This is a genomic window from Occallatibacter sp. (assembly GCF_049582745.1).
Lineage (GTDB): Bacteria > Acidobacteriota > Terriglobia > Terriglobales > Acidobacteriaceae > Telmatobacter.
Genome location: NZ_JBAUUO010000063.1, coordinates 115344 through 170544, shown reverse-complemented (window position 1 = coordinate 170544; position 55201 = coordinate 115344). Strand labels below are relative to the sequence as shown.

Sequence of the window (55201 nt, the reverse complement as noted above, 5' to 3'; positions counted from 1 at the left end):
AACATTCAGGGGAAATTACCTGCAAAACGGCGGCAGTTGCAAAGTCCTCTATCTGAAAGCTTTGAAAAATTCTTGAAAGAAATGCTCTTGACATGCCATGAGGTGAACCCCTTGAGTGAGACAGTTTGTGCGCGTTCGTGAGCTAACCGTTTTCGATGCGTGGGCTGAAAAACCCCCGAGGTTCCTCTGGGCCGACGGGGCCTCCTACTCTCGCGCGGCGGCTTCAAGCGCGGGGAGGTCCATCTTGATCATGCCCATCATGGCTTGCATGGCTTTGGGGTTACTGATGAGCTCGCCGATGTTGCGGGGGACAATTTGCCAGCAGAGGCCGAAGCGATCGGTGAGCCATCCGCAGGCCATGGGTTTTCCGCCTTCGATCAGTTTGTCCCAGTAGCTATCAATTCCCTGCTGGGAGTCGCAGCGGACGAAGAAGGAGAAGCCAGGGGTGAGTTGCTGTGCGGGGCCGCCGTTGAGAAAGACCATCTCCTGACCTTCAAGCTCGATGGTGATGGTGGCGATCTTGCCGGCGGGCCACGGACCGACGCCTTTGGAACGGAGCTCATCGAGTTTGCGAGCGTGGGGGAAGACGCTGAGGTAAAACTCGGCGGCCTCTTCAGCGTTGTCATTGAACCAGAGGAAGGGGGCAAGCTTGTTCATGGGAGGCATGGTATCAGCCGGGAGGTAAGTTGCAACAAGCCGACTTTTCGTTCCTTTTCGGGTCAATGAGTGCATCGGCGATTAAGCGCTCATTGAGATGAGCAGAATTGTTTTACTGGACATGTTTTACCGGGAATTGCTCGAGTGGGCGAATTCGCGCGATGTCGCGAACCTACGCGATCGATTAACGGACCCCGACTCGATGAAGCAGGTCGCCGAAGCGGGGATCGGAACGAAGAGGGTCCAACTCCACAGCGTAGCCGTCCTCGAGAAGATAGCCGTTGTGCTTTCGCGAAGCCTCATTTAAGAGGGCGATGCTTTTATTCCTGTCTCCGAGTCCTGCATAAACGTAGGCCAGACTAACTGGGTCGTTCGCAGGCAGCTGCGCAAGAATCTTCCTCGCTCCGGCAATATCACCCGCCTGCGCCCGCGCGTACCCGAGCATCGCAAGGTAGTGGGGATAGTTCTCTCCGAGTCGCGCCATCTCAACCGCGCGGCTCAGCTCCACAATCGCTTGCGGATAAATGTGTTTCCCGACGTAAACCTCTCCAAGTTCGGCGTGCAGATCAACCTGGGTGGGATCCATCGCCAACGCCTTCTTATACTGCTCGATCGCCAGGTCCCATTGCCGCATCACGCGATATTGGAACCCCAGATGACCGACGGGCGTCGAAGAGACCGGATCGAGTTCGAGCAGCTTCTTTGACTCCACCATCGCCTCGTCATACCGGCCGGCAGACATCAGAAAGTGCGAATACCAGTGATGTCCGGGAGCGTAGTTCGGCGCCAGCTCAAGCCCTTTCCTGATCTCTACCTCTGCGCCCGCGAAATCCCAATCGTGCTCCCAACGCAAGAATCCAAGAATCGCATGGGCCTCACCCATGTCCGGCTTCAGTTCCAGTGCCCGGTTGATCGCGGCTAACCCGCGTCGCGTCCCTTCTTCCTCGCTTACGCCCGCCACGCCATATACGTAGCACTCCGCCATCCCCACGTAGGCAAGGGCATAATTGCTGTCCAACTCGGTGGCCCGCTCGAAAAGGTGCAGCGCCTCCGCGGAGCTCTCGGCAGTCCAGAGATCAACGTAAGAACGGCCGCGGAGATAAGCGGTCCCGCATGCAGCCGCTCTTCCTCTGCGGACGAAATCGTGGTCCGCACCTCGGCGGCAATTGTGTGCGCCAGCTCGCTCTGCAATGTGAGCACGTCTTTCAAGTCGCGCTCATAGCTGTCGGACCAGAGATGCATGTCGGACCGAGCGTTGATGAGCTGCGCCGTAATGCGCACGCGATCGCCCGTCCGCAACACAGAGCCTTCAATCACGCCGTCCACGTTCAACTCGCGCGCAATCTCCGGCATCGTACGAGTGGTCCCCTTGTAGTGCATTGCCGAGGTGCGCGAGATTACGCGAAGCGCGCTTATCTTCGCCAGATCGGTTGTCATCTCCTCCGTCATCGCGTCGGCAAAGTAGTCCTGCGACCTGTCACCCGAGAGATTCGCGAAGGGCAGCACGGCAATCGAATGGATGTCGCGGTCCGAAGCGACCGCGACCCGCATCCTGGTAGCAAAGAAGGCAGTTGCCAGAGCCACGGCCACCACCAATGCCAACGCAACCCCAACGCGGACACTCCATCCTCTTGCGTGAACTCGAAGCTCCGAGCGAGGGTCACCTGGACCGGAACCGCCCAGCGGCGCAAGCGAATCACCTGCCCCTGGCTCGTCGAGTGGATTTGCGGTCTTTGCAGGCTCTTCGCGGAACGCGGTAGAAGCCGCCCCCGATGCCCGGGCCGTCGTCACCACCACCTTTACATCGCCGATGAACCTGTATCCCAGGCGCGGCAGCGTCTCTATATATTGAGGCTGATCGGCTGAATCCCCCAGCGACTCCCTGAGCCGCTTCATTGCGTTATTCAGTCCCTGATCAAAATCCACATATGTGTCGTCTGACCACAGCCGCAACCGCAGCGCGTCTCGCGCGACCACCTCGCCCGGCTGTTCCAGCAGCATCGACAAAACCTGAAAGGCCTGTCTTTGTAGCCGAACCCGATGCCCAACGCGTGTCAGTTCACCCGTCCGCAGATCAAGCACGAACGGGCCAAATTTGACCTTGGCCACTCCCGGGGGCAATGACGCCGTCTCCATCGCCAAACCTCGAATCTGCCCGCCGCTCTCGTTCGATAGTCTAGCACTCGCCATCAAATCGGGACCCCCAGTGGAGCACCTGGTCGGACGGGGTTCATCCCGCCCGAAAGTGAAGCCAGGATCAAACTAGGCGGTGAGATGGAATGTGAGTTTTCTAGCTTTAAACCCTAAGCCTCACATCCGCTTCCACTTCACAGGACGCTCAAAAGACAGCCAAACGACAGCTCCGCGCGATTGCGCGCGCCAGGCCCGAGGCACATCCTCAGTCCATTCGGTCGGCCCCCCTGCCCGAAATCCCAAAGGCCGCTAGCGCGCTTTGGATGTCAACTGTCGCATACAGGCCAATGCACTCATCCATCATGGGGTTCTCACCCAAACAGGATCGGTACTGAAACACGCCGATATCGTCGCGAGCGTTCGTTCTTGTCTCAGAGGGAAGACTTTCTGATGCAATCGCGGGACTTCGCCGCAGATGCGGGGAGTCAGGATCTAAGGTCGGCTGGTCAGGGCGGTTCGCGTGGTTTAGCCGTTTTCGATGCGGGTTTTAATGTCGGCGTAAGCGGTGTGGATGAGGGTCGTGAGTGCTGCTTCGTTGTTGGGTGTTCCGGGTTTCAGCTTTATATGACGCATGAACTTGCCGGCGCCTTGCAGGAGGCGGGCCGGATCAGGCAGGGCGGCGCCTTGAAAGAATCCGACGTTGACGTGCGCGGTGAACACGTCGACATACGCGAAGGGGACGTCGCCCAGGCAAGCGACGGGGCAACCGTCGTGGATGAGTTCGCGAACTTCGTCGCCGCACTTGCGCATGACTTGAAACCAGCGCTGCGCGATGGAGCCGAGTTCTGCTGCGTGGTTTTTCATCCAGGCATCGATGGCGGGATCATGCTGGACGGCGCCGTTGAGGCGGAACAAATCGGATTTCATGGTTGGTACTCCGCGTCGTTCCCTGACACTACCTTTTTTTGAAAAGAGACCGAGGAAGACAAGAAGCAGATTCTTCGATCACCACCCCCAAACTGAAATACGTTTGGAGCCCCATTCGCTCAGAATGACACCGCCAATTACGGGAAAGATTTCAGACTCAGGGAACGGGACGGATGGCGGCGACGGGGACTTCAAGGGTTCCGGCGCGCTCGGTGCTGGCGTCGTAGACACCGGCGCGGAGGTAGACATCGCCGGGCGGCATATCGAAGTCGAAGTGGAAGGGAATACCGTTGCTTTCTGCGAAGGCCCACTGGTCGGCACGGATGGCGAGGTTGACGGAGCGAACGAGCCAGTTGAGGCTTTCTCCGCGCTGGCTATAAGCAATGAGTGCGACTTCGACCGGAGCGCGGCGGGTTCCATCGGCACTCTCGATGAGGTTGAGATTCTGCAGTGAGAGAAAGAAGCGCACGGTGTAGTGGTTGAGGGGCGGCTTGAGGGCGGGATTGTCGCCATTGGGTGGCGCGCCCGCGGGTGCGTTGTCTGCGACGGGCTCGACGTTGAGCCGGAAGTGAAGGTCAGAGAAGCTGGGCATGCCACGGTCCATGAGCGGGCGCAGGGGATCTTTCATGGGTTGGGCTGCATTGGCCTTGATTTCGGCAGAGGTGCGTTCGAAGTAGCTGCGGCGGTAGGAGAGCTTGTAGCCCTCTTCTTTGAGCTGGACGGCGATTTTGCGTTCGCGTCCGATTTCCCTGGGGTCGGTGGGCGTGTAGGCGAGAGTGTAGTAGCTGGAGCCGTTCTGGATGTCTTCAGCGAGGGCGCCCTTGAGGTCGTTGTTGTGCATCGCTCTTCCACCGGTCGCATTGGCCCAGTTCTCTGTAGAAATCAATCCAAAATACGGGGTTGTAGGTGCGGAGACGCCGTCCGGCAGAGTCGCTCCGGGGGCAAGGCTGCCTGCCTGGTTGTTGCCGGCACCGCTAATGTCGGAGTTGGGCACTGCCGGGATTCCTGTTGCATCGATCGGGTAGACGGAGACGCGGGCGGCGGCGAGGGCGTCGATGGTTTTCTTGACCTCGTCTAAGTAGGGGCAGGTGTCGGGGAAGCAGAGCGGAACGGATCCGACGAACCAGACGAGATTTTTGCGGCCGGGGATGTCGGCAACGTAGTGGGCGATGGCTTGGAGTGCGTCGAGGGTGATAAGGAGCTGCTGGTTCTTCTGCTCATTGGCCGAGGTGGCGAGGAAATCCTGGATGTTGCCGATCATCTGGGCGAGCTGCGCGCCGCCGTTGGCCCCCGGGCCCCCGGGGTCTGCAGTCATTGTGTAGAGACCATTCAAGGCGGTGGATTGGGAGGCGAGTTCGTTGGGGGTTGCTTCCATGGCGACGGCGACAGGGTTGCCGGCGAGACGCTCGACAGAGGTGCGGAGGAGGGTAGAGTCGTCGGTGAATCCCTGGATGATGCGGAGGCGATCGCCGAGGAGAAAGACGCCGATGCGGAGGCCCGGGGGAATGGTGCCGAGATATTTGACGATGCGCTGACGGGCGTAGGCCTGATCCTGCGTGGTGGTGTTGAGGGCGTCCATGAGCAGGAGGTTGATGGCCTGATTGGGCGGCGCGTTGGGGACGTTGGTGAAGGTGTTGGGCGGGAGGGACGGCGCGGGTTGTGCGGGAGCGGACGCGGACGGGAAGTGAGGCTCGAAATACTCGATTGCCTGCGGCTTGCCGTTTTCGAGGACTTCGAAGTCCTCTTTGTGGAGGTTGGGGACGGCGGAGCCTTTCTTGTCGGTGACGACGACGTCGACGAGGACGTTGCGGACATTGATCTGGAGGGGCGGGGCGGGGGGCAGGTTGTTGGCGGCCTGGGCCGAGGCGCAGGTGGGGGCAATGGTTGTAGATATGATGGCGAGAAGGGTCAGGGCCGGGGTCCGGAAGCAGAGCATGAAGTACGCCTCAATGGGAACAGGACACTATAGCACTGGACGGTTGAAAGGGTGGTGATGGGTGCGTCGAAGTTGGCGGGGATTCTGAGTGTGGCTTATGGGGAGCGGGCGACGGGTTCACGGACGGGGGGGGTCGCGATGAGGTAGTCTTAGCGGTTGGGAGAGAGCAGGGACGAAGGGACTAGGGAACGCAAAAGCTGTTGGTGGGATGACATCTTAACTTTCGTTTTAATTTTGTGAGGGATTCGATGATTGGTTGGGCGAAGTGTTCTGTTGCATGTCTGGCGGTGGCCGTGGTGGCTGCTGCGCCTGTGATCCGCGCCGAAGAGGGGATGTGGACCTTTGATAATCCGCCGTTGAAGCAGTTGGCGGCGAAGTACAATTTTCATCCTACGCAGGAGTGGCTAGATCATCTGCGGCTTTCGAGCGTGCGGCTGAATGACGGCGGGTCGGGGTCATTTGTGAGTCCGGATGGACTGCTGCTGACGAATCATCACGTGGCGCGGGGACAATTGCAGAAGAACTCGACGGCGGAACACGACTATCTGCTCAATGGTTTCTATGCGGCGACGCCGGACCAGGAGATGAAGTCGCCGGACCTTGAGATCAACGTGCTCGTGGGCATGCAGGATGTGACGGCGCGGGTGCAGGGTGCGGCCAAGGGCATTGCCGATGCCGCGAAGGCGCTGAAGGCGCGCGAGGCGGAGGTGGCGGCGATCACGAAGGAGAGCAAGGACAAGACAGGATTGCGCTCGGACGTGGTGACGTTTTACAACGGCGGCGAGTACTGGCTATATCAATACAAGGTGTACACCGATGTGCGGCTGGTGTTTGCGCCGGAAGAGCAGGCGGCATTTTTCGGAGGCGATCCGGATAACTTTACGTATCCGCGGTACGACCTGGACATGGCGCTGTTTCGCGTTTATGAGAACGGCAAGCCGCTGCACACGGACAGCTATCTGAAATGGAGCGCGAAGGGCGCGGCGCCGGGCGAGCTGATTTTTATCTCCGGGCATCCGGGATCGTCATCGCGGCAGGACACGATGGCACAGCTACTGGTGGAGCGGGATGTAGTAGAGCCGGCGGTTACGGAGTATCTGAAGCGGCGGATCGCGGCAGCGCAGGCGTATGCGGCGCAGGGGCCGGAACAGGCGCGGCAGGTGGGGTCGACGATTTTTGGATTGAAGAACAGCCTCAAGGTGTATATCGGCCGTGAGGAAGCGCTGGCGGACAAGAATCTGATCGCGAAGAAGCAGTCGGAAGAGGATGATTTCCGGAAGAAAGTTGCGGCGAATCCGGAGTGGGAGAAGGAATACGGCGGCGCCTGGGACACGATTGCGAAGGCCGAAGAGCTAGTGAAGCCGGAATTTCGCTACCAGATTTATCGCAGGACGGATAGCCGGCTGTTTACCATTGCGCTGCTGTTGGTGCAGTATGCCGCAGAAATAAAGAAGCCGGATGGCGAGCGGTTGCCGCAATTCCATGATGCGAATTTGCAATCGCTGAAATTTCAGTTGCTGTCGCCGGCGCCGATTTCAAGCGGCTCGGAAAAGCTGTTCATGAAGACGGCGGTGAGCCTCGGCGAGGAGAAACTAGGCAAGGACGACGCGTATGTGCAGGCGGTGCTGCACGGAGGGCCGGTGGATGCGACGGTGGATTCGCTGGTGGATGGAACGAAGCTGGGCGATGTGGCGGTGCGCAAAGAACTGATGGATGGCGGCGAGGCAGCGATTGCGGCTTCTACGGATCCGATGATTGTGGCAGCGAGGCGGGTGGACCCGATTGTACGGGAGTCGCAGCGGAAGATACGCGACACCATCTCGAGCGTGCTGACACCGGCAGGCGAGAAGCTGGGGAAGGCACGATTTCTGGTGTATGGGAAGAATGCATATCCGGATGCGACGTTCACGCTGCGGTTGAGCTACGGGACGGTGGAAGGATATCCCTACAACGGCACGATTGCGCCACCGTTTACGACGTTCTATGGACTGTACGATCGCGCGGACAGCTTTAGCGATAAAGCGCCGTTCAATCTGACGCCGAAGGAAGAGGCGGGATTGGGAAAGCTGAATTTGTCGACGCCGCTGGACTTTGTTTCGACGGGCGACATTATCGGCGGGAACTCGGGGTCGCCGGTGGTGAATCGCGAAGGCGAATTGGTGGGGCTGATTTTTGATGGCAACATCGAATCGCTGGCCGGGGATTTTGTGTACGACGGCACGAAAAATCGCGCGGTGGCTGTGCACTCGGCGGGGATGATCGAGGGCCTGCGCAAGCTGTATGGAGCGGATAAGCTGGCGGATGAGCTGGAGGGGAAGAAGTAAGAGAGTTGTCAGTTTTCAGTTGTCAGTTTTCAGTTCAGCGTTTCGGAGTTTGGAGACATGACGGGAGGGGAGCCGTGGTGGCTTCCCTTCTCTTTTTGCGTTTGAATTGATGAAACTTCTAATACTACTGTGTTATAAAGTCGCGAAGACAACAGGGACACCGAGGCAGAGATCGGGCGAGGTGGGTAGCAATTAGGCGGCGCAGGGTGGCGATCGAGTGTGGATTATGCCTTTCGGTTCTTACCGGTAGCGCCTCGGGGCGTGAATGCTGGCGACAAGCTGGGTAGGGGAAACCGGATGTTCCCGGTTTGGAGCAACGAGGAGTTGCCGGAGGGGGGAAATAGGCACCGCTCCTGCACCAGGAAGCCGTAGGCGGCAATCGCCAGGGTGGCATGGTGATGAAAGCCGCGCCAGTTCCGGCCTTCGAAATGTCCCAGCCCGAGTTCCTGCTTGAGTTCTTCATAATCGCGTTCGATGCGCCAGCGTAGTTTGGTAATGGCAACCAGTTTGCGCAGAGGGATCGACGCTGGCAAATTCGACAGCCAATATTTGGTTGGCTCTTTTTCCGTCGTCGGCCACTCGATCAACAGCCATTGCTCAGGATGTGGTTCCTTGCGCCAGTAGTCGCGATGGGCGGCGCGAACACGAAGGGCGGCAAAGCGTGAACGCATCATGCCGCGTATTCCTTCACGCCAACTCACCTTGCGCAAGTCGGTAGTGCTCAGGCACAGGGCCAGGTTTTTCGCAGAGAGTGGCTGATGCTGTTCGTCCCGTCGCAGTAGCCGCGGAGGACGGCCCATTTTGCCCTTCGGCCCGGGCGGTAGCGGCACGATGCCCGGAGGCCAAAGTGTGGTGGAAGACTTGATGCCAACCGCATAGCAAAGCCCCAGTGACACGATTCCTTCGCGAAATCCACTATCGTCGCCGTAGGCGGCGTCAGCCAGCACCACGCCACGCGGTACATCCTCGTTCACCAGATGGCGGATATGACCGAGCGCCATGTCCGGCTTGGTCTGAAATCGAATCTCTGTGGGCACGCCCGCTTGCCTGCGCCGCTCTGGATCGTTGGCCCATATCTCGGGAAGATAGAGCTGATAGGTCGCCGGAATGCTGGCATGCTCAGTGGCAAGCGATACGCTGACCGCCACTCTGCAGTTATCCTGCTTGCCCAACTGACCGCAATACTGGCGCGCGACCCCAACCGAATGCGTTCCCTTCTTGGGGAATCCCGTGTCATCCACGATCCAGGCCGCCAGCTTATGCTTCTTAGTCATCGCCGTCAGAACCTGACGCCGCACTTGCTCGAGAAGCGCGTCATCGCTCCAGGGTGCATCGGCCACGATGTGATGCAGCGACTGGTGCATCTGGCGCACGTTGCCAGGAGCCAGCCGTGCTGCCATAGGCTCGACGCTCTTGCGCTCGATCGGAAGCATCAGGCCCTTGGTGTAGTTCTCGATGGGAACGACTCGATCCGCATGTCCGGCTACGCGGGTCAAACCATCCAGATAGGCTTGCAGACGCTCAGACTCTCGCGAGAAATACGTCCGGTGACGACTCATCAACCTCAACGTAAGGCATTACTACTGCCAGCGCCAGAGAAAGCGAGATAAAGGAATACAGTTTATAACACAGTAGTACTAAGCGCTTGTGGCAAAAGTCGAGATTTCGGGAATAGACGTCCCCCCAGGGGCTAAAGCCCGCGGTTTTATTGATCCTTTGCGGCACGACTAGAGTCGTGCCCTTTCAAAGCCCATTTATGCAACCAAGTGCCCCATCCTTCGCGCATTCTTTGCTTGAAGGACGGGAACTTCAATGCTGCTTGCGGGCCGGATCGTTCAGGGTTTTTAGCCGATGCTCGCCGCTCTCGTGTTCATCGCGGCCTGCGGTTTTTCGCTGCTTGGAAGGAGGACGCCAATTTTGCGGCTTTCTGGGCGGAGCGCCCAGGATGCCACCAGAAGGCCGGCGATGGCGAGAGGGGCGATGACGTGAAATCCGTATGCGCCGTAGCCGCCGACCCAGGCGCAGGACGCGGCGGCGCCGGTAAGGTCGAAGAAGATACCGGCGTAGGCCCATTCCTTGAGGCGCGGATAACGCGGCACGAGGATGGCGATGGCTCCGAGCACTTTCCAAACGCCGAGGATGGCGAAGAAGTACATGGGGTAGCCGAGATCGGGGACGACTCCGTGGGGGTTGGCGCGGTATTGCACGAGCTGGGCGATACCGCCAGTCATGAAAAACGCTACCAGTGTGGTCGTAGTCCAATACGCAATGGATTTTGTTTTGGCGGTCATTGCAATCCTCCAACGACGTTTTCTAGTTTGCCGATGAAGCTGGTCCAGCCGTACTTTGCGCCTTTGTAATTGGCGCCTTCTTCGGACGGGAAGCCGGATTGCTCCATGCGGAGATGCGTGCCGGTTGCGGTCGGCGTCAACGTCCAGGTGACGACGGTCTCCAGGCCCATGGTTGTCCAGCCATAGGAGAGCCGTGAATTTGGTTCGATCGCCAGGACTTCAGAATCGATAATTCCATCCCATCCATGAACAGGCGTGGAGCGGAATTGGAAGCGATGGCCGACGAGGGGTTGGAAATCATTTTGCATCAGCCACTCTCCGATGAGCCGTCGTTCAGTGAGCGCGCGCCAGATTTTTTCAGGGGGATGGGGTATTTCTCGTTCGATGACGAGTGTGCGGGTGGTAGCGGCGTCGGTCATTTGTCCATCCTTTGCAATAGATTTTCGAGTTGATCGAAGCGTTCGCGCCAGAAAGCGCCGTACTGGGTCATCCAGTCGACCAAGGGGGCGAGGGATTGTGGTTGTGCGTTGTAGTGGGTCTCGCGTCCCTCGTGGCGGCAGCGAACGAGCCGGGCGTGCTTGAGAATCCGCAGGTGCTTGGAAACTGCCGGTTGCGAAACTCCGGCACGATGCGTCAAGGCATGCACGGTCTGCTCTCCGTCGCGCGAAAGGTGCTCGAAGATCGCGCGACGGGTCGGGTCGGAAAGGGCCTTGAAAACATTGTCCGTCACAGCTTGCATCGAGAATCCCTCGCGGTGATGGGTCGTTTGCCGGTCGATTTACCAATTTACCAATCGAGGTGGGTGATCTGAATGAGATTTCCGCAGGTATCGTCAAGCACTGCTATGGTCGATCCGGTCGTTTTGGTTGGATCTTTGGTGAAGGTCACGCCATGGTCTTTGAGCCTTGCATGCTCTTCTTGAACGTCGGCGACGAAGAAGTTGGCGGCGGGAATTCCCTGCCGGTGGATCTCCTGCTGAAAGGTTTTCGCGGCCGGGTTTTGATTGAGTTCGAGGACCAGTTGGACGCCATCCGGTTCTTCAGAGGAGACAACGGTGAGCCATTTGTATGTGCCTGCTGAGAATTCGTGTTTCTTCTGGAAGCCGAGAACTTCGGTATAGAACTTGAGGGCCTTGTCCTGGTCGTTAACGAAGATGCTGGTCAATTTGATTTGCATGATGTGTCCTTTCTGCTTTGCGGGGAACGCGAGATTGGTATTTCCAAGTTCACCATAAAACCATAACCGTTTGGTTATGGTTTGTCAAGAGGCTGATGAGAGGATTTTCAAGGACGGGTCGCGGGTCTGGCATTTGTGGCCCGGGAGAAAAGAGCAACAGCAGGTTCCTCGGCTTCGCTCGGAATGACAAATTTTATGAATGAATGACAAATCAGGAATGAATTGACAACTCATGAAAGTTGGCAGGAAAGTGAAAGGCCGCCCGGGGGCGGCCTTTTGCGGTGGAGGCGGGGAAGCCGAATCGTGTTTACCAGCGGCCCCAGGCGCGGGTCATGTAGTCGGAGAGGGTCATACCGACGAGGACGAGGAAGGTGAATACGCCTGCGGCGACGGTGAGCTTGGTGAGCTTGGTCGAATACTTGACGTGCATGAAGAAGAGCACGACCAGGATCATCTTGAGGGCGGCAATGCCGAGGGCGACGATGGGATTGAATACGCCCATTTCAATGTACGAGGCCGCAACCGTGGTCGCGGTAAGCACCAATAGGCAGCAGACGATCGTGAGGTAGATCATCGGGCTGACGATGTGGTGTTCGTGCTCGTGGACTTCAGGCTTATCGTGTTCGTCTGTCATGGCATTGATCCTTGTTGATCGTTATTGATGTCGACTGATGAGGTAGAGCAACGGGAACAGGTAGATCCAGATGATGTCGACGAAGTGCCAGTAGAGGCCGAAGTTCTCAACGAAGATGACGTGGCCGGTGGTATAGGCACCGGCTTGCGCTCGGAAGATCATGAATCCCAGGATGGCGATGCCGATGATCATGTGGAGCGCGTGCATGCCGGTCATGGCGAAGTAGAGGAAGAAGTAGAGTTCGGTGTGGCGCGCCATGTCGAGCGCTAGCGGCTTATCGTGATACTCCTTGTAGACTTCGGGATCGGATGCGGGATCGAGGAAGGTTTTGAGGCTGTAGTGGAAGCCGGGGATGTGGTGCTTGTCGTACTTTTCCTTGTACTCGATGGTCTTGATGCCGAGGAAGACGAGCCCGAGGATGAAGGTGATGACGAGGCAGAAGACGAGAGTGCCCTTTTTGCGCATCTCGGCGGACCAGACGCCCATGGCCATGGTGAAGCTGGAGGTGATGAGGACGGCGGTGTTGGCGGTGCCCCATCCGATCTGCAACTGGTGGGAGGCCTCGACGAAGGCGGGGTAATACCAGTTGCGATAGATCAGGTAGGCGGTAAAGAGGCCGCCAAAGAACATGATTTCAGTGAGCAGGAAGAGCCACATGGCGAAGTTGGTGGCGTCGCTCTGCTGCGCGTAGGTTTCGAAGTGGTGGCGCTGGTAGGGGAGGTGCTCGTGGTGAGCACCTTCGGCCGCGCCATGAACGATTACCTGGCTATCCGACACTGGCTACTTTCTCCTTCTGGCCTTCGAGCCACTCGTAGTCGTATGCTTCGTGGTCCATGATCGGAATGGCGGGGAAATTCTCAGTAAGGGGCGGGGACTGGGTCTGCCACTCAAGGCCGGTTGCCTGCCACGGATTTTCGCCGGCAATTTCGCCGTAGCGGAGCGACCAGGTGAGATACAAAATCGGCAGAAGATAGCCAACGCCGAGGATGGACGCGCCGGCGGAGGAGAAGACGTTGAGTATCTGGAACTCCGCGGGATAGGATGCATAGCGCCGGGGCATGCCGAGGGTGCCGAGGATAAATTGCGGGAAGAAGGTGAAGTTGAAGCCGATGAAGGTGATGAGGGCGGCGAGCTGCGAGATCTTTTCCGGATACATGCGGCCGGTCATCTTGGGCCACCAGAAGTGGATGCCTGCAAGGAAAGCCATCAACATGCCGCCAACCATGACGAAGTGGAAGTGGGCGACGATGAAGTAGGTCTCGGTGAGGTGGATATCTGTTCCCGAAGTGCCGAGGAAGACGCCGGTGAGTCCGCCGATGGTGAACAGACCCATGAAGCCGAAGGTATAAAGCATCGGCGTTTCAAAGGTGATGGAACCCTTGTAGAGGGTGAAGGCCCAGTTGAAGATCTTGATGGCGGAGGGCACCGCTACGAGCATGGTGAGCAGCGAGAACACCAGCATGGAGTAGTTGGAGATGCCCATGATGAACATGTGGTGGGCCCAGACGAAGAAGCCGAAGACGGCGATGGCAACCGAGGAGAAGGCGACGGCCGTGTATCCGAAGACGCGCTTGCGGCTGAAGGTGGAGATGGTCTCGGAGATCACGCCCATGCCGGGAAGAATCATGATGTAGACGGCGGGGTGCGAGTAGAACCAGAACAGGTGCTGGAAGAGGAGCGGGTCTCCGCCCTTGGTGGGGTCGAATACTCCGATGCCGGCGACGCGCTCAAGAGCCACAAGGACGAGGGCGATGGCGAGGACCGGGGTGCCGAGCACCATGAGGATGCTGGCGGCATAGTGTGCCCAGACGAAGAGCGGCATGCGGAACCACGTCATGCCGGGGCAGCGCATCTTGTGGATGGTGACGATGAAGTTGAGTCCGGTAAAGATGGAGCTGAAGCCGGCGATGAAGATGCCGACGCCGGTGGTGAGGACGTTGGTATTGAGGTAGTGCGTGGAAAGTGGAGTGGTAAATGTCCAGCCCGTATCGACGCCACCAGATATCATGGCGTACAGAATGATGCAGCCTGCACCCATGTAGAGATACCAGCTAAGCAGGTTTATCTTCGGCAGAGCCAAATCCTTGGCGCCGATCATCATGGGAATAAAGAAGTTTCCCAGCGTGGCGGGCACGGACGGCACCAGAAACAAGAAGATCATGATGATGCCGTGCATGGTGAACACCTTGTTATAGGTGTCCGTGGCCATGAGGTCAGACTGCGGCGTGAGCAACTCAAGGCGGATGAGTCCGGCCAGCGCTCCTCCGATGAAGAAGAAGAACGTGATCGAGACGAGGTAGAGAATCGCAATCCGCTTGTGATCGCCGGTCAGCAGCCAGCTCAGGATGCCCTTTTCCTTTGAAATGAAGTTCATTCTCGGGATGCGTGCTAACGACTGATCGGGAAGACTGACGATTGTGCTGCTACTCATTGCTTCACCATCCCCTGCCCAGCGGGCTTTTGACCGGCGGGCGTTGTCCTGCCTTCACTTTCCGGCAGCAGAGTTGTTGTGGTGGTAGTCTGCTGAACGCGGTAATCGGAGTTAAGAGTTTTGAGGTATTCGACCAGCGAGATGACGCCATCTTCGCTGATCTGGCCTTGATAGGTCGGCATGATCGGAGCGTATCCCTGGGTGATGTGCTGCGAGGGATTCAGGATCGCGTCACGCAGGTAAGCCTCGTCGACGATCGTCGTTTGTCCGTTGGCCAGGGTGAGTTTGGCACCGTAAACGTTGGCGAGACTCGGTCCGCGTGCATCGGGACGGCCGTTGTGGCAGGCTGCGCAACTGAGGCTTGCGAAGAGGCGTTCGCCGTTCTGGGCGAGTGAGGCGCCACTGGTGGAGCTGGCAAGCCATTTCTTGAAATCGTCGGGCGTCATCACGACCACGTCGCCGATCATGTGGGAGTGATCGGTGCCGCAGTATTGGGTGCAGAAGAGGTGATAGGTCCCAGGAGTAGTGGCTTCAAACCAGACGGTGGTGTAGCGGCCGGGAATGGCTTCGCGCTTTACGCGGAAGGCGGGAATGGAGAAGCTGTGGAAGACGTCCTGCGAGATGATGGTGAGCTGAACGGCGCGGCCGGTGGGAATGTGGAGCGCGTTGATCTCATGCTGACCGCCGGGGTGTTCTGCTTTCCACATCCACTGCTTGCCAACGATGTAGATGTTCATGGCGTTGGCGGGCGGGGTGTAGACGCGGAAGTAGATGAGGGCGCCCCAGACGAACATGACGAGGAAGAGGCCGAGCGGAATGATGGTCCACGTAGCTTCAAGCATCGTGGAGCCCTCGATCTGCACCGCGACCGGGTGGCGCTTCTTGCTGTACATGATCGAGAAGCCGATGACGAGCAGAACGACGATCGTCATGCCGATCATGCTGACCAGCACCATGAAGAAGTACAGGGCATCCATCTGCGGGGCAATCTTCGATGCCTCCGGCGGATAGAGCTGGAAGTTCGTCAACCAGTGGATGAGAAACTGCCAGAGAACTTGGCTTATGTGAGACATTCCGTTATCCGTTCACCTTTGTTCCTGAAGCGAGTTGGTCATGGGCCTGCCGGTAATCGCGGCGGAACATGATCCACATAAAACCGCCCAGCAGTATTACGGTCATGGCACCGCCGAGCTGCACGACGCGTGCAACGATGAGCGAGTGCTTATTGGTCTGCGGGTCATAGTGGTAGCAGTAGGTAAGGATGTTGTCGACGGGCGAGCCGATGTGGTTGTTGGAGGCTTCGACGAGGCCGAGGCGGAGATCCTTAGGCGAGTATTCGACGCCCATGTAGTACTGGGCGAGCTTGCCCTGCGCGGTAACGATCTGGATGGCGCTGGCATGGGCGAACTGGTTGAGCTTGCCGTCGGGACCGGGAATCTTGACGTAACCGAAGCCCACGGCCTTGGTGAGTGCGTCGATATTGGGCTGGGTGCCGGTCATGAAGTGCCAGCCATTCGCTGTTTCAGGATGACCGTAGCGCTTGAGGTAGCTGGCCTTCTTGGCGGCGGCGAGATCGGTTCCCTCCGTAGGATCGATGCTGACGACGATCACGTTGAAGTCGCGGCCCGGGATTTCGTCGACCATGGTGAGGGCGCTGGTTAGTCCATTGAGTTCCTCGGAGCACAGCATGGGGCACTGGTAGTAGACCAGCGCGAGGATGGCGGGCTTTTTACCGAAGTAGCTGGCGAGCTGGACCTGCTTGCCGGTGTCGTCTGTAAAGGTGAGGTCGAGCGGGAGTTGCTCGTTGAGGTGCTGCGCGATGCCGACGCCTTTCAGAACCGAGGGCTGGGTGTTGGCCGGGCCTTCGTCCTTATTGCCATAGCTGGATACCTGCGCCACCAGAGACGGCGTCAGCGCGGCAAGGCACAGCGCGAGCATGGCTGTGATCCAGCCTTGTTGTCCCGTCCTCATCACACCGTTACTGCTTTGCATACTGCTAATCACCTTCTGCGGTTCACTGCTTGCGTTGCTCTTCTTCGGCCTTTTGTGCGGCCACTTGATCCTGTTCGTAGCCGGTGCGCGCGAAACCGCTGGTGAGCGGCACCGTGATGGTGGGTTGACGATCGCCAGCCAGCAGCGGCGATTGCTGCGCTGATGGCGCCACGGGCAGGCCTTTCTGGGCAATAATCTGCATGGCCCGTTCGATCGGAATTCTTACCTTTCCCTGCGACTGGTCGATCCAGGTGTAGTTATCGAGTAACAGGTCTTCACGCTGGTGAAGGTCGGCTACGTCCTGATTGCCGTCGTCGGTCTGGACGCGAGGAGTTGGAAAGTTCCTGGTGATCTCGGCGACCTTGTTCTGCATTTCCGGGTTGGAGGGCAGGTTGCCGAGCTCGCGGATCTCCGCCGTTTTGGTCCACTTGCTGTTGGGGCCGTCTTCCTTATTCATGTGCGCGTTGATCAGCTTGCCCATGCCGTAGGTGACGATGCCGCAGACTCCGACAAAGATCGCGAGGGATGTAAGGAATACCAGGATGCCCGTCACTCTGACGTCGGTCTGTTCGTAACCCGCGGAGGCGTCGATATCCTTGGGGCCGTGCGAGCCCAGCATTTTGTTCTCGTCAGACTCGTTGTGATCAAGCGTGGACATGTTCGGGCTCCAGTATCTCTGCGAGATGCGGATCGTTTGTCTGCACCAGCGCGCGCGCCTTCAGATTGTTGCTGTAATATGCGACCCAGACGGAAACCATCGCGATCGGCACTGCAATGTATTCAAGGATTCCCCAGCTGAAGTGGAGGTTACGGGCGGCATCCTTGAAGTTCGGCTCGATGAGCCAGAAGAGGTCGACGGCCTTGGCAAAGATCATCCACTGACAGACGCGGATCATACGCTTCTTGTTGCGCTTAATGTCGCGTGAGAGCAGCAGGGAGAACGGGATCACCCAATGGAAGATGAAGTCGAGGGTGATGACGATGCCCCACTGGCCGCGAATGCGATCGAGGTACCAATTGATCTCTTCAGGCAGGTTGCCGGACCAGATGATGAGGAACTGGCCAAAGGCGAGATAAATATTGAGCATGACGAAGGCGAAGGTGAGCTTGCCGAGGTCGTGTTGCTCGGTTACGCGAAGGATGGTCTTGAAAGGCTCGGCCTTCGAGAGGCTGATGGAAGTCAGGATGGAGAGGGCGAGGACAGAGTAGCCCTGGCCTACGAGGAAAAGCAATCCGTAGACGGAGGAGAACCAGGTGACGTCCATCGACATGCACCAGTAGATGACGGCGGCGGTCATGGTAAGCGAGTAGACGACGATGCCGGGGCCGCTGATGTTCTCAAGCTTCTTGATCCAGAAGGGAGTGGTGTCGGGCGATTCGTGATCGCGACGGAGGCCAAGCGAATTCAGGCGCCAGGTATAGAGAGCCCAGATCGCAAAGCAGAGCAGCATCACAACGACATACGTTGTGGGGTTGAGCATCGGCCGCTTGAAATTGAGGCAGTGCCTCTGCATTTCGCTGATCAGGCCAGACTTCCAAGCTGCATCTGTGTCGCTAGTGTTGGTGTACCGGGCCCACAGAAAGAGCCTCTTCATGAAGAACACGGAGATGACCCAGTATGCAAAAACGAGGGGCAACGTGCGGGTTGCGGCTTCGAGAGGGCGGCGCAGCAACAGTCCATACTTGCCACCGGAGCAGTACTGGACCATGAGAAGCGCGAGACCGCCCACGGACCAGCCGAAGGTGAGCAACAGACCAAGAACCCATGCGCGCGCAAAATGATCCCAACCGAGCTGGTCCTGGGCCTGGCCGAGAAAGGCGAGAATCACGGCGGCGGCTGCTGCTACCGCTGCGACGATGAGTGCGCGTGTCCGCCAGGCGTCGACGAACGCAGGCGCGCTGAGATCGGCGGGGAGCGTTTTAGCGTGTGAAGCACCGTGTGTATCGTGAGCCATTGAACTCAATCCTTACTTCGCGGCCGCGGGAGCCGTTTTGCTTGCTGGAATCTCAATCTTGGGGTCAGCCTTGTTGGCCGGAGCCATGCCCGGCGTTCCCTCTGACTTGATAGGCGGATAAGCCTGGACTGCTGATGCGGGCAGAGTCCACGGCTGCGCGTATTCGGGATGCCCTTGCTGCGTGGCCAGATCCTTCAGACTTTGCACCGGTACACCCGAAGGGACATCGGACGCGGAAGCTGCCTGACTTAATTGCAACGCGCGAATGTAGGCGGCGACGGCCCAGCGATCTTCGGGCGCGAGCTGCGCAGAATAGTCGGGCATGGCGCCGTAGCCGTGGGTCATGACATAGAAGTAATGCGAAATGGGCTGCGACCGGCGCACCTGATCGTGGAGGTTGGCGGCGGGTTTGTAGCCGCGATCGACAATTTCGCCGAGGCCGTTGCCGACGCGCGAGTGGCAGGGAGTGCAATAGATGTTGAAGCGCTCCTGGCCGCGCTCGAGGACCTGCATGGTGACGGGAAACGGCATGAGGTTCTGCTCTTCGCGATAGCCGTTGGCGCCCTGGATGACGCCAGTGTAGAAGTAACTGTCTTCGTCAAGCTGGCCGCGGGCCACGGTGTTGACGACCTGGGGGCGCGCGCCGCGATGATCGGCGAAGAAGTCGGAACCGCGCTGCGGGATCATCTTGGGCTGGTTCTGCATATCCTGGCGGCAGCCGGCGAGGAGGAAGAGGGCGGAGAGGCCGGCGAAGGTCAGTGCTTTCCCACTCATGCGACGAAAAGCTGCCGCATGAATGGGGCACCCAGGTTCGTTCTCGATGGCAGCAGTGTGAGATGGATGGAGGGTTTGCATCAGTACTCCACCTCCACGATTGAGACGGGATCGAGGGTCTCTAGGTATTTTTTCGAATCGACGAGATCGAACTTCGGATCGAGGGCTTCGAGGCACAAGAAGAACTTGTCGGTGGTGGCGCCGTTGCGGAAATTGGGCGCGTTGAACAGTGGATGATAGAGCTGCGGCAGGCCATTGAGTGCGAGCATACCGAAGGCGGCGGAGAGGCCGGCCCAGAGAATCGTCCATTCATACGCGGGCACAACGAAGGCAGGCCACGAGTACGTGGGACGGCCTGCGATGTTCAGCGGATAGGCGATGACCGAGATCCATGTCTCCATGGAGAACATCGCAGCGAGACCCATCAGGCCACCGATAAGGGTAACGAGCGGAACGCGATTGCGGTGGAAGCCGATGGCTTCAGCGGCTTCTTCCACGGGATAGGGCGTGTAGCAATCCATGCGGCGCCATCCGTCTTCGCGCGCCTGGCGCACGGCGCGGACGAGATCGCTCGGGGTATCGAATTCGGCTAGCAGGCCGTAGGTTCCTTCGCGTGAGGGCATTGTTAGTCACCTGCTCCCGCTGTAGCTTTGGGTTTGATTTTGGCAGCGGGCAGCAACATGCGAATTTCGTTCATGGGAATCATGGGCAGGAAACGGACAAACAGCAGGAACAGCGTGGTGAACAATCCCAGCGTTCCGATGAAGGTCATGTAGTCCCACTTTGTGGCGCGATAGGTGCCCCACGAAGAGGGGAGAAAGTCGCGATAGAGACTCGTAACGATAATCACGAAGCGCTCGAACCACATGCCCGTGTTGACGATGATGGAGATGAGGAACATGAAGCTGATGTTGGTCCTCAGTTTTCGCGACCATAGCGTGGTGAGCGGAATGGCGAGATTGCACGTGACGAGCACCCAGTAGGACCAGCCCATGGGACCGAAGGCGCGGTTCCAGAACATGAAGGCTTCCCAGTGCGATGCGGAGTACCAGGCCATGAAGGCTTCCATGCCGTAGCCGTAGGCCACGATGAAGCCGGTGGCGAGCATGATCTTGCCCATGTTGTCGATGTGGCGCTCGGTGACGAGTTGCTCAAGGTGGTAGAACTTGCGCAGCGGAATGGCCAGCGTGAGCACCATCGCGAATCCGGAGTAGATGGCGCCGGCGACGAAGTAGGGCGGGAAGATGGTGGTGTGCCAGCCGGGGAGGACCGCGACGGCGAAGTCGAAGCTGATGACAGTGTGTACGGAAAGCACCAGCGGTGTTGCGAGGCCGGCCAGGAGGAGAGATGCGGTCTCATAACGCATCCAGTGACGGATGGAACCGCGCCAGCCCCAGGAAAGCATTCCGTAAATGTACTGGCCAACCTTGCTCTGCGAGCGGTCCCGGAAGGTTCCGAAGTCGGGAATCATTCCGACGTACCAGAACACCACCGAAATGGTTGCGTAGGTGGACACCGCGAACACATCCCACTCCAAGGGGGAGCGGAACTGGGGCCATACGTTCATGGTCAGGGGTAACGGCAGCATCCAATACCCCAGCCAAGGGCGGCCGACGTGAATCAGCGGGAACATTCCGGCGCAGACGACGGCGAAGATGGTCATGGCCTCGGCAAAGCGGCTGATGGAGTTGCGCCAGGTTTGCTTGAAGAGCAGGAGAATGGCGGAGATCAGGGTGCCGGCATGGCCGATACCGATCCACCAAACGAAGTTGATGATGGCGAAGCCCCACGCGACGGGCTGGCTGATGGCCCAGATGCCGACGCCCTTGAGGAAGAGCCAGGTGACTGCAACAAGCAGCATCGTGGCGCCCGCGCCGGCGATGCCGAAGAAGGCAAGCCAGCCGAGCGGCGTGTGCGGGGTAAGCACGATGCTCGAGATCTTCTCGGTAACCGACTTGAAGGTCTCACCCGGGCCTACGACACGGAATTCTCCGGTCTTGGGATCGATGCCAGGGTCACCTCTTTTGATTTCACTGGTCGCCATCGTGACTTCAACCCTTTTCCGGCGTGTGTTCCACCGGGTTCTGTTCGAGTTCAGGATTAAAATTCAAAACTTCTGCGAGGTAGCGCGTGCGGGGACGCGTGTTCTGGTCGGCAATGACCTGGTACATGCGCTTGTCTTCGTTGAGCTTCGCAACCTTGCTGGTCTTGTCGTTGAGATTGCCGAAGGTAATGACCGAGGCGGGGCAGGCCTGCTGGCAGGCGGTAACGATTTCGCCGTCGCGGATGGCGCGATTCTCCTTGTCGGCTTCGATCTTGGCGGCGTTGATGCGCTGCACACAGTAGCTGCACTTCTCCATGACGCCGCGCGAACGGACCGAGACGTCGGGGTTGCGCATGAGCTTGAGACTCTCGGTCTCGTAGTCGGAGTAGAGCAGGAAGTTGAAGCGGCGCACCTTGTAGGGGCAGTTGTTGGAGCAGTAGCGAGTGCCCACGCAACGGTTGTAGACCATGGTGTTGAGGCCTTCGGGCGTGTGAACCGTGGCGCCGACGGGGCAGACCTGCTCGCAGGGAGCGTTTTCGCAATGCTGGCAGGTCATGGGCTGGAAGTGGGCGCGGGGTGCGGCGAGATCGCCTTCGAAGTAGGTGTCGATGCGTAGCCACTGCATGTCGCGGCCGATGCGCACCTGCTGTTTGCCAACGACGGGAATGTTGTTCTCGGCATAGCAGGCAACGATGCAGGCGTTGCAGCCCACGCAACTGTTCATGTCGATCGACATGCCCCACTTGTTGCCGTTGTACTGCCAGTTGGGGAACATCGAGGTGTCGTATTCGGGCGTGTCGTGGCCTTCGCCCTCGTGCGCGAAGTTCGGGTTGGCTTTAAAGTCCTCGAGTGTCGCGTAACGAACGATGCCGCGGGGACCGAGGGCTTCGACGGCTTCGAGCGAGTTGTTTTGGTTGCCGTGTTCGGTGAGGTTCTTGCCGCGATGATCCTGGTAGTGGCTCTTGGTGATGGCGACGCCCCACTTGCCGTCGACTTTTTTGATAGAGCCGGTCGCGTACAACGAGGCCGCGGTGGTTCGAACCAGATAGGCATTGAAGCCTGCGCCGGAGCCGACGCGGCCGGCGAATTCGCGTCCGTAGCCAAGGTGGAGCGTGACCGAGTTGTCGGGATGACCGGGAGCGACGATGGCGGGAGCTTTTACTTTGCCGCCGCCAGCACTAATTTCGACGATGTCGTCTTCTTCGAGTCCAAGCTTCTCCAGCGTTGCGCCGGACATGATGGCGGCGTTATCCCAGCTAAGGTTGGTGACGGGCTTGGGAAGTTCCTGCAGCCAGCCGACATTCGAGTAGCGGCCGTCGTAGATGTTGGGGTCGGGACGGAAGATGATCTCGAGTTGATCTTTCGGGTTGGGCGCGGGCACTTTGGCGGCCTGGGATGTTGCAGCGCCGCCGCTCTTGTATGCAGTGTCATCGAGCCAGCCGGCGTGCAGAACCTTGCGCCAGCCGGTCTCGAAGTCGCCCTTGATGTTGTCCTTCTGCGTGGTGCGGACGGCTTCGTAGGCGCTTATTTCGGGATTGTCCAGCAGCGTCTGGAAGACGTCGTGCGCGCTCTTGCCGCCATAGAGTGGATCGATCATCGGCTGCACAACGGAGACCGTGCCGTCGTAGGCGCGTGCATCGGACCACGACTCGAGGTAGTGAGCTGCGGGAATGTGCCAGTGCGCGAGGTGGGCGGTCTCGTCGTAGTGAGAGCCGAGATGCGCGACGACCTGGGCCTTAGTAAAGGCGTCGGGGAAGCCGAGATCTACAGGAGCGGAATACACGGGGTTGGAATTTAGAATGACGAGCCAGTCAACCTTGCCAGCGTTGAGGGCGGCGATGAGATTCTTGAAATCGCCGTTCTGATCGCTGGGCAACGGGATGGATGGCTCTGATGAGACGGTGACGGTCTTGCCGACATTGCCGAGCGCCTGGTTGATGGCGAGCGCGAGGGCGGCTACGGATTCATCCTGATAGAGGCCGGGGATGACAGCGCTCTTGCCGTTGCTGGCTTTGAGGTCCTTTGCGAGGGCGCTAAGAAACTTGGTTTGCTCGTCGGTCCAGGTGTATTGCGGAGCCGGGTTGTCAGTTGGGCCCACCTCCGCATGGAGCGCTTTGGCGAAGTACGGAACTTCGCTGGCGCGGAGGCCGAGGCGATGCTCGGCTTTCATACCGGTAGTGGTCGGCGTGCTCTCGATGGTGTAGAGCCGGTTCATGCCGTTGGCGGGATCTTTGCGGCACTTTGCGTAATCGGCAACGAGCTTGTGGAATCCGGGGTACGATGCGCCGGAGAGGAAGTCTGCGTCGAGCGAAACGATGACGTCGGCGCTGCTGAGGTCGTATTGAACGTTGTAGCCCTTCTCAAGAAAGGTGCCAGCGATGGCGGGATCGTACTGCACCAGCGTCGCCTTGGGGTAGGCGGCCTGCACGGCCTTCCATTGACGGGCCAGCGTGGGCGAGGTGATGGTCGCCGAGAGAAAGTAGATACCCGAGCCGTCTTTGGTGCTCGCAACTTTGCCGCGAAGCGCAACGGCAAACTCTGCCCAGTCACGCCCCTCGCCCTCATACGTCACATGCTGCGAGCGATCGGGATCGTAGAGGTCAAGCAGCGTGCCCTGCGAGAAGACATCGGATGAGCCGTGGTTATACGCGTGATCGGGATTGCCATCGACTTTGATGGGGCGGAACTGGTCGCTCTTGACGAGCAGTGGGACGGCGCCGGTGGGCAGCGGGTTGGCCGTTGCGAAGTACATCGGCTTGCCGAGAATGAGATCTTCAGGCGCCTTGACGTAGGGATAGATGGGCTCGTCGGGTTGCTTGGTGCAACCGGCGAGGCCGGCGAGAGCCATGGAGGCGCCCATGATTTTGAGGAAGCCGCGGCGCGATACGGGATCGACCCACTCCTGCGCCGCACTGGGAAATTCTTTTTCGACGGCAGCTTGAAATTCAGGTGTGTTCTCGAGTTCATCAACAGAGCGCCAGAACTGCTTCCCGGAGGTGCCTTTGAGCTTGGAACGCACCTGCTCCAATGTCATTGGCGCTTCGTTGGCAGCAAGGTTGGCGTTGCTTTTTTCAATCTCCACGGTGTTCCCCGTATTGTTCGTTCCTGCGTTCATCGGTTCGCGGCTCATCGGTGGCAAACCTCGCAGCTGCTCAGTTCGTTGGGAGGGCGAATGTTGTACTGCTTCAGGAGGAAGTGGCCCAACTGATCCTGGCTGGTGAATTTCTCGTAGTGAAGCGCTGCCGGAACGACGCCGGCCGGAGCGTCACTGGCCTGGCCGTTTGCGGGCGCGTTCGGCATTTGCAGCGCGGCCATTTGCGGGCCTTCGCCGGTGGGATCCTTCGTTGTGCAGTCGACGCTCTGAGCGGTGGGCGTGCCGGCTTGCACGTTCGTCGTGGAGCACCACACGGGCCGGTCGTCGGCTGGAGCTTCCCAGGCCATGTTGTAAATCTGCCCGGTGGGGCGGAGATTTTTGGAGGGGTTGCGATGGCAGTTGAGGCACCACTCCATCTGCAGGGTGTTCTGCGCATACATCAGGGGCATCTGGTCGACGCGGCCGTGACAGCTCGCGCATCCGATGCCCTTGTTTACGTGAATAGAGTGATTGAAAAAGACGTAGTCGGGAAGGTCGTGCACCTTGATCCACGGCAGCGATTGACCGGTGGCCCAGCTATCACGCACGGGCTGCAGCAACGCGGCGTTGGTCCAGATCTGCGCGTGGCAGTTCATGCATGTCTTGGTGGGAGGAATGCCTGCGTAGCTGGATTTCTCAACCGTGGTGTGGCAGTACTGGCACTGAAGGCCCAGTCCCATCACATGATGTTTGTGGCTGAAAGGAACCGGTTGTTCCGGTCGCTGGCCTTGCCGAGTAACCCAGGGCGAACGCTGCAATTGATCGAGCGTTACACCGAGTGCAATCACAATCAGACCCGTCAGCACCAGGCTCGCTCGAGCCAAAGCATTGGAGCTGCGGTCAAATATCTGCGCCATGAATGCTTTCCTGCTTGTTGTTCGTTGTCCAGTCGTTGGTGCAGCACGCTGTGCCGAGAGTCACACAGGTTGAGGTTAGATTTCGATTTCGGACAAAACCCACCTGGAAGGCGGGCGACCCCGAAAATTCAATATAGCAGCCAAAGCCCTATCTGCAACGGCCTCAACAGTTGAGAGAACAAAAAATGTTTATGCTGCCCAAGTTTTTGTTATCTCTTGAAAATCGAAAACGGCTCGAATTCAGGAATACACGCAAAAATGCATGTATTGACGAAGAGGGCACGTCTCAGAGAATGGGATGATCCCCAACGGATTTTGCATTGCGATTCAGTAGCGCCACGATTTTGTGTCAGCGTTTGACGGAGCAGTCGCGAGCATGTGCTCGACCATTTTCGGCAGTACGCGCTCCGTCCAGTCAGCATTGTTCTGCTGCATGGTGTATTCGGATGGACCGCCTGTATAGCAATGGGGCATGCCGGGGCCGTATTGGAATGTCGCGTCGGAATGCGGGCTGTGTGTTTCCTGAAACTGCTTGTCGAGTATGTGAACGGCGTTGTTGAGGAAATAGGTGTCGCCATCGCCCACGGCGATGTGCAGCTTGCCTTCGAGCTTCGGGCCGAGCGTGGACCAGTCGCGCTTGAGAATTGCGGTGAGGTCGTAATGATCGTGCCAGTACGCGAGGACTTTCTTGTCGATGGCGCCGGTGAGGGGATCGATGATCTCCGCGGGATAGCCATCAACGCCTGCGGGGGAGAATACAGCCTGCCAGATATCCCACTGTTCGGTGGAGCGGCCGTGGGTGCCGAGGACATATTCGTAGGCGAACTCGGCGCCGGTTTCGCCGATGATGCTGCCGTCGGGTTTGCGATCGGCGGGGATAGGCACCTGGCCGAAGTCGCCTTTGCGGACGAAGGCGTTGGCGTCGTCGTAGAGGTTGATGTTCTGGTAGGCGTGGAAATCTACAGGATCAGGACAGGCAATGTACGCGCCATTGTAGAAGTCGGGATAGAAGACCTGCGTGGCGAGCGCTTCCCAACCGCCGGTGGATCCGCCATAGGTGGCGCGGGCCCAGCCCTGGCCGATGCCGCGATATTTTTTCTCGATTGAAGGAATGAGTTCATCGTTGATGGCGGACCCGTAAGGGCCGACATTGGCGGAGTCGACGTCGTAGGAGTCGTCGTAGTACGGATTCGCGTTCTGGACGTAGATGAGGATCACGCGTGGGAGGCGGCCGTTGGTCCAGTCCTGGAAGAGACGATAGCCATTCTCGAGACGGCGAAAGTTGGGCGATTTGGGATCAGGCGGCGTGGCTGTGAACTGGGCGGGGCCGATGCCGGGATGGAAGTGATCCTGATAGACGACGACGGGATATTTTGCGTTGGGGTGTTGGTCGAATCCGTCGGGAAGCAGGATCCATGCGCCCAGATAGACGTCTTGTCCCCAGAAGGCGCTGAGTTTTTCGCTGCGGAAGCGTTCGTACTTGAGCCACTTTGCGGTGGGTTGTTGTTGCGCGATGACCACTGGGTCCTGCGGTGTCCCTTCGATGGGCGGGATGATCTGGTCGAGGGTGAGCGTGATGGGAGCCTTCGATTTTGGATCGAAATGGATCTTCTGCGGCGTGCTAAATGGGTTGCCGGGCTTGGCGTTCCAGTGCTGTCCTTCGCCTTTGTCGGGCGGGAGCCATGCGGTTTTGCCGGAGGCGAGATGGAACGGTTCATACACGTTGAAGACGGCCTGGACGTAGTAGTCGCCGGGATCGATGTCGGCGAGCGAGCGGCGCGGGTAGCCGAAGGTCTTCGTGTCGACAATGAGCGGGGTGCCGGGCGTGAGGTTCTCCGCATCGACACCAAAGCCTTCGGCGGAATCGTAAGTTTCGCGAAGTTGCATGCGCGGTTCGGGCTTTTCAGTTTTCGCGAAAACGAGGATGAGGTGGCCGGTCAGCGGCTTTGTGGAGGGGACGGTGACTTCGATTCGTTGTGCGGGGCAGACGGAAGCTGCGGCGAAGAACACCAGGAGGGGAAAAGTCTTGGGCATTGATTCTCTCGGTCAATTCGGAATGTGAAGAGTCTATCGCGCGAGCCCGAGAGCGCCAGCCGGTTTGTGTCGAATCATTCCGTTGATGAATCGTGCTCGGCCCTGAGGCGGATTTCGATGGTCTTCAGAGCCACGGCGATTCCGCCAAAGATGAGTGCGATCGAGATGGCATCGATTTCTCCGATGAAACTCTCGCTGTGAGCGAAAATGCTGAGCAGGCGCGTGCCAATCAGAAACAACAAGCCGGTGAGCGACATCAGGATCGCCGTAGTACTGCACAGCATCAGAAGCAAGTTTGGCGTGGATCTCGTTGAGGCGATCATTGTGAGGCCTCCTGCGGGACTGGAGTGCCTCTTACGCTACACCCGCTGTTATGGAGTCGGATGATTCTCTGGTAACCGGCCTGTTACGATTTGCCTCTTTCGATTGCGACCAAAGTTATCAAGACAGTCGGAGATTTCGTGAACGTGCACGAATTGTTGTTGAAGGTCTTTTTGAATGAGCGGCCGCGGTGAAGGGACGGAAGCGAGGGCCGCTTACGCTTTCCAGAAGGCCATCACGAGTCCGCCGGTGACGATGAATGCGCCGCCGAGGTAGATGGACGGTGTGGGCGACTGGCCGAAGCGGAGTTTTGCGAGCAGCTGCGCGGCGAGAAAGAAAAGCGCGACGTAGACACCGAGGAGTTTTCCGAAATCCCAGCGCGGAACGTTGACCGTGGACCCGTAGAGGGCCAACACCGCCGTGCCGGCGAGCAGCATGAGTATGCGCGCAAATCCCGATGAGCGATAAAAGCCTGCCTGGAAGAAGGAGTCGCCCCAGACCTCGAGAAATGCAGCGATTGTGAGCACACCCAGGGCGCCCATCGGGTTTTCGACCAGCCGGTTGAGAAACGACATGCGAGATAACCTCCATGAAGTGGTGAAAGACGGCGATGCGCGACCATCAAGCGCAGAGAAACTGTAGAGGATCAGGTCAAGCGTAGCATCCGGAACATTTAGAATTCATAAAAGCGCTTCGACCGGTTGACCTTCTGCCATTCATCCTCCTTTTTTTTTGCGGACACTCGTCCCTGGGCCGACCTCTATCGACCGGTGAAATGCGTGGATGACCTGAAAGGACGGGGCCATGAAATACGCAGGATTGCTGGTGATGCCAGCCGGCTTCTTTCTCACCATCGGAGCACTTCTCCTGTTTCCCGCCTCGGCACAGCGGGCAGCCTTTGTTCTGTGCGGTCTCGCGGTTGAGGTGATGGGCGTGGCGGTTTCGGTACGAGGCCACATGGAGTTGCGGAGCGAGAACCGATGACTACGCTGGCGCCGATTCCCTTCCCCGAAACCTCGTTCGCGCTTACGCTGGGACTTTTGACGCTGACGCCGCTGGCTATTGCGGGCCTGGCGCTGATCAATACGGGCTTGGGAAGGTCGCGGTCTGCGATGCAGTCGCTGCTGGGCAGCCTGGTGGTTATTTCGACGGCGGTGATTGCCTTTGCGCTTGTGGGCTCGGCGCTGGCAGCGGGAACGAGCGGCGATCATGTGTTTCATCTCGGGGGCAAAGCGTGGAACTGGGCGGGCGCGGGGCCACTGTTCTTGTCTGGGTTCGACGCGGCGGGACCGCGGATGCAGCTTGCTGTTCTGTTTGAAATGCTGTCGGTTGCGCTGGTGGTTCTGATTCCTTGGGGATCGGGAGCGGATCGTCTGCGGTTGCCGGCGGGCGCGGCGATTGCGGCGATCTTCGGCGCGGTTTTGTTTCCGCTGGTGGCGCACTGGACATGGGGCGGTGGCTGGCTGATGCAATTGGGCGCGAACTTTGGCCAGGGATCGGGGCTGCTGGATGGAGGGGGCGCGGCGGCGATTCATGTGCTTGGCGGTGTTTCGGCGCTGGCGCTGGTTTGGATCGCGGGGCCGCGCAAAGGAAAGTTTCCGCGCGAGGGATTGTCGACGGCGATGCCGGGACACAACGTGGTCTATGTGCTTCTGGGTTGCCTGATCGCGCTGGTTGGCTGGCTGGCGTGGAATATGGCGGGGTCGCTGCTGTGGTTGAATGCCGCTCCGGCCGCACTTGTGGGCACTGCTGTGAATACGCTGCTGTCGGCGACGGCGGCGCTTGTGGCTACGTTCTCAGTGACGCGCATTCGCTTTGGAAAGCCGGATGCAAGTTTGTGCGCAAACGGCTGGATGGCCGGGCTGGTGACGTCAAGCGCATGCGCCGGGGTGGTGTCGCCGCTGGCTGCGCTCTTCACGGGATTAATCGCGGGCATCATTACGCCGCTGCTGGTGGAGTTGTTTGAACTGGCGCTTTCGATCGACGATCCATCGGGCGCGATTAGCGTTCACGGCGCTGCAGGGTTGTGGGGTCTTGCGGCAGCAGGAGTGTTCGCGCCGCAGGGCGGGCAGTTCGTGGCGCAACTGATCGGAGTTTCGACGTTGCTGGGGTTGATGCTGCCACTGGTGTATCTCATCTTCTGGCTTGTGAATCGCGTACTTGTGTTTCGCGTGGATCCCGACGGCGAACGGCTGGGCATGGATCTGCATGAGTTGGGCGGCAATGCCTATCCGGAGTTTGTGGTGCATCGCGATGAGTCGTACCGGTAGGCTTCCGCAATGATGAGAACGGTACGCTTTACACCAAAGTGGACTGCGCTCGTTCGCAGCTGTCCTGTAACCTGACAGCAGGACCAATCACTGCATGGGATTGCTGACACACCTCTTCTATCCATGGGGACTGCTGTTGCAGGCAGCGGCGGTAGTTCACTTCATTCGCCGCCGGCCCGACACGTACTGGCTCTTCATCATCATTTTTCTGGGACCGATTGGCGCGATCGTGTACCTGTTCGCGGAAGTCTTCCCGGATGTGGGCCTACTGAACCAATCCTTCAAAGGCATCTCGCGGCGGAAGCGTATCGCCACGCTTGAACTGACGATTCGCGACAATCCATCGGCGGGCAATTACGAGGAACTTGGCGAACTCTGCATGGATGATGGGCAATTGCAGCGGGCCCGGGAAGCCTTCGACAAGGCGATTGCCGCACGGTCGAATACGCTGGACTGCTTTTATCGACGGGGCGTTTGCGCCATTCTGCTGGGCGCTGCAAAGGCAGCACTGCCTGACCTCGAAATGGCGGTTGCGAAGGAGCCCAACTACGATTTCAACCGCGCACCGGCGCTGCTGGCGCAGGCATACGCTCTCACGGGCGAGAAGGAAAAGGCGGAAGCGCTTTTTCGGCGCGTCACCGTTGTCTCCACTCTGTCTGAAACCTATTTGAACTTTGCCGATTTGCTCGCATCGGAGGGCCGCAACGCGGAGGCGCGCGAATGGGCTCAGAAGGTGCTGGACAAGGAGCCAACCATGCCGCGTTATCTGCGGCGGCGGGAACGGCCGTGGTTCCGGCGGGCGAGGAAGACGCTGAAGAAGACAGGGATTAGGGCTTAGGGACTTGGGATTGTGAGCTATCTTTTCGCCAACAACAGCATCAGAACGAATAAGACGACGGGCACAAGGGCCATGGCGGCGTAGAGCAACATTTTCCTGCTAAACTTTCGGCCGGCAAGGTTGACGGGCTTTTCGCTGCGCGGCTCGACACCCACCTGCTCCTGGTGTTCGAGGTCCCACATCATCTCGCTGGCCGTGGCGTAGCGGTGGCGCGGTTCTCGCTCGAGGGCGCGATAGAGAATCTCTTCAAGCTCGGGCGAAATCTCCGGGTTCAATTCGCGCGGGGATTTTACGTCGTTGAGGAGGCGCTCGTTCATCACGGCCAGCGGATTGGGCCCGACAAATGGCACGCGTCCGGTGAGCATTTCGTAGAGCATGATGCCCACGGCGTAGATATCGCTGCGCTGGTCGCCGCGCGCACCTTTAACCTGCTCGGGCGAAATGTAGTCCGGTGTGCCCAGCATCGACGAGACATTCACGAAGGTGAGACGGCGCGCATCCTCTTTCATTGCGATTCCGAAGTCGATGAGCTTGACCTGGTCATCGTCGCCGACCATGACGTTTTCGGGCTTGAGATCGCGATGGATGATGCCGCGCTTGTGCATGTAGTCGAGGGCATCGCAGATTCCAATGGCGATTTTTACTGCCCGATCGGTGGGCAGTTTTTTCTTATCGTTCAAGATTGTGCGCAAAAGCGTGCCATCGACCCACTCGATGACCATGTAGAGACGGCTGCGGTCTTCACTGTTGAAGGTCTTGACGACGCCGGGATGGTCGAGTTCCTGGCCAATCTCCTGTTCGCGCTTGAAGCGTTCGAGGAGAACGGGGTCTGCTTCCATTTCAGGCAGCGGGACTTTGATGGCTACCTGCCGGCCTGACTCGAGGTCGGTGGCATGGTAAAGCACGGACATGCCGGTATGGGCGACTGCCGCGTCGATGCGGTAGTGATCGAGCGTGTCTCCGGCTTCGTAGGTGGTCATTTGCGGTTGGCTGGATTGAGTCTTCCTGATTGTTTCATGGCTCCGTACAAGAATTTCATAAGGAAATGGGAACGGGTGCCTTCGGCGGCAAACTGCTTGCAGGCACTATGATGTTTGCAGCCTATGCACCGCATCCTGAGACTGCTCGCGGCCGGCCTCTGCCTTTCCTGGGGGCTAGCGCCCATCCCGCTGCACGCCGCGCTGGTGTCAAAGGGATTTCGCAAACATTCGGTGCAGGAGACGGGATTTCTCAACCGCTGGATTGAGGTTGGGAAGGCAAACTATCGCTACCAGGTTTATCTCCCGGAAGAGTGGCGGCGGGACGACCACAAGCTGTGGCCGGTGATTCTCTTTTTGCACGGTCGGGGCGAGCGCGGCGCCGAGGGGATGTGGCAAACGCAGATCGGGCTGCCGCAGGCCATTCGCGATCACCCGGAACGGTGGCCCTTCATCGTCGTGATGCCGCAGTGCGCAATCGACCGCTACTGGACGGACCACGACATGCTCGCGATGGCGATGTCGACACTGGACCAGGAGACAGAGGAGTTTCACGGCGACCCGAATCGCACGTATCTCTCCGGGCTGTCTTTGGGCGGGTACGGAGCGTGGGAACTGGCGCGGCAGTATCCAAAGCGCTGGGCAGCGATGGCGATTGCTGCCGGAGGGATCTTCTGGAGCTACGCGCCGGAGCGCTGGCAACAAGCCTCCACGTTGCCCGCCGAGTATGCGCAGGCGATCGGCCACACGCCGATGTGGCTGTTTCATGGCGCGGAAGACAATGTGGTGGCTCCGCGCCAGGACGAACTGCTCTATTCGGCCCTCAAAACAGCTGGGGGGCGCGTTCGACTTTGGGTATACCAGGGATTGAAGCACGATTGCTGGACGCGCGCCTATGGGGAGGCGGAGTTGCCGCGCTGGCTGCTGCAGCACAGGCGCGAGACGCAGGAGCCGGGTCCGTTTGCCGAGCGTGTTTCGATCCCGCTGCACCCGCCCTCGCTCAAGCTTACGCCGGCCCAGCTGGACGGATTTGCGGGAGAATACGTAGACAAACGGGGTCTGGTTGTGGTCACGCTGTTCCGCCAGGGTGATCTGCTTTACCAGAAGAATCACTATGGCGAAATTGCCGAACTGGCGGCTGAGTCGCCGTCGGTGCTGTTCTACCCGAACGGCAGCAGCCTGACGCGGATTGCGGTGGAGCGCGACGCTCAGGGGCGGCCCGTTGCGCTTGTGCTGCGGGATGATCGGCATGAAGAGCGCTGGGAACGAATCCGGTCTCCCCTGCGTAGTCATTCTCAGCCGGAGTAAGAGGCGCGCATGCAACCGGCTGTTCGGCAGTAGCTCCAAGTTTGCCCCCTCCGAGTCCGTGGGAGGCAACTTATGTATTGCAGCAAGTGTGGTGGAGTGGTTTCGGACGGACAAGTATTTTGTTCGCGGTGCGGGCACTCGACGAACAATGAGTTGGGGACACAGTCGGTGGAAGCTGCTGAAATGAGCCGATTCCAGCGCACAGTTCGAAGGCTCAGTCGCTTCTGGTACCTTTTTGCAGGTTTGAACGTGGTGCTCGGTTTCATGGGACTTTTTGCCGTCCAAACCGGTCTTTTGATGCACACGGGGCCATGGGAGCCGTGGCCGCATCCGTACATCTGGGATTGGACGCTGGTGGGCAGTACGGCCTGGACGCTCCTTTCGCTTCGGATCGTTGCGGCGGTTGCAGCCGGGTGGGGCATGAAACGCCTAACAGACTGGAGCCGGCCCGTGAGTCTGATTGCGGCCGGCCTCGCGTTTCTTGAGTTTCCGATAGGATTTGCGCTGGCGATTTATACGTTTTCTGTTTTACTCGGAAAGCACCACGCACTGTTATATTCGCGGCTTGGCACCCATGAATCGCCGGCTGCAGTTCAATAGGTTGTCGGGCGGACCGCGAATTCAGCGATCCAGATAAGAGAATCCAGTAACGGTCGAGGAGGTTCATGATGTTTTGCAGCGGATGTGGCCAGCCAGTTGTACCGGGGCAACAAGTTTGTCCCCAATGTGGTCGCCCGACGGCAGCGCCTCCTCCACCACCGGTGCCGAACCTCGCATTTGAGCTGGCAAATTACGCCAATCGTATTCGAGCGCTGAGCACCGTCTGGTTCATCTATGGGGGACTTTCGCTGGCGCTGGGCATTGTGGGGCTGGCGTTTGCCAACTCTTTCCTGAATGGCGGGGGCTTCTGGATGCATGGTCCGTGGGCACACGGAAACTTCCCGCTGGGACCGGGATTTGGATCGGCCATCATCCATTTCGCCTGGATTATGGTGATCTTGCGCTCCGGGCTGGCTTTTGTGGCCGGGTGGGGGCTGATGGAGCGCGCACCGTGGGGCCGCGTGGTGGCCATCGTCGCGGCATTTCTCAGCATTTTGAAGATTCCGTTCGGCACCGCCATTGCGATCTGGACGCTCGTTATGCTGCTCGGATACCGGAACTCGTCGCTCTACGACCAGTTGTAAATTCAGTTAAGCAAAATTGAGTGGAAGAGCGTTCGGCTCAGCGAGGCACCGCTGCGTGCTCGCTCGTTTGGCGGCCTGCCCCCATCAGGATGAGCGCCCGCTGCGCAAAGGGTGAGTAGACCAGCAGGGCCATGCACGCAAGCGCCAGCCCGATGCTGATGTGATGGAGCAGGAGAAACGGCGAGAGTGCCCAGAGCACATCGGCCACCAGCAGCCATGGCCATATCTTCAGGAATTTGGCGCGTATACCAGGCGCACGAAAGAGGGCTGCGCAAAAAACGAAGGCGCGGGCCGGAATAAGGATGGCGGCGCTGCAGATGAGGCCGTAGACGATTAATGTAGAACGCGGCAGTGTAGACAGGAGTTCTTCGATCTCAGGGAGATTGGTGAGCGCGCCAACATAGAAGCCCAGGTACATCAGTTGCAGCAGAAGGAAAAGCGTGTGCACCACGGCGGGCGAGGTCTTGGGAAGGTCGTCGGGCGATGCCAGGATCCCGTTGCCGCTTTCTGGTTCTGAGTCAGTTAGTGGAGAGGGCGGCTGCGGGGCACGACTGGAATCCGGCTCGACGTTGTTGGCGATTGTCTCGACGGGAGCGACGAAGCGGTATCCGCGGCGAGCGAGCGTCTCAACGAATCGGGGATTGTTCGCAGCATCTCCCAGGGCTTCGCGAATCCGATTGACGGCTGAGTTCACGCCGTGGTCGTAGTCGACGAAGGTGCCGTCGGACCACAGGGCGCGGGAGATCTCTTCGCGCGAAAGCACCTCGCCGGGCCGCTCGAGCAGCATCAGCAATACCTGAAAGGGTTGGGCGTGAAGCTTGATGCGGATTCCCTGGCGTCGCAGTTCGCCGGTGGAGGCATCCGCCTCGAAGGCTCCAAAGCGATAACGCCGTGCTGGCTCGGAATCTGACATCATCTTTCGCCAAGTTTACTCGATTAAGCAGTGAAGGCCGGCGCGAGGAGCAAGAGACAACTTGCCGGAAATTGTTTTTCTGCAAGGACTTCCGCCGTGAGGTTCATTCGCGCAGAGCGGGAGGCGCATTGCATTGCTTTGCAGGCACTCTGCAGGCAAGCTGGAGTACATGAGCAGTCGGATTCAAGACAGGCGAGTGGGTTTCCAGACGGTGAGGCTTTTGATCTGGCTGCTGACGCTGGCGTCGGGTCCGGTCGGATTTTGCGAGGCACCGGCTGCAGCGACTGGGGCATTCGACTTATACGCAGGCAGGGTGGAAGGGCGGCTCGCGGAACAGCACCGGTCGGGAAATGGGTTTGTCGCCAACATCGGATCGAACGGCGGGATCGATGCGCGCCTTCGTAGAGGCGAGCTGATCATCGAGAAGTTGACGCCGGAGAAGAACGCTGAATTGCCGGGTGCAATGCTGCACGACTGGCTTGGAACGGCGTTCATTCGCGGAGCCAGCATGGCGGATTTTGAGCGGCTGATGAAGAACTACGACGCTTATCCGCAGGTGTTTTCGCCCCAGGTGATGCAGGCGAAGATTCTGACCAAGCAAGATGGAGCAGACCCCAGCCACTTCACGGTATTGATGCGCGTGCGGCAGCACCACGTGATCACGGTCGTGCTGGACACGACCTACGACGTGACCTTCGGGCAGCTTGACGCACAACATGCGTACAACATTTCGCGGAGTACGCGCATATCGGAGATCGGCGCACCAGGCACATCGAAGGAACACGCACTGAGCGGCAGCGAGGAGCATGGGTTCCTGTGTCGCTTGAACACGTACTGGAGTTGCGAGCAGCGAGACGGCGGAATCTACGTACAGATTGAATCGGTTTCGTTGACGCGCTCAATTCCGACAGGGCTCGGGTGGGTGATTCGGCCATTTGTGGAGAGCGTGCCGCGCGAGTCGCTGGAATTTACGCTGCATGCGGTCTGCGATGGACTACGCAAATGACTGGAAGGAGATGAGTATGAATTCGAACACCGCAACAGTCGCTCATACGCCGGAATTCAGAACCGCGCGACGCATCAACCGATCGCTGACGGCTGGAATCGAGAAGCGCGCACTGAGATGGATGGCGGAGCGGGCGCCGCACTGGGTAACTTCGGATGGAATGACGCTGCTGGGACTGTTGGCGCAGATCGGGGCCGGGTTCTTCTATGCCCTGTCGCGCTATAACAATGCCGGGCTGGTGGGCGTGATTGTCTGCATTGTTCTGAATTGGTTTGGGGACAGCATGGATGGAACGCTGGCGCGGGTGCGCAATCAGCAGCGGCCGCGTTATGGGTTTTACGTCGACCACATGGTGGATATTCTGGGCGCAACAGCGATGATGTGCGGGCTGGGATACTCGGGGTTTGTGCACTGGCAGGTCGCGCTGGCGATGCTGATCGCATTTCTGCTGCTTTCGGCGGAGAGCTATCTCGCCACGTATACGCTGTCTTGTTTCCAGATGTCGCAGGGAATCTTGGGGCCGACGGAGATTCGCATTTTGCTGATTGCGGGAACGCTGGCGCTGCTGCGCAGCCCGTATGCGACGGTGTTGGGGCATCGCGCGCTGCTGTTTGATTTGGGCGGTGCGATTGCTGCCGCGGTTATGTTGGCAATGGCAGTTGCGGTCGTGGCGCGGCACACGGCTGAGCTCTATCGGCAGGAGCCGCTGGGTTAAGTCTGAAATGTCCTCGGCGTTCCTTGAAGTTCTTCAGGGGTAAAACCCCCGGTCTTTTAAGCCCTTTTCGGCACGACTGAAGTCGTGCCCTGATACAAACCACGCCTTCGACGAGTTTCTCCACAGCCTTAAAGTCATGCCCTGACGCAAAGCCTTTTTATGAAATACGCTCCGACCATTATTCCGTTCGGAGCGCACGGAGCGGATCGACGCTGGCAGCGCGGCCGGCGGGCGCGGCACTGGCGACGAGGGCCACGACGGCGACTCCTGCAATGGCAAGCGCGTAGGTGAGCGTGTCGAGTGGCTCGACTCCATACAGAGACGAAGACAAGGCGCGGCCAATGAGCATCGCGAGCGGAATACCGGCGACCACGCCGATCACGGTCAGGCGCAGGCTATCACGCAGAATCATCCAAACCACTTGACCGCGGCCTGCGCCCATGGCCATGCGCACGCCGATTTCCGCGGTACGGCGATTGACGCGGTAGGAGAGTGTTCCGTAGAGGCCTGTGGCGACGAGCACGATGGCGAGCACGCCGAAGAACTCGGCGAGGCGAGCGAACATGATCTGGCTCGAAATGGTTGTGTCGAATTGCGCGCGCTGGGTCATGGGTTCGATGAGCGGCAGATTGGGATCAAGCTGCTGCACGACCTTTTGCGCGGTAGGCAGAATGGCGAGGGGCGCACCTTTCACGCGCAGTTCCACTTGCATTTCGCCGATGTAGGGGATTTGCGCGTACATGTACCAGGCCATGGGGATTGGGGTTTCGTCGATGCTGCGATACTTGTGATCCTTGACGACGCCAATAACCGTCATTGTGTATCGTCCATCGTCGGTGCCGATGCTGTGGCCGAGCGGATTCTGATTGGGCAGAAAGCGCTTCGCGAATTCTTCGTTGATGATGCCGGCGTGGGGCGACTTGACCGTATCGGAATCCGCAAAATCGCGGCCGGAAAGGATGGGAACGCCGAGGGTGGTGAAAAAGTCGGGCCCCACAACGTTGCTGCGGACGGTGCGCGAACCGCCATTCGCGACTTCGGGCAAACGGCCATCAACCATCATGTCGCTGTTGTCGGACCACCCGGATCCAATGCGCTCATCCATAATGGTGACCGACTCGACGCCGGGCAGGATGCGCATCTTGCTCATCAGGTTTTGATAGAAAGCGACGCCGGCGGGAATGGACGGAATATCCGGCTTGACGCCGAAGACGACGAGGCCATCGACGCGCATTCCCAGTGGAGTGTTTTCGAGATTGCGGAGAGTGCGAACCAGAAGACCGGCGCCTACGAGAAGCACAACGCACATTGCGATCTGGAGTGTCACGACGATTCTTCCTGTGCGCGACCTGCCGGCATTGGTATTGGAGGTTGCGGCGGAGGTTTTCAGAGCCAGTTCAGCTCGACCGGCCAGAGCGACGCGCATGGGAGCCAGGCCAAACAATACCGCTGCGATGACGAGAACTCCCATGGTGAAGAGCAAGACCGTTCTGTCGGGGGCGAGACTTGACTCGATCTGCGCCCAGTTTGCGAGCAGCTTCGCAGCCATGAAAGCGAAGGCCAGGGCGAGCGCGCCTCCGACGGAAACGAGAATCAGGCTCTCTGTGAGCAGCTGACGGAAGAGCTCGCCTCGTCCGGCGCCGAGCGCCTGACGCAACGAGAATTCGCGCTGCCGCGCGGCATTGCGCGCTGCGAGCAACATGCCCACGTTCGCGAAGGCAATGAGCAGGACGAGACCGACCATCGCCATGAGAATGCGCAGCGGATTGCCGTATTGCTGGTCATAGCCGGGAAAGCTTTTAGCATCTGCGAAGCTGAGCACAGGTGGCTTTTCGCCCTCCATTGGCGAGCCCAATCCCACATATGCGGAGGATTGAAAGATGGGCTGCAGTTGCTCGACGGCCTGGGTTTTGCTGACGCCGGGCACGAGGCGACCGACGAGGCGCAGGCACCACCACGTGGAATTTGCGATGTAAAGTTTGCCGTCCTGAGGAGGATTGCCCCAGGCGTTGAGTTCGCGGCGATTTTGCAGGGGAATCCAGAAGTCAGTCGACCCACCGGCTTCAAGACCTTCAAATCCCTTGGCTGAGACGCCGATGATGGTCATGGGAACGCCGTTGACGTAGAGCGTCTGGCCGAGTACGCCGGGATTTCGAGCGAAGCGGCGCGTCCAGTAGTTGTAGCTGAGAACGGCGAGCGGGGCGTGTTCGGTTTCGTCTTTTTCGGTGAAGCCACGGCCGAGCGGCAGGTTCACGCCGAGGCCGGAAAAGAACGTGCCGCTGACCATATCGCCTTCCGCTTCCTCGGGCTGCGTGCCGTAGCGTACGGCAACCTTACTGCCGGAGAGGGGTACATAGGCGATGAGCGACGAGAAGGCGGATGTTTGCTTCCGGAGCGCGTCGTACACGGGATAGGAAAAGGTGTCAGTCGAGTCGATGGTGCCCGTGCCACGCGGCGGGTTGGAGGTCCTGACATAGACGAGATGCTGCGGATCTGCGACGGGGAGCGACTTGAGTAACACAGCGTTCATCACGCTGAAGACCGCGGTGTTTGCGCCGACTCCGAGGGCAACGGTGAGAATTGCGGTTAGCGCAAAGCCGGGGCTTTTGAGCAGCGAACGAAAGCTGAAGCGGAGATCGCGGGCGATTTTGTCGAGAGCTTGCCAGCGGCCACGGAGACGAAATTTCTCTTTGGCAAGGGTGGCATTGCCGAACTCAAGATAGGCGCGGCGGTTGGCTTCTGCTTCGTTCAGGCCTTCGGCGCGGAGTTCGTCGGCTTCGAGGGCGAGGTGGGACTTGATCTCCTCGGCAAAGTCTTCGGCACTGCGTTTGCGTTTGAACATCTTATGCCTCCTCGCCCTGAGGTTCGAGTATCAAGTCCATCGCTCGGGTGAGGCGTTTCCACTGCGAAGCTTTTTCGGTCAGCTCTGCGCGACCCTTTGCGGTGAGGGAATAAAAGCGAGCCTTGCGATTGTTTTCGCTGGTGCCCCATTTGGCCTGGATGAGCTTTTTGTCTTCGAGGCGTTGCAGGGCGAGGTAGAGGGAGCCGTGATCGACGAACAAAACCTCTTCAGACTGGCGCTGGATGGAGCGCGCGACGCCCTGGCCGTGGCACGGGCCGAGGATGAGGGTTTTAAGGATCAGGAGGTCGAGGGTGCCCTGGAGGAGGGCGATGCGGTCGTCGTTGTTCTCTTGGGTCGGCATACGACATGAGTATGCGCCGCCTTGGGTCGGATGTCAACCTGAGAACAGGGGCTGGCAAGATTAGAAACTGCTGAGTTGGCCACGATGCGACCGGATTTCTGAAAAACCGCCGCTCTTTCACGATGAGCGCCTTGCAGGTGGGAACGATTCATCCAAGATCGAGATTAGTTGAGCGGCAAGGGTGCACATCGTTATTATGACATCCTAAACCGCGCCGCACATAAAGGGGATGAACGATGTACACCTCCGTTGGATCGGAACGTCGCTTCGACCGATTTCTGTACTTGGGTGCCAGTCTCATCTTCCTTGCGCTGGTTTTCTGGACATTCGCGCGTACGTTCTACCTAAAGCGGCTCTTCGATACCCCTCCTTTGTCAGCGCTGTTACTTATTCACGGCGTAGTGATGACCGGATGGGTCGTACTGCTCGTTGCTCAAACCAGCCTAATTGCCGCTCATCGTGTCCAGTGGCATCGACGGCTCGGTGTATTTGGTGCCTTTTGGGCCGCGCTGGTTGTGCTTCTCGGGTCAATTACGACTTTGCACGCTGCGGCACGCGAAGTACGCGGTCACACGGCGTTTGCTGCGAGTCAAATCACCATTACGAGTCTGGACTTGCTTCAGATGATGTTTTTTGCGGGTTTCGTCGCTCTTGCAATCTGGCACCGCCGTCGCCCAGGCAATCATAAGCGGCTGATGCTGCTAACCATCGCTTGCATGCTGCCAGATGCGCTCGCGCGGCTACCGATCAGCTTCATGACCGGAGCTACTGAAGCAGAACTCAATCTGCGCATCATGATTGGTCTAGACGTTTTCGTATTGATCTCTGTGGGGGTCGATACGATTTGGCATCGTCGTCTACATCCTGCTTTTGCGTGGGGCGCTTTGCTTTTTGTCGGCGCATTTCACGTGGCCCTCTACGTCACGCAGACGCAGGGGTGGATTGCGTTTGGCAGGTCGCTAATCGCTTGAGGTTGATTGGGCCCGTGAAACAAGGACTTCTCCAAGCCATTGGCACAAATAGCCGCGGCACTCATTGAGCCTTTCTGCACGGAATTTTCGATTCCGAGCGAATAACCGCCGATGGGGAAGTTTGAGAAAAGCAACCACAGATCCTTCCGCTTCTCCACGTTCAGCGTCAGGATGACAGCCCATCATCTAGTTCAGCGGAGTTGAGGTGCTTTGGCCAACCCTGTCTGAACCGGCTTCGCAACTTGCGGTGCGGTGATCTTCTGCGCCGGCGGGGGAATCTGTGGCCTTGGCGAATAGGCCGGGGAAGGATGGGCCGCAGGAGACTGGGGAGGATTTGCACTTGGCGGCTGCGCGGCTTTGGCCTGTTCCAAAGTCGGCTGTTCGGTGTCGCCGGGGAATTGTTCGTCGTCTTTACCGGCGATGGCAACTTTCATGATGTTCATCCAGATCGGCAGAGCGGCGCGGGCGCCGGTTTCTTTTTCGCCAAGAGACTGGCGGCTGTCATAGCCGACCCAGACGCCGCATGTGACGGAGGGCGAGAAGCCCAGGAACCATGCGTCAGTGAAGTCGCTTGTCGTTCCAGTTTTGCCCCCGAGAGGGTGATTCATCTGGGCAACCTGCGCGCCTGTTCCGTGCGCTGTGACGGCGCGGAACATTGTCATCATGGTGCGCGCAGTCTGCTGGCTGATGATCTCGTCTACCGTTGGCGCTTCCTGCCAGAGGGTGATGCCGTCGGCGTTGGTAACTTTGCGGATGAGGCGCGGCTTCACGCGGATGCCGTCGTTGGGGAAGACAGAGTACGACGTGACCTGCTCCTGCAACGTGACGCCGGCTGCGCCGAGCGCGATGGGCAGATAGGGCGGAATGTCGGACGTGACGCCGAAGCGATGCGCCATGTCGATGACCTTGCGAATGCCGACGCGGGCAGCGAGTTTGACCGCCGGAACATTGCGCGACTCGGCGAAGGCGTTGGTCAACGTCATTGCGCCCTTGAAGTCGTTCTCATAGTCGTGTGGCGCGTAGCTGCCGAAACTGACGGGGGCGTCGACGATGATGTCATCGGCCTTGGCTCCCTCTTCGATCGCAGTGGTGTAAACATAGGGCTTGAAGCTGGAACCAGTTTGTCGTTCGGCTTGCGTGGCGCGATTGTATTCAGAGAGCGCGTAGTCGCGGCCGCCCACCATGGCGAGAACGTCGCCTGTGGTGTTGTCCATGGCGAAGACGGCTCCCTGCGCGCCGGAATCCTGCTCGAGCGTGGCACGCTGTTCGCCTCCTTCATTGGTGTCGGTAAGGTGCACATAGATCACGTCGCCGGGCTTAACGAGGGTATCGCCATAGCGCTGGCCGGTCCATGCCCAGTCCTGGGGAAGCAGCAGGATCTCGTTGGGGCCGATACGCGCACGAATCTGCAGCGGCTGCGCCTGCATGACGAGCGCATGCACATAGTCGCCGGCATGCCATGCGGTTGCCCAGTCGGGATGTTTGTAGTCCTCAAGCGAGTCGCCGGCGGCGAGCACGTTTTCAAGCTTGCCCTTCCAGCCGTGACGGCGCTCGTAGGCGGCGAGTCCGTCGTTGAGCGACTTGTTCGCGGCTCTCTGAAGGTCGAGATCGAGCGTGGTGTCGACGCGCAGGCCGGCTTCGTGTACCTGTTCGGCGCCGAATTTCTTTTCAAGTTCGCGGCGAACTTCTTCCTGAAACCAGGGAGCGACCGACATCTCCGGCTGATTGATGTGAAGGCCCAGTGGTGCGAGACGCGCCTTCTCAGCCTGCACGTGCGTGATGACGCCGTCGGACTCCATCTCGCTGAGGACGAGATTGCGGCGTCGCAGCGCTTTCTCAGGATTGATAAGCGGAGAATAGGCAACCGGGCCCTTAGGCAATCCGGCAAGCAGCGCCGCCTCGGTAAGATTCAGATCCTTGGCATGCTTGCTGAAGTAATACTCCGATGCGGCTTCGAAGCCGTACATGCCGCTGCCAAGGTAAATCTGGTTGCCGTAGAGGGTGAAGATTTGCTCCTTGGTGAAAGCGCGTTCGATCTGGATAGCGAGATACGCTTCCTGAATTTTGCGCGTGGCGGTACGGTCGGCGGAGAGGAAGAGATTGCGCGCCAGCTGCATGGTGAGTGTGGAGGCTCCCTGTGCGCGCCCGTGGGAGCGGATATCGTGCAGGGCAGCACCGGCGATGCGCAGCACGTTGATGCCCCAATGAGATTCGAAGTTCTTGTCTTCGATGGAAATGACGGCCTGGCGAAGGATCGGGGCGAAGTCGTCGTAGTTGACGACGATTCTCTTCTCGAGTGCAAACGAACCGATGATGCGGCCCTTGGTGTCGTAGAGGTCCGTCATGGTCGACGGCCGGTAGCGCTCGAGGTCGTTGATCTGGGGCAAATTGACAGAGAAGACCAGCATCAATCCGGCAAGTGAGCCGGTTACGACTGCCAGGAGCAGGAGAATGACGAAGGCCGTCTTACCGGCGACCTTGCGACGGCGAAAGAGCGGAGGCGGAACTGGTTCGGGGCGCAGTCGATGGCTGCGGCCAAGGCCGCGCGATTCAACCGAATGTGCAGGAGGGGCAGCCAACAGGAGCCTCGTCGGCATTCCTCTCGCTTCGACCGCCTTGACGTCGAACGGGGATGCCTCACCTTAAGGCTAGCATGCTTGAAGATTGATTGCAGGCTCCGGCGAATGCCCACGAACCAGGCCATCCAAAACTGAAAATTGCGTTTCCGATTTAGCTGCTTTTAGCCGAGATTGCCGACTTAGCTGTTCTTAGCCTTGAGAAGTGCAAGCGCCTTGTTCAATATTTCGTCGCCCTGTTTTGGCTGTGGGTTGTCGGCATCGATATCGTCGTCGGTGTTCTGGCTGACGATGACCGTCGGGGCAACTGCTTCATCCTGAATCTTTTTGCCGTCGGGGCCTTCGTACTTGGCCACCGTGAGCAAGAGAGCCGAACCGTCAGGCATTTCAATCGTCTTCTGTACCGAGCCCTCGCCGAAGGTACGTTCGCCCACAACGTCGCCACGCTTTGCATCTTCGACGGCATCTGCGGCGAGTTCGGCCGCGCCATAGGTTCCGCGGTTGACGAGCACCGCAACAGGCGCACTGGTCAGGAATTTCGAAGGGTCGGCGCTGAAGGTTTGGCGCGGGAACTTCTGGCCCTCAAGCACAGCCAGAGTTCCCTGGTTGATGAAGAAGTTGGCTACACGAATCCCCTGGTCCGCGTCGCCCTCCGAGACATCGCGAAGATCGAGAAGAATCTTGCGCGTCTTGCCGGCGGCTTTGATCTTGGCGGCAAGCTCATCCACGCGGGCCGCAGTAAGCTCGCCAGGCTTGAGGTAGAGAATGCTGGAGTTTTCATACTGCTGCTCGCTGAGCGCGGGTGGGGAAACGACGGTGCGCGTCAACGTGATTTTGTCCGGATCCGGCTTGCGCGGACGGACCACCGAGAGCGATAGAGTGCTGCCGGTTTTTCCTTCGAGCATGAGGCGGATCACCGCCAGCGAAAGTTCGCGCGTGGATGTGTCGCCGATAGATTCAATGACGTCGCCGTCCGCGAGATGTTCGCGATCAGCGGGTGAGCCGGGAATCACGCTCACGATGGTGGCGTAGCCGTAGCGTTTGGAAACGATGAGACCGATCTGTGCGACGCCGGTGGTGGGCCGGTTCTTGTAAATCTTGTATTCGGTGGGCGTGAGGTAACTGGAGTCGGCGTCGAGCGATTCCAGCAGGCCGTGCAAAGCGCCCGTGGTCACAGTGTTAATGTTGGGATCGGTAACGTAGTCGCTCTGGATTCTCTTGAGGACCTCGGCATAGACGTGCATCTGGCGGTAGGCGCCGTCCTGCTCGCCTCCAGCATGGACGCCGAACATGCCAAACTCGCCCAGCGCGAAGCCGAGGCCGAGGGCGGCAAAGATGGTTGCAGCTAGAACGAAGGTCAGTCTCTGGAAGAATCGGGACACACACACCACCGGTAGGGCCTCTGAGGGGAAGCAGGCCACAACTCTTTAGACGCAATGATACCGCAAGGGTGAAGAGAAATGCCGGGCAAGGAGCGGACGGGTGGTACTGAAGGGTTCAAGCGCCGGTTGCGGGCATAGGCGAAACCCCAAAAACGTCGATCGGTTAACGAGATGCTGTCTACCTGGAAATACGCACCAGCTCGGCTACAACGCGATCGAGTTCCTCGACGATACGGTTGGTTCCCGCTGATTTGAAGACCTTTAGCAGCTCATTGAAGTACCAGAGCTGCTTGTCACGGCTGCGATGGAAACGGTCCCATACCTTGGGCCCAACGGCACGGAATTCGTCAAGGATGGTGCGCGCGTTGTACAGCTTGTCCGCCGCGGAGATGAGATGGGTTTCGGGCGATTCCTGAGGGAGGCGCTCAAGGTACGTCTTCTTGCGATAATCCCAGTCCTCCTTCTCGCAGGGGTCTTCGGTAAAGGTGTCGGAGAGGCCTTCAATCATGCGGGCGACTTCCGGTCCGAAGTTGCAGCGGATGTCTGCGATGCGGGTCTGGCCGCCGTGATCCTCGGCTGCATCATGCAGCAAGGCCGCGATGACCATGTCCTCGGTTACTGGGAACGGCACCTGGCCGGCTTCGCCCATCACCAGCGACGCCACGCCGAGCAAATGGGCCATGTAGGGAATGCGGGTAGCTTTGCGACGTTCGATATGGAGATGACGAGCGTAGTCAATGGCGCGGGAAAAGCGGTCAGTGAGGTGGAGTTGCTGGTCGATGTCGCGGGTTGCCATTGCTTCCCTTCTTCTGCGAAACGCCACAACGTGCCGTGGCCGGAACAAACTCGCCAGATCGCACAATGTAGTGGGTTTTGGTGGCGGGAGGCAGGATCGAACTGCCGACCTACGGGTTATGAATCCGTCGCTCTAACCATCTGAGCTACCCCGCCGGGAGGGACTTGCAGCCGGTTGGCTGCTCCACTCTAGATGATACGGGCGGTTGAATTTAAGGTCAAACCATTGCATGGGCGGCTGTGCCATCGGCGCCAATGGACTTTCGGCTTTCGAAGGTGCGGGTGCTTGAGCGACAAGGGGATGGAAACGGCGCGGTTCTTGTAGACTCGCGTGCATGAGCAAGTTACGGATCATGGGGGTGATTCCGGCGCGGCTTGGGTCGACCCGTCTGCCCCGCAAAGTGCTGCGCGAGCTGGCCGGCCGGGCGATGGTGGAGTGGGTATGGCGCGCGGCGGCCGGCAGCGGGCTGATGGACCCCGTAGTAGTGGCAACGGACTCCGACGAGGTGGCCGAAGTGTGCCTGGCCCGGGGGGTCCCGGTGGCGATGACATCTCCCAGCTGCGCCAGCGGGTCGGACCGCGTGCGCGAGGTGGCGCGGCAGATCGAAGCGGACATCTACGTCAACATCCAAGGCGATGAGCCGACGCTGACACCGGAGTTCTTTGCGCCGCTCATCGATTTGTTTCACCGGCCCGAGGTGCAGGTTGCGACCCTGGCGGTGCGCTGCCCGGCGATCGATATCCAGAACCCGAATGCAGTGAAGGTGGTAACAGCACTGGATGGCAAGGCGCTGTATTTTTCGCGAGCGACGATTCCGTACAATCGGGACCAGGGAGGATTTGCTGGATACCGCAAGCATCTGGGGATTTACGCGTATCGGAAGGCGGCGCTGGAAAAATTTGCAGAGCTGCCGCCGGGGTGGCTCGAATCTGTAGAGAAGCTGGAGCAGTTGCGGCTGCTGGAGGCGGGAATCGATATCTATGTGGCTGGCGCGCCGGCGGACACGATTGGCGTGGATACGGAGGAGGATCTGCTGCGGGCGGAAGCGGCGCTGATGAGCCGCGGGAGCGGCTCTTAGTTCGTAGTTCTTAGTTCGTAGTTGATATCCCTTGACGGCCAGCACCTGCTTTTCAACTCTGAACTTCGACTCTCGACTTTGAACTGCATTAATTGAATTGCGCGCAAGAATCGGAGTGTACGGAAATCGAACTTCGGCGACGATGAATCCATGAAGAACAAAGTTCAATTCGCAACTGTGGATCAGGCAGGGAAAGCATTCGACGACAACCAAGCGTGGCAGCAGCTTTGTGAGCGCGACGGCAGCGCGCGGTTTTTCTACGCAGTGGCAACGACCGGAGTTTTCTGCAGGCCCGACTGCAAGAGCCGTCGGCCTCTACGCTCGAATGTGCGTTTTTTCGAGACCACGGCGGCGGCGCAGGCTGCAGGATTCCGGCCCTGCAAGCGATGCCGCCCGAGCGCTCCGCGCCGTGATCCTTTGGATCAGATTCGTGCTCGTATAGAGGCCAATCTCGATCGTGCTGTGTCGCTCGCGGAACTGGGACGCATCGCGGGCATGAGCCCGTTCACGGTGCAGCGCGTGTTCAAGCAGAAGATGGGTGTGAGCCCGCTCCAGTATCAACGGTCGTTGCGTGCGGGAAGACTGCGCGGGGCATTGAAGCAGAACGGCCGCGTGACCGACGCGATCTACGAGGCCGGGTTTGGTTCGTCGAGCAGGGCGTATGAAGGAGCACAGTTGGGAATGACACCTGCGCGTTTTGCCAAGGGTGGGGAAGGCGAGCAAATAGGCTGGGCCTCCGGACCTTCTCCTTTTGGACGAATTGTTGTGGGCGCGACAGAGCGCGGCCTGTGCTGGCTGTCGCTGGCGGGTACAGCGGCAGAAGCCGAAGAAGATCTGCGCGCGGAGTTCCCTGCTGCCGAGCTGCGGCACGATCCGTCGCTCTCGCGGCTGGTGGACGCTGCGCTCGCGAGCGTACGCGACGGATCAGATCTTTCTGAGGGACGCGGTCTGCCCGGAGCACTTGACCTGCGGGGTACGGTATTTCAACTGCGGGTGTGGCAGGCACTTCGGCAGATTCCGCGGGGGGAGACACGGAGCTACAGCGAGGTTGCGCGGGAGATGGGTGAACCGAATGCAACACGGGCTGTCGCACGGGCATGCGCGATGAATCGCGTGGCGCTTGTGGTGCCGTGCCATCGCGTTGTGGGGGCAAGCGGGTCGTTGACCGGATATCGCTGGGGAGTGGAGCGGAAGAAGGCAATTCTGGACGCGGAGCGCGGCATCGCCGACTAAACACGGGTACCAGGATTTTTGCAAACCCGCCCATGACGCGATGAAACTGCGCCATAATTGCGGCACCCTCTTTCCTGGTGATCGATACAGCGTTCCCAGGTCTCAAAGTCGAGACCTGGGTGCCCAGCGAAGCGCTGATCGATGCTGATTACAGGCGGTTGCCGCCGGCGGCTTGAATGGCCTGGCCGTTTACCCAGACCGCATCGTCAGACGCCAGAAAAGCGGCGATGGTGGCAATGTCGCCGGGCTGACCGATGCGGCCAAGCGGCGTTTCGGCAATCACCTTCTGATGAAAATCGGATCCGATGAATCCGGCGGCGTGCACGCCTTCGGTTTCAACCATGCCGGGGTTGAGCGAGTTGACGCGAATCTTGCGCGGTCCCAACTCCTGCGCGAGAGCGAAGGTGGCTGAGTCCACTGCGCCCTTGGTGGCGCTGTAAACCGCCGCGGTGGGTACGCCACCGGCTGCTACCGATCCAATGTTAATGATGCTGCCGCCCTTCGGATCGAAGTTCTTGAGCGCCGCCTGCGTGGTCAAAAGCAGTCCCAGAACGTTGACGTTGAACTGTTTGTGGAAGTGCTCCGGGGTGACGGCTTCGATAGGCACGAAGTCATAGACGCCTGCATTGTTGACGAGGATGCTGATGGGGCCGAGCTGCTTTGTCACGGTTTCGATCAGCGGTCCGATTGTGTCGGGATTGGCTATATTTGCCTGCACCGCGATGGCCTTGCCGCCCGCCTGCTTGATTTCGTTGACAACCTTCTCCGCGCCGGCTTTGCTGCCGGAGTAGTTGACGGCTACCGCTGCGCCTTGCGCTGCAAGCTCGAGCGCGATGGCCGCGCCGATGCCCTTCGATGCTCCAGTTACCAATGCGATCTTGCCCTGAAGTTTGCTCATGATCTCTGCTCCTGCCTTCGCGTCATCATTTTGACGTTTCGACAACTATCGAATTGATTAACGGGCAAGCAGAAGGATTCAGGATGATTGTGAAAATTTCTTTTGCGAAGGTTTCAGCGGGTGGGGCAAGACGAGGGGCTGAGGGATTGGAGGTAAGCAGCAAGCGCCTCAAGAACTCCGGGCTTGATGGTGAGGTAAGCGAACTTACCTTCCCTGCGGACGTTGATAAGCCCACTGGTCTGCAGCTCTTTGATGTGATGGGAGAGCGTGGCCGCAGATATGGCGAGAGCGTCGCCGGCCATTGAGCAGGTCAGTGGACATTGGGCGCGGGCGATCTTTTCGAGCAGTTCGAAGCGCTTGGGATCAGACAGTGCCTTGAGGATCGCGGTGCGCTGAGTGTGGGTAAGGCGCGGGGGCCGAGCCGTTTCCTGGACTTTGATGGTGGTCCGAAGATCTTGTTTCACAGTCATGCCGTTTGACCCAGATATTGGATGGAATGGTATCGTGTCTCGCACCCGTTACAACCTTGTGACGCCCCTCGAGAACCGAGATGTGTCGGACTGTAACAGCAACAAATGCCCAAAGTGCATGAGGAAGAGGTTCGAACAATGAGCAAAGCGACGGAAGAAATCAGAATTGGGCAATTGGCCATACGATTTCTGCTTGAGGGTAAAGACTCGGGCGGCGCGTTGGCGATGTTTGAGTTCGACGTGGCCGCTGGAGGCAAGGTTCCAGTTGCGCACTCTCATGATGCCTATGAGGAGACAATTTACGGCCTTCATGGTGTGATGACTTTTACGGTAGATGAACAGCGCGAAGAGATTCATCCCGGTGAGATATTGTGCATCCCGCGCGGAGCGATTCACCGCTTTGATAACCTTCATCCGGAAACGGCAACATGCCTGGCAGTTTTGACACCGGGTATTCTCGGCCCAGAATATTTTCGCGAAATTGCGGCGGTAGTGAAGGCCCCAGCGGGAGGTCCGCCGAACCCGGCAGAGATTGGCGAGGTGATGCGGAGGCATGGGCTGACGCCGGCGCGATGAGTCAGCAGCGTGTCGCCTGGTTCTCAGCACCTACCCTTCAGGGTTTGTGCGCAACGGCGAGCATGGTCTGGAAGTGTGGCGGCTCGGATTCTTTTTGCACCACGGAAGTTTGAATCTTTGCGAATCCGGCGCGATGCAGCATCGATTCGAGTTCCGCCTCGCTGAAGCCGAGCCACTCGTCAGCGTACATTTCGCGCGCCTCTTCGAAGCGATGCTTTGCGAGATCGAGGATGGCGATGCGGCCGCCGGGACGCAGAATGCGGGCAGCCTCCGCGATAGCGTGCTGGGGATGAAGCGCATGATGCAGCGACTGCGAGAAGAAGACGAGATCAATGGCTTCATCTTCGATGGGCAGTTCCTCCATGTCACCTAAACGGTAGTCGATGTTCTTCACGTGATGGCGGCGCGCCTGCTCACGGGCAAATTCGATCATTTTCGCGGAGGAATCTACGGCGATGACCTTGGCGGCGTTTTGCGCGAGAAGAAGCGAGAAGCTTCCATCGCCAGCGCCGAGGTCGGCGATGACCATCGGAGGCATCAGGCGGAGCAGGGCTTCAGCGAGGCTCTTCCACGATTTGCCGGGAACGTAGTCTTTGCCGAGACGGCCGGCAACGCTGTCGAAGAAGGCGCGCATCTTGTCCTGGCGCTTCTTGACGACGCGGCGGGCGGTAGCGCGGTCGTGGACGGCTTCAGGAATTTCGCGCTCCGCACGGGTGAGCAGGTCAGCCAGCACGTCGTTTCCATTGCCGGTGGTCAGGCGATAGAGGCTGCTTTTGCCCGTGCGGCGGTCTTCAACCAGGCCAGCTTGCTTGAGTTGAGACAAGTGGGTGGAGATGGTGCTCTGGCCCATGACCAGGATTTCCTGCAACTCCGCAACGGAAAGCTCCTCGGCTTTTAAGAGCAATAGAATGCGGAGCCGGTTGGGGTCGGCTACAACGCGGAGGATTTTCACAATTGACGTGGCCATGGGTTTCTGGTACACATCAATATATCACGATGCGTCGATATAAGGAGAACTGAATGGCTTCCTCAACCCTGTCTTCAACTTTAGAGATGACCGAATACAAAGTGGCCGATCTTGCGCTGGCCGACTGGGGCCGCAAGGAAATTTCAATTGCCGAACACGAGATGCCGGGCCTGATGGCGATTCGCAACAAGTACTCGGCGGAAAAGCCGCTGAAGGGTGTCAGGATCACCGGCTCGCTGCACATGACCATTCAAACAGCGGTGCTGATTGAGACACTCGTTTCGCTCGGCGCGGAAGTTCGCTGGGCGAGTTGCAACATTTTTTCGACGCAGGATCACGCGGCGGCGGCGATCGCGGCGAGCGGCGTTCCGGTGTTCGCGTGGAAGGGCGAGAGCCTCGAGGATTACTGGGACTGCACCTACAAGGCGCTGAGCCACAAGGGCGGCAAGGGGCCGGAGATGGTGGTGGATGACGGCGGCGACGTGACGCTGCTGATTCACAAGGGCTATGAACTTGAGAACGGCGACAAGTGGGTCGATACACCTTCAGGTAATCACGAAGAGCAAGTGATCAAGGACCTGCTGAAGAAGGTTTACGCCGAAGACAAGCAGCACTGGCACAAGGTGGTGAAGGAGTGGCGCGGCGTTTCTGAAGAGACGACCACGGGCGTGCACCGGCTTTATCAAATGATGGAGAAGGGCAAGCTGCTGGTTCCGGCGATCAACGTGAACGATTCGGTGACGAAGAGCAAGTTCGACAACCTCTATGGCTGCCGTGAATCGCTCGCCGACGGAATCAAGCGCGCGACCGACGTGATGGTGGCGGGCAAGGTTGCGGTGGTTTGCGGCTATGGCGATGTCGGCAAGGGCTGCTCGCATTCGCTGCGCGGCATGGGAGCACGCGTGATTGTGACCGAAGTGGACCCGATCAATGCGCTACAGGCGGCGATGGAAGGCTTCGAAGTCACCACGATTGAAGACACGCTGGGACGCGGCGACATCTACGTCACCTGCACGGGCAACGTGGATATCATCACCCTGGACCACATGAAGAAGATGAAGGACCAGGCCATTGTGTGCAACATCGGGCACTTCGACAACGAGATCCAAGTCGATCTTCTCAATGCAGAAAAAGGCGTCGATAAGCTGAACATCAAGCCACAGGTGGACAAGTACCGCTTTCCCGACGGGCACGAAGTCTTCATGCTGGCCGAGGGTCGACTGGTGAACCTGGGCTGCGCGACGGGACACCCGAGCTTCGTAATGTCGAACAGCTTCGCCAACCAGACGCTGGCGCAGCTTGACCTCTGGAAGAACAAGGGCAGCTACAAGGTGAACGTGTATACGCTGCCGAAGAAGCTGGACGAGGAAGTAGCACGGCTGCATCTGGAAAAGATTGGCGTGAAGTTAACGACGCTCTCGAAGAAGCAGGCTGACTACATCGGGGTGCCAGTCGAAGGGCCGTACAAGCCCGAGTTCTACAGGTACTAGTCCGCAGTTCAGAGTTCGTAGATCAGAGTTTCGCAAGGACAGAGCCCAGAGAAATCTGGGCTCTATCTTTTTCGCGACAAAGATGGTGCCATTCGAAGCATTGTGCCGTAGCATGGCGGGATGAAACCGCTGGCCAAACAGATACTGACGTTTCTTTGCCTGGTGTTTTTGTTCAGTTCCCTTCCCTATTTTCTGATGATCCATGCGCATCACATTGGAGCAGGGGGTGGACTTGTTGTGCGACTGGTGATGTGGTGTCCGGCTGCGGCGGCGTTTTCGACTTGCGCACTATTGGGAATCGATACGCGGACGCTGGGCTGGAATTGGCCGGTGCGCTTTGAGGCACTTGGATATCTGCTGCCGTTGCTCTATGCGATACCGGTCTATGTTGTCGTCTGGATCGCCGTGCGCGGCTCTCTCGCTCCTGGAGGGTTCGAGAAAGGAGCGGCCGAGATGCTGAGCTTGCCTTCCTCGCCGCATCTTGCGGCGTTCGGTCTGATGATTCCGCTGCTGGCAACGTTGGGCGTGATCGGCAGCCTGGCGAATGCACTGGGCGAGGAAATCGGGTGGCGCGGATTTCTGCTGCCCCGGCTCACAGACCGGTTTGGATTCTCGATCGGCTGCGTTTTCAGCGGACTAATCTGGGCGGCGTGGCATTATCCGGGGCTGCTTTGGGCGGACTATAACGCCGGCACAAATCCAAAGTATGCGCTGGCGTGCTTCACCACGATGGTTGTGGCAATGGCGTTCATTATGGGCTGGCTTCGGTTGAAATCGGGGAGCTTGTGGCCATGTGCGATGCTGCACGCCAGCCACAATCTTTTTATCCAGGCGATTCTCGATCGGATCACTGCGCCGGCGGGGCGCGCTCTTTACTTCACAACCGAGTTCGGGTGCGGGCTGGCGCTCACGATTGGCGCGACGGCGGTGTATTTCTGGGGGCGGCGGGGCGAACTTCCAAAGGCTGTCGAGGGTACTGCACTGCAGCCAGTAGCGGCCGATCCCTCAGTGTGAATTGTTCTTTCCGAAAATGCGCTGCCAGGCACGCCACCCCATGCTTTGCATCAGCCGCGTTTGCTCGGCTTTCAACGCGGCATAAGAACGCCTTACGTAGATATCAAACTCCGGCGGCCAGCCAATGGTGGAGCGGCGCTCGGAGTAGTCCCCCTCAGCCCAGCGGGCCAGTACGGCCTTGTAGCCCACTACGTGGGTGACGAAATCGAGCAGGCACTGCGGCATGCGCTCCTCGATGATCAAGTGCGCCTTTTCGATGATGACCCGTTCGCGAATATCGTTCAACGGCATGAAGATGGTGGTCATCCAGAGCGTCCAGTCCTTCATCTCGGAGTCGAGAATGGGATCGCTCTTCTCCTTGCCCTGGCGCTTGAGCAGGGAGCGGTAGGCGATGTTGCCGGCTTCGGAGGCGACATAGAGCGGGCCGTAGAACTCATTGAGGCGCTTGTTGATCAGATCGAGCATGTCATGCCTGCGCGCCAGCATGTGGGTGCTGAATGTTGTGAGAAGATAGCCGCTCAGCGCCAATATGACGGTGAGAATGGCTGCGTTCTGCAGAATGGTTGGAACCGACAAGAGGTCCATGCGAAGCTGTTACCTCGCCGGAAAGTATACCGGGGAGTTCTGACGGCTTTCTGTGATTTCTGACAGACATGCAGACCGGGTCCGAATTGGCTATTTGGCGTGCCGGACGGGAACGAGTTTTGCTTTTTCAGGAACGAGGGCGATCTCGAAGATCTTTGGCCAGAGCTTGCCGGTGACGAAAAGGCGGTTGTGGGCGGCGTCGTAGGCGATTCCGTTGAGGACAGCTTCATCGCTGGAGAGCTGATCGCGGGGCATCAGGCCTTTGAGATCGATCCAACCGACCACGCGGCCCGTCGTCGGCGAGATGCGCGCGATGCGGTTGGCATGCCAGATATTGGCGTAGATTTCGCCATGGATGTATTCGAGTTCGTTGAGCTGGGTGACGGGCTTGCCGCGATCCGTGACTGTGATGCGGCGGACTTCCTTGAATGTCTCGGGATTGAAGAAGCGGAGGGTCGCTGTGCCGTCGCTGAGGATGAGCGATCTGGCATCGTGGGTCAGGCCCCAGCCTTCGCCCTGGTAGTGAAAGGTACGCAGAAGGCGGTAGGTGGCGCGATCGTAAACGAAGGCGATGTGGGCCTGCCAAGTGAGTTGGATCAGGGTATTCTTCCAGTCGGTGAGGCCTTCAGCGAAGTATTGGTCGGAAACCAGTTGCATGCGCTCGATGCGGCCGGTTTCGAGGTCCACTTCGCGCAGCGTGGATTGGCCCTTGATGCCGGTGCTCTCGAAGAGGTGGCCGTCGACGTATACGAGACCCTGGGTAAAGGCGTGCTGGTCGTGCGGGTAGGCTTGGACGATGTGGTAGTTGTCCGTTACTTGGGAAATTGCGAAGAAACTGCTGGAAAAAAGCAGTGCAAGCAGGATGAAAGAGCGGACTTGGGGGCGTGTATTGAGGCTTCGGCGTCTCATCGGCCTCCATGAAAAGGCCCAAATATTCGGGCTGACGCCACGAGCATCATCAGCACGCCGGCGCCGAACGGAAGCGCGTGTTGAACGTTGTGCAGATCAAAACTGCCCGCCCGAAAGATGAGCAGCCACGCGAGCTGGAGATTGAAAAAGCCCCATAGCACGTTGACCGTTGGCGAGGACAAGCCTTTACCAGGTGGCTTCGCAAAGGGAGTTTGGAAGGCGC

General features: G+C 59.0%; 53 protein-coding genes and 1 tRNA gene (1 of these 54 running past the window's edge). 15 read left to right on the top strand and 39 right to left on the bottom strand.

The features are described 5' to 3' along the window. Positions 1-204 precede the first annotated feature (204 nt). The 5 genes from WCA10_RS10120 to WCA10_RS10100 form a co-directional block, all read right to left on the bottom strand. Complete coding sequence (locus tag WCA10_RS10120) at positions 205-657, bottom strand: VOC family protein (RefSeq protein ID WP_472822390.1); 453 nt, start codon at positions 655-657, stop codon at positions 205-207. 184 nt (positions 658-841) lie between these two features. After that, the gene (locus WCA10_RS10115; RefSeq protein ID WP_472822389.1) at positions 842-1675 is read right to left on the bottom strand and encodes a tetratricopeptide repeat protein; all 834 of its coding nucleotides are present in this window, start codon (positions 1673-1675) and stop codon (positions 842-844) included. Continuing rightward, a complete protein-coding gene (locus WCA10_RS10110) occupies positions 1606-2847 on the bottom strand; it encodes a winged helix-turn-helix domain-containing protein (protein ID WP_472822388.1) in 1242 nt (413 codons plus the stop codon). Before WCA10_RS10110 ends, WCA10_RS10115 begins: the two co-directional genes overlap by 70 nt. A 468-nt stretch (positions 2848-3315) precedes the next feature. Continuing rightward, positions 3316-3717, bottom strand: coding sequence for a DUF1801 domain-containing protein (locus tag WCA10_RS10105; RefSeq protein ID WP_472822387.1), 402 nt, complete (start codon positions 3715-3717; stop codon positions 3316-3318). A 157-nt stretch (positions 3718-3874) separates the two neighbouring features. Further along, positions 3875-5653, bottom strand: coding sequence for a VWA domain-containing protein (locus tag WCA10_RS10100; RefSeq protein WP_472822386.1), 1779 nt, complete (start codon positions 5651-5653; stop codon positions 3875-3877). A gap of 248 nt (positions 5654-5901) precedes the next feature. Here WCA10_RS10100 and WCA10_RS10095 point away from each other — a divergent pair, with 248 nt between their 5' ends. Beyond that, positions 5902-7977, top strand: coding sequence for a S46 family peptidase (locus WCA10_RS10095; protein ID WP_472822385.1), 2076 nt, complete (start codon positions 5902-5904; stop codon positions 7975-7977). 224 nt (positions 7978-8201) lie between these two features. Here WCA10_RS10095 and WCA10_RS10090 read toward each other — a convergent pair whose 3' ends face one another. The 20 genes from WCA10_RS10090 to WCA10_RS09995 form a co-directional block, all read right to left on the bottom strand. Then, positions 8202-9536 carry an IS701 family transposase gene (locus WCA10_RS10090; protein ID WP_472822384.1) on the bottom strand — a complete coding sequence of 445 codons (1335 nt, stop codon included), beginning with the start codon at positions 9534-9536 and terminating at the stop codon, positions 8202-8204. Between the two features lie 285 nt (positions 9537-9821). Beyond that, a complete protein-coding gene (locus tag WCA10_RS10085; protein WP_472822383.1) occupies positions 9822-10268 on the bottom strand; it encodes a DoxX family protein in 447 nt (148 codons plus the stop codon). Beyond that, on the bottom strand, positions 10265-10687 hold the full coding sequence (locus tag WCA10_RS10080) for an SRPBCC family protein (protein WP_472822382.1): 423 nt from the start codon (positions 10685-10687) through the stop codon (positions 10265-10267). The genes WCA10_RS10085 and WCA10_RS10080 overlap by 4 nt, the downstream gene beginning before the upstream one ends. After that, positions 10684-11007 (bottom strand): ArsR/SmtB family transcription factor, encoded by a 324-nt coding sequence (locus WCA10_RS10075; protein ID WP_472822381.1) that lies wholly within the window; start codon positions 11005-11007, stop codon positions 10684-10686. The genes WCA10_RS10080 and WCA10_RS10075 overlap by 4 nt, the downstream gene beginning before the upstream one ends. Before the next feature lie 47 nt (positions 11008-11054). Beyond that, positions 11055-11444, bottom strand: a complete 390-nt coding sequence (locus WCA10_RS10070; protein ID WP_472822380.1) for a VOC family protein — start codon at positions 11442-11444, stop codon at positions 11055-11057. 307 nt (positions 11445-11751) lie between these two features. Continuing rightward, positions 11752-12078 (bottom strand): cytochrome C oxidase subunit IV family protein, encoded by a 327-nt coding sequence (locus WCA10_RS10065; RefSeq protein ID WP_472822379.1) that lies wholly within the window; start codon positions 12076-12078, stop codon positions 11752-11754. A 21-nt stretch (positions 12079-12099) separates the two neighbouring features. Continuing rightward, a complete protein-coding gene (locus WCA10_RS10060) occupies positions 12100-12855 on the bottom strand; it encodes a cytochrome c oxidase subunit 3 family protein (RefSeq protein ID WP_472822378.1) in 756 nt (251 codons plus the stop codon). Next, complete coding sequence (locus WCA10_RS10055) at positions 12845-14509, bottom strand: cytochrome c oxidase subunit I (RefSeq protein WP_472822377.1); 1665 nt, start codon at positions 14507-14509, stop codon at positions 12845-12847. Before WCA10_RS10055 ends, WCA10_RS10060 begins: the two co-directional genes overlap by 11 nt. Then, positions 14506-15582 carry a cytochrome c oxidase subunit II gene (gene coxB / locus WCA10_RS10050; RefSeq protein ID WP_472822376.1) on the bottom strand — a complete coding sequence of 359 codons (1077 nt, stop codon included), beginning with the start codon at positions 15580-15582 and terminating at the stop codon, positions 14506-14508. Before coxB ends, WCA10_RS10055 begins: the two co-directional genes overlap by 4 nt. 4 nt (positions 15583-15586) lie before the next feature. Further along, the gene (locus WCA10_RS10045; protein ID WP_472822375.1) at positions 15587-16501 is read right to left on the bottom strand and encodes an SCO family protein; all 915 of its coding nucleotides are present in this window, start codon (positions 16499-16501) and stop codon (positions 15587-15589) included. A 22-nt stretch (positions 16502-16523) separates the two neighbouring features. Continuing rightward, on the bottom strand, positions 16524-17159 hold the full coding sequence (locus tag WCA10_RS10040; RefSeq protein ID WP_472822374.1) for a hypothetical protein: 636 nt from the start codon (positions 17157-17159) through the stop codon (positions 16524-16526). Continuing rightward, entirely contained in the window at positions 17146-18456 is a 1311-nt protein-coding gene (locus WCA10_RS10035) for a hypothetical protein (RefSeq protein WP_472822373.1), read from the bottom strand. Before WCA10_RS10035 ends, WCA10_RS10040 begins: the two co-directional genes overlap by 14 nt. Before the next feature lie 12 nt (positions 18457-18468). Beyond that, entirely contained in the window at positions 18469-19230 is a 762-nt protein-coding gene (locus WCA10_RS10030) for a c-type cytochrome (protein WP_472822372.1), read from the bottom strand. Between the two features lie 80 nt (positions 19231-19310). Further along, positions 19311-19853: a DUF3341 domain-containing protein gene (locus WCA10_RS10025; protein ID WP_472822371.1), complete on the bottom strand. Its 543-nt coding sequence runs from the start codon at positions 19851-19853 to the stop codon at positions 19311-19313. 2 nt (positions 19854-19855) lie between these two features. Next, complete coding sequence (gene nrfD / locus WCA10_RS10020) at positions 19856-21274, bottom strand: NrfD/PsrC family molybdoenzyme membrane anchor subunit (RefSeq protein WP_472822370.1); 1419 nt, start codon at positions 21272-21274, stop codon at positions 19856-19858. Between the two features lie 7 nt (positions 21275-21281). Beyond that, on the bottom strand, positions 21282-24404 hold the full coding sequence (locus tag WCA10_RS10015; RefSeq protein WP_472822369.1) for a TAT-variant-translocated molybdopterin oxidoreductase: 3123 nt from the start codon (positions 24402-24404) through the stop codon (positions 21282-21284). Continuing rightward, positions 24401-25264 carry a cytochrome c3 family protein gene (locus WCA10_RS10010; RefSeq protein WP_472822368.1) on the bottom strand — a complete coding sequence of 288 codons (864 nt, stop codon included), beginning with the start codon at positions 25262-25264 and terminating at the stop codon, positions 24401-24403. The genes WCA10_RS10015 and WCA10_RS10010 overlap by 4 nt, the downstream gene beginning before the upstream one ends. A 327-nt stretch (positions 25265-25591) precedes the next feature. Further along, entirely contained in the window at positions 25592-27298 is a 1707-nt protein-coding gene (locus WCA10_RS10005) for an alpha/beta hydrolase-fold protein (protein WP_472822367.1), read from the bottom strand. 74 nt (positions 27299-27372) lie between these two features. Further along, complete coding sequence (locus WCA10_RS10000) at positions 27373-27621, bottom strand: hypothetical protein (protein WP_472822366.1); 249 nt, start codon at positions 27619-27621, stop codon at positions 27373-27375. A gap of 213 nt (positions 27622-27834) precedes the next feature. Continuing rightward, positions 27835-28194: a hypothetical protein gene (locus tag WCA10_RS09995; RefSeq protein ID WP_472822365.1), complete on the bottom strand. Its 360-nt coding sequence runs from the start codon at positions 28192-28194 to the stop codon at positions 27835-27837. Positions 28195-28423: 229 nt separating this feature from the next. Here WCA10_RS09995 and WCA10_RS09990 point away from each other — a divergent pair, with 229 nt between their 5' ends. The 3 genes from WCA10_RS09990 (at position 28424) to WCA10_RS09980 (ending at position 30727) form a co-directional block, all read left to right on the top strand. Beyond that, positions 28424-28603: a hypothetical protein gene (locus tag WCA10_RS09990; RefSeq protein WP_472822364.1), complete on the top strand. Its 180-nt coding sequence runs from the start codon at positions 28424-28426 to the stop codon at positions 28601-28603. Next, positions 28600-29889: an ammonium transporter gene (locus WCA10_RS09985; RefSeq protein WP_472822363.1), complete on the top strand. Its 1290-nt coding sequence runs from the start codon at positions 28600-28602 to the stop codon at positions 29887-29889. The genes WCA10_RS09990 and WCA10_RS09985 overlap by 4 nt, the downstream gene beginning before the upstream one ends. A gap of 94 nt (positions 29890-29983) precedes the next feature. Next, positions 29984-30727, top strand: coding sequence for a tetratricopeptide repeat protein (locus WCA10_RS09980; RefSeq protein WP_472822362.1), 744 nt, complete (start codon positions 29984-29986; stop codon positions 30725-30727). Positions 30728-30744: 17 nt separating this feature from the next. Here WCA10_RS09980 and WCA10_RS09975 read toward each other — a convergent pair whose 3' ends face one another. Next, positions 30745-31707 (bottom strand): serine/threonine-protein kinase, encoded by a 963-nt coding sequence (locus WCA10_RS09975; protein ID WP_472822361.1) that lies wholly within the window; start codon positions 31705-31707, stop codon positions 30745-30747. Positions 31708-31830: 123 nt separating this feature from the next. On the opposite strand from WCA10_RS09975, the gene WCA10_RS09970 reads away from it, so the two are divergent. The 3 genes from WCA10_RS09970 to WCA10_RS09960 all read left to right on the top strand — a co-directional run bounded on the left by WCA10_RS09970 (position 31831) and on the right by WCA10_RS09960 (position 34196). Next, a complete protein-coding gene (locus WCA10_RS09970) occupies positions 31831-33012 on the top strand; it encodes a carboxylesterase family protein (protein ID WP_472822360.1) in 1182 nt (393 codons plus the stop codon). 183 nt (positions 33013-33195) lie between these two features. Then, positions 33196-33612: a hypothetical protein gene (locus WCA10_RS09965; RefSeq protein WP_472822359.1), complete on the top strand. Its 417-nt coding sequence runs from the start codon at positions 33196-33198 to the stop codon at positions 33610-33612. A gap of 65 nt (positions 33613-33677) precedes the next feature. Then, positions 33678-34196 (top strand): hypothetical protein, encoded by a 519-nt coding sequence (locus WCA10_RS09960; protein ID WP_472822358.1) that lies wholly within the window; start codon positions 33678-33680, stop codon positions 34194-34196. A 37-nt stretch (positions 34197-34233) separates the two neighbouring features. Here WCA10_RS09960 and WCA10_RS09955 read toward each other — a convergent pair whose 3' ends face one another. Next, positions 34234-35112, bottom strand: a complete 879-nt coding sequence (locus WCA10_RS09955; RefSeq protein WP_472822357.1) for a winged helix-turn-helix domain-containing protein — start codon at positions 35110-35112, stop codon at positions 34234-34236. A gap of 166 nt (positions 35113-35278) precedes the next feature. Here WCA10_RS09955 and WCA10_RS09950 point away from each other — a divergent pair, with 166 nt between their 5' ends. Both WCA10_RS09950 and WCA10_RS09945 read left to right on the top strand, forming a co-directional pair. Beyond that, positions 35279-36115, top strand: coding sequence for a hypothetical protein (locus WCA10_RS09950; protein WP_472822356.1), 837 nt, complete (start codon positions 35279-35281; stop codon positions 36113-36115). 16 nt (positions 36116-36131) lie between these two features. Beyond that, complete coding sequence (locus WCA10_RS09945; protein ID WP_472822355.1) at positions 36132-36830, top strand: CDP-alcohol phosphatidyltransferase family protein; 699 nt, start codon at positions 36132-36134, stop codon at positions 36828-36830. Positions 36831-37008: 178 nt separating this feature from the next. Here WCA10_RS09945 and WCA10_RS09940 read toward each other — a convergent pair whose 3' ends face one another. Then, positions 37009-39672 (bottom strand): ADOP family duplicated permease, encoded by a 2664-nt coding sequence (locus tag WCA10_RS09940; RefSeq protein WP_472822354.1) that lies wholly within the window; start codon positions 39670-39672, stop codon positions 37009-37011. Position 39673: 1 nt separating this feature from the next. Then, positions 39674-40033 carry a PadR family transcriptional regulator gene (locus WCA10_RS09935; RefSeq protein WP_472822353.1) on the bottom strand — a complete coding sequence of 120 codons (360 nt, stop codon included), beginning with the start codon at positions 40031-40033 and terminating at the stop codon, positions 39674-39676. A 236-nt stretch (positions 40034-40269) separates the two neighbouring features. Here WCA10_RS09935 and WCA10_RS09930 point away from each other — a divergent pair, with 236 nt between their 5' ends. Beyond that, positions 40270-41004, top strand: a complete 735-nt coding sequence (locus tag WCA10_RS09930; RefSeq protein WP_472822352.1) for a hypothetical protein — start codon at positions 40270-40272, stop codon at positions 41002-41004. A gap of 191 nt (positions 41005-41195) precedes the next feature. Here WCA10_RS09930 and WCA10_RS09925 read toward each other — a convergent pair whose 3' ends face one another. The 4 genes from WCA10_RS09925 to WCA10_RS09910 form a co-directional block, all read right to left on the bottom strand. Further along, complete coding sequence (locus tag WCA10_RS09925) at positions 41196-43601, bottom strand: penicillin-binding protein 1A (RefSeq protein ID WP_472822351.1); 2406 nt, start codon at positions 43599-43601, stop codon at positions 41196-41198. A gap of 161 nt (positions 43602-43762) precedes the next feature. After that, positions 43763-44962 carry a S41 family peptidase gene (locus tag WCA10_RS09920; RefSeq protein ID WP_472822350.1) on the bottom strand — a complete coding sequence of 400 codons (1200 nt, stop codon included), beginning with the start codon at positions 44960-44962 and terminating at the stop codon, positions 43763-43765. A 178-nt stretch (positions 44963-45140) separates the two neighbouring features. After that, positions 45141-45758: an HD domain-containing protein gene (locus WCA10_RS09915; protein WP_472822349.1), complete on the bottom strand. Its 618-nt coding sequence runs from the start codon at positions 45756-45758 to the stop codon at positions 45141-45143. 78 nt (positions 45759-45836) lie between these two features. Beyond that, positions 45837-45913 (bottom strand) — tRNA-Met (locus WCA10_RS09910). 179 nt (positions 45914-46092) lie between these two features. On the opposite strand from WCA10_RS09910, the gene kdsB reads away from it, so the two are divergent. After that, on the top strand, positions 46093-46836 hold the full coding sequence (gene kdsB, locus WCA10_RS09905) for a 3-deoxy-manno-octulosonate cytidylyltransferase (protein WP_472822348.1): 744 nt from the start codon (positions 46093-46095) through the stop codon (positions 46834-46836). A gap of 150 nt (positions 46837-46986) precedes the next feature. Beyond that, positions 46987-48069 carry a bifunctional transcriptional activator/DNA repair enzyme AdaA gene (locus tag WCA10_RS09900; protein ID WP_472822347.1) on the top strand — a complete coding sequence of 361 codons (1083 nt, stop codon included), beginning with the start codon at positions 46987-46989 and terminating at the stop codon, positions 48067-48069. A gap of 148 nt (positions 48070-48217) precedes the next feature. Here the strand turns inward: WCA10_RS09900 and WCA10_RS09895 are convergent, their stop codons facing one another. Together WCA10_RS09895 and WCA10_RS09890 are read right to left on the bottom strand one after the other, a co-directional pair. Continuing rightward, entirely contained in the window at positions 48218-48967 is a 750-nt protein-coding gene (locus WCA10_RS09895; protein ID WP_472822346.1) for an SDR family NAD(P)-dependent oxidoreductase, read from the bottom strand. Positions 48968-49080: 113 nt separating this feature from the next. Then, positions 49081-49437, bottom strand: a complete 357-nt coding sequence (locus WCA10_RS09890; protein ID WP_472822345.1) for an ArsR/SmtB family transcription factor — start codon at positions 49435-49437, stop codon at positions 49081-49083. Between the two features lie 138 nt (positions 49438-49575). On the opposite strand from WCA10_RS09890, the gene WCA10_RS09885 reads away from it, so the two are divergent. Continuing rightward, on the top strand, positions 49576-50013 hold the full coding sequence (locus tag WCA10_RS09885; RefSeq protein ID WP_472822344.1) for a cupin domain-containing protein: 438 nt from the start codon (positions 49576-49578) through the stop codon (positions 50011-50013). Between the two features lie 37 nt (positions 50014-50050). Here WCA10_RS09885 and WCA10_RS09880 read toward each other — a convergent pair whose 3' ends face one another. Next, positions 50051-50980, bottom strand: a complete 930-nt coding sequence (locus WCA10_RS09880; RefSeq protein ID WP_472822343.1) for an ArsR/SmtB family transcription factor — start codon at positions 50978-50980, stop codon at positions 50051-50053. 53 nt (positions 50981-51033) lie between these two features. On the opposite strand from WCA10_RS09880, the gene ahcY reads away from it, so the two are divergent. Together ahcY and WCA10_RS09870 are read left to right on the top strand one after the other, a co-directional pair. After that, positions 51034-52470, top strand: coding sequence for an adenosylhomocysteinase (ahcY, locus tag WCA10_RS09875; protein WP_472822342.1), 1437 nt, complete (start codon positions 51034-51036; stop codon positions 52468-52470). Positions 52471-52590: 120 nt separating this feature from the next. Continuing rightward, a complete protein-coding gene (locus WCA10_RS09870; RefSeq protein ID WP_472822341.1) occupies positions 52591-53484 on the top strand; it encodes a CPBP family intramembrane glutamic endopeptidase in 894 nt (297 codons plus the stop codon). Here WCA10_RS09870 and WCA10_RS09865 read toward each other — a convergent pair. The 3 genes from WCA10_RS09865 to WCA10_RS09855 form a co-directional block, all read right to left on the bottom strand. Beyond that, positions 53476-54069 (bottom strand): hypothetical protein, encoded by a 594-nt coding sequence (locus WCA10_RS09865; RefSeq protein ID WP_472822340.1) that lies wholly within the window; start codon positions 54067-54069, stop codon positions 53476-53478. The two genes, WCA10_RS09870 and WCA10_RS09865, sit on opposite strands and share 9 nt — an antisense overlap. A 90-nt stretch (positions 54070-54159) precedes the next feature. Beyond that, positions 54160-54978, bottom strand: coding sequence for a glutaminyl-peptide cyclotransferase (locus tag WCA10_RS09860; RefSeq protein ID WP_472822339.1), 819 nt, complete (start codon positions 54976-54978; stop codon positions 54160-54162). Continuing rightward, positions 54975-55201, bottom strand: the 3' portion of a protein-coding gene (locus WCA10_RS09855) for a hypothetical protein (RefSeq protein ID WP_472822338.1). It continues 88 nt past the right edge of the window; 227 of the gene's 315 nt are visible here — the last part of the coding sequence; its start codon lies off the right edge, out of view; the stop codon is at positions 54975-54977. The genes WCA10_RS09860 and WCA10_RS09855 overlap by 4 nt, the downstream gene beginning before the upstream one ends.

What these genes read in the sequence shown, in the direction of transcription:
- WCA10_RS09915 (WP_472822349.1), bottom strand. Translation starts at nt 45,758, where the DNA reads ATGGCAACCCGCGACATCGACCAGCAACTCCACCTCACTGACCGCTTT.
- WCA10_RS10045 (WP_472822375.1), bottom strand. Translation starts at nt 16,501, where the DNA reads ATGCAAAGCAGTAACGGTGTGATGAGGACGGGACAACAAGGCTGGATC.
- WCA10_RS10100 (WP_472822386.1), bottom strand. Translation starts at nt 5,653, where the DNA reads ATGCTCTGCTTCCGGACCCCGGCCCTGACCCTTCTCGCCATCATATCT.
- WCA10_RS10105 (WP_472822387.1), bottom strand. Translation starts at nt 3,717, where the DNA reads ATGAAATCCGATTTGTTCCGCCTCAACGGCGCCGTCCAGCATGATCCC.
- WCA10_RS09935 (WP_472822353.1), bottom strand. Translation starts at nt 40,033, where the DNA reads ATGCCGACCCAAGAGAACAACGACGACCGCATCGCCCTCCTCCAGGGC.
- WCA10_RS10075 (WP_472822381.1), bottom strand. Translation starts at nt 11,007, where the DNA reads ATGCAAGCTGTGACGGACAATGTTTTCAAGGCCCTTTCCGACCCGACC.
- nrfD (WP_472822370.1), bottom strand. Translation starts at nt 21,274, where the DNA reads ATGGCGACCAGTGAAATCAAAAGAGGTGACCCTGGCATCGATCCCAAG.
- coxB (WP_472822376.1), bottom strand. Translation starts at nt 15,582, where the DNA reads ATGTCTCACATAAGCCAAGTTCTCTGGCAGTTTCTCATCCACTGGTTG.
- WCA10_RS09890 (WP_472822345.1), bottom strand. Translation starts at nt 49,437, where the DNA reads ATGACTGTGAAACAAGATCTTCGGACCACCATCAAAGTCCAGGAAACG.
- kdsB (WP_472822348.1), top strand. Translation starts at nt 46,093, where the DNA reads ATGAGCAAGTTACGGATCATGGGGGTGATTCCGGCGCGGCTTGGGTCG.
- WCA10_RS09975 (WP_472822361.1), bottom strand. Translation starts at nt 31,707, where the DNA reads ATGACCACCTACGAAGCCGGAGACACGCTCGATCACTACCGCATCGAC.
- WCA10_RS10040 (WP_472822374.1), bottom strand. Translation starts at nt 17,159, where the DNA reads ATGTCCACGCTTGATCACAACGAGTCTGACGAGAACAAAATGCTGGGC.
- WCA10_RS10065 (WP_472822379.1), bottom strand. Translation starts at nt 12,078, where the DNA reads ATGACAGACGAACACGATAAGCCTGAAGTCCACGAGCACGAACACCAC.
- WCA10_RS09930 (WP_472822352.1), top strand. Translation starts at nt 40,270, where the DNA reads ATGTACACCTCCGTTGGATCGGAACGTCGCTTCGACCGATTTCTGTAC.
- WCA10_RS10080 (WP_472822382.1), bottom strand. Translation starts at nt 10,687, where the DNA reads ATGACCGACGCCGCTACCACCCGCACACTCGTCATCGAACGAGAAATA.
- WCA10_RS10070 (WP_472822380.1), bottom strand. Translation starts at nt 11,444, where the DNA reads ATGCAAATCAAATTGACCAGCATCTTCGTTAACGACCAGGACAAGGCC.
- WCA10_RS09990 (WP_472822364.1), top strand. Translation starts at nt 28,424, where the DNA reads ATGAAATACGCAGGATTGCTGGTGATGCCAGCCGGCTTCTTTCTCACC.
- WCA10_RS09970 (WP_472822360.1), top strand. Translation starts at nt 31,831, where the DNA reads ATGCACCGCATCCTGAGACTGCTCGCGGCCGGCCTCTGCCTTTCCTGG.
- WCA10_RS10000 (WP_472822366.1), bottom strand. Translation starts at nt 27,621, where the DNA reads ATGATCGCCTCAACGAGATCCACGCCAAACTTGCTTCTGATGCTGTGC.
- WCA10_RS10010 (WP_472822368.1), bottom strand. Translation starts at nt 25,264, where the DNA reads ATGGCGCAGATATTTGACCGCAGCTCCAATGCTTTGGCTCGAGCGAGC.
- WCA10_RS10095 (WP_472822385.1), top strand. Translation starts at nt 5,902, where the DNA reads ATGATTGGTTGGGCGAAGTGTTCTGTTGCATGTCTGGCGGTGGCCGTG.
- WCA10_RS09955 (WP_472822357.1), bottom strand. Translation starts at nt 35,112, where the DNA reads ATGATGTCAGATTCCGAGCCAGCACGGCGTTATCGCTTTGGAGCCTTC.
- WCA10_RS09940 (WP_472822354.1), bottom strand. Translation starts at nt 39,672, where the DNA reads ATGTTCAAACGCAAACGCAGTGCCGAAGACTTTGCCGAGGAGATCAAG.
- WCA10_RS10110 (WP_472822388.1), bottom strand. Translation starts at nt 2,847, where the DNA reads ATGGCGAGTGCTAGACTATCGAACGAGAGCGGCGGGCAGATTCGAGGT.
- WCA10_RS09880 (WP_472822343.1), bottom strand. Translation starts at nt 50,980, where the DNA reads ATGGCCACGTCAATTGTGAAAATCCTCCGCGTTGTAGCCGACCCCAAC.
- WCA10_RS09860 (WP_472822339.1), bottom strand. Translation starts at nt 54,978, where the DNA reads ATGAGACGCCGAAGCCTCAATACACGCCCCCAAGTCCGCTCTTTCATC.
- WCA10_RS09925 (WP_472822351.1), bottom strand. Translation starts at nt 43,601, where the DNA reads ATGCCGACGAGGCTCCTGTTGGCTGCCCCTCCTGCACATTCGGTTGAA.
- WCA10_RS09965 (WP_472822359.1), top strand. Translation starts at nt 33,196, where the DNA reads ATGAGCCGATTCCAGCGCACAGTTCGAAGGCTCAGTCGCTTCTGGTAC.
- WCA10_RS10120 (WP_472822390.1), bottom strand. Translation starts at nt 657, where the DNA reads ATGAACAAGCTTGCCCCCTTCCTCTGGTTCAATGACAACGCTGAAGAG.
- WCA10_RS10055 (WP_472822377.1), bottom strand. Translation starts at nt 14,509, where the DNA reads ATGAGTAGCAGCACAATCGTCAGTCTTCCCGATCAGTCGTTAGCACGC.
- WCA10_RS10015 (WP_472822369.1), bottom strand. Translation starts at nt 24,404, where the DNA reads ATGAGCCGCGAACCGATGAACGCAGGAACGAACAATACGGGGAACACC.
- WCA10_RS10005 (WP_472822367.1), bottom strand. Translation starts at nt 27,298, where the DNA reads ATGCCCAAGACTTTTCCCCTCCTGGTGTTCTTCGCCGCAGCTTCCGTC.
- WCA10_RS09980 (WP_472822362.1), top strand. Translation starts at nt 29,984, where the DNA reads ATGGGATTGCTGACACACCTCTTCTATCCATGGGGACTGCTGTTGCAG.
- WCA10_RS09960 (WP_472822358.1), top strand. Translation starts at nt 33,678, where the DNA reads ATGATGTTTTGCAGCGGATGTGGCCAGCCAGTTGTACCGGGGCAACAA.
- WCA10_RS10025 (WP_472822371.1), bottom strand. Translation starts at nt 19,853, where the DNA reads ATGCCCTCACGCGAAGGAACCTACGGCCTGCTAGCCGAATTCGATACC.
- WCA10_RS09895 (WP_472822346.1), bottom strand. Translation starts at nt 48,967, where the DNA reads ATGAGCAAACTTCAGGGCAAGATCGCATTGGTAACTGGAGCATCGAAG.
- WCA10_RS10035 (WP_472822373.1), bottom strand. Translation starts at nt 18,456, where the DNA reads ATGGCTCACGATACACACGGTGCTTCACACGCTAAAACGCTCCCCGCC.
- WCA10_RS09885 (WP_472822344.1), top strand. Translation starts at nt 49,576, where the DNA reads ATGAGCAAAGCGACGGAAGAAATCAGAATTGGGCAATTGGCCATACGA.
- WCA10_RS09945 (WP_472822355.1), top strand. Translation starts at nt 36,132, where the DNA reads ATGAATTCGAACACCGCAACAGTCGCTCATACGCCGGAATTCAGAACC.
- WCA10_RS09900 (WP_472822347.1), top strand. Translation starts at nt 46,987, where the DNA reads ATGAAGAACAAAGTTCAATTCGCAACTGTGGATCAGGCAGGGAAAGCA.
- WCA10_RS09865 (WP_472822340.1), bottom strand. Translation starts at nt 54,069, where the DNA reads ATGGACCTCTTGTCGGTTCCAACCATTCTGCAGAACGCAGCCATTCTC.
- WCA10_RS09995 (WP_472822365.1), bottom strand. Translation starts at nt 28,194, where the DNA reads ATGTCGTTTCTCAACCGGCTGGTCGAAAACCCGATGGGCGCCCTGGGT.
- WCA10_RS09950 (WP_472822356.1), top strand. Translation starts at nt 35,279, where the DNA reads ATGAGCAGTCGGATTCAAGACAGGCGAGTGGGTTTCCAGACGGTGAGG.
- WCA10_RS10090 (WP_472822384.1), bottom strand. Translation starts at nt 9,536, where the DNA reads ATGAGTCGTCACCGGACGTATTTCTCGCGAGAGTCTGAGCGTCTGCAA.
- WCA10_RS09985 (WP_472822363.1), top strand. Translation starts at nt 28,600, where the DNA reads ATGACTACGCTGGCGCCGATTCCCTTCCCCGAAACCTCGTTCGCGCTT.
- WCA10_RS10030 (WP_472822372.1), bottom strand. Translation starts at nt 19,230, where the DNA reads ATGAGTGGGAAAGCACTGACCTTCGCCGGCCTCTCCGCCCTCTTCCTC.
- WCA10_RS10085 (WP_472822383.1), bottom strand. Translation starts at nt 10,268, where the DNA reads ATGACCGCCAAAACAAAATCCATTGCGTATTGGACTACGACCACACTG.
- WCA10_RS09870 (WP_472822341.1), top strand. Translation starts at nt 52,591, where the DNA reads ATGAAACCGCTGGCCAAACAGATACTGACGTTTCTTTGCCTGGTGTTT.
- ahcY (WP_472822342.1), top strand. Translation starts at nt 51,034, where the DNA reads ATGGCTTCCTCAACCCTGTCTTCAACTTTAGAGATGACCGAATACAAA.